Annotated in this window: 53 protein-coding genes (2 of these 53 only partly in view); 26 read left to right on the forward strand and 27 right to left on the reverse strand. The window is 72.7% G+C overall.

Going from position 1 to position 55,879, the window contains the following annotated elements; translation table 11 throughout:
* Positions 1-260 carry the beginning of a Cmx/CmrA family chloramphenicol efflux MFS transporter gene (locus tag FHS38_RS23345; RefSeq protein WP_184736653.1) on the reverse strand. It extends 985 nt beyond the left edge of the window, so only the first 260 of its 1,245 coding nucleotides appear in the window; it begins with the start codon at positions 258-260; the stop codon falls past the left edge of the window.
* A 431-nt stretch (positions 261-691) separates the two neighbouring features.
* Between FHS38_RS23345 and FHS38_RS23350 the strand changes: the two genes are divergently transcribed.
* Together FHS38_RS23350 and FHS38_RS23355 are read left to right on the forward strand one after the other, a co-directional pair.
* Positions 692-1,414 (forward strand): GAF domain-containing protein, encoded by a 723-nt coding sequence (locus FHS38_RS23350; protein WP_184736413.1) that lies wholly within the window; start codon positions 692-694, stop codon positions 1,412-1,414.
* 145 nt (positions 1,415-1,559) lie between these two features.
* Positions 1,560-1,739: a hypothetical protein gene (locus FHS38_RS23355; RefSeq protein WP_184736415.1), complete on the forward strand. Its 180-nt coding sequence runs from the start codon at positions 1,560-1,562 to the stop codon at positions 1,737-1,739.
* Here FHS38_RS23355 and FHS38_RS23360 read toward each other — a convergent pair.
* Positions 1,736-2,440, reverse strand: coding sequence for an HD domain-containing protein (locus tag FHS38_RS23360; protein ID WP_184736417.1), 705 nt, complete (start codon positions 2,438-2,440; stop codon positions 1,736-1,738). The two genes, FHS38_RS23355 and FHS38_RS23360, sit on opposite strands and share 4 nt — an antisense overlap.
* A gap of 58 nt (positions 2,441-2,498) precedes the next feature.
* Between FHS38_RS23360 and FHS38_RS23365 the strand changes: the two genes are divergently transcribed.
* The gene (locus FHS38_RS23365; RefSeq protein ID WP_184736419.1) at positions 2,499-3,197 is read left to right on the forward strand and encodes a copper homeostasis protein CutC; all 699 of its coding nucleotides are present in this window, start codon (positions 2,499-2,501) and stop codon (positions 3,195-3,197) included.
* A 100-nt stretch (positions 3,198-3,297) separates the two neighbouring features.
* On the opposite strand, the gene FHS38_RS23370 is transcribed toward FHS38_RS23365, so the two are convergent.
* Positions 3,298-4,518, reverse strand: a complete 1,221-nt coding sequence (locus FHS38_RS23370) for an MFS transporter (RefSeq protein WP_184736421.1) — start codon at positions 4,516-4,518, stop codon at positions 3,298-3,300.
* A gap of 103 nt (positions 4,519-4,621) precedes the next feature.
* On the opposite strand from FHS38_RS23370, the gene FHS38_RS23375 reads away from it, so the two are divergent.
* A complete protein-coding gene (locus FHS38_RS23375; protein ID WP_229822157.1) occupies positions 4,622-4,939 on the forward strand; it encodes an ArsR/SmtB family transcription factor in 318 nt (105 codons plus the stop codon).
* A gap of 196 nt (positions 4,940-5,135) precedes the next feature.
* Here FHS38_RS23375 and FHS38_RS23380 read toward each other — a convergent pair whose 3' ends face one another.
* Positions 5,136-7,196 (reverse strand): HelD family protein, encoded by a 2,061-nt coding sequence (locus FHS38_RS23380; protein WP_229822165.1) that lies wholly within the window; start codon positions 7,194-7,196, stop codon positions 5,136-5,138.
* A 264-nt stretch (positions 7,197-7,460) separates the two neighbouring features.
* Here FHS38_RS23380 and FHS38_RS23385 point away from each other — a divergent pair, with 264 nt between their 5' ends.
* Positions 7,461-7,637, forward strand: a complete 177-nt coding sequence (locus FHS38_RS23385) for a hypothetical protein (RefSeq protein WP_184736423.1) — start codon at positions 7,461-7,463, stop codon at positions 7,635-7,637.
* A 39-nt stretch (positions 7,638-7,676) separates the two neighbouring features.
* Here FHS38_RS23385 and FHS38_RS23390 read toward each other — a convergent pair whose 3' ends face one another.
* Entirely contained in the window at positions 7,677-9,326 is a 1,650-nt protein-coding gene (locus FHS38_RS23390) for a DNA repair helicase XPB (RefSeq protein ID WP_184736425.1), read from the reverse strand.
* A gap of 390 nt (positions 9,327-9,716) precedes the next feature.
* The gene (locus tag FHS38_RS23395) at positions 9,717-12,236 is read right to left on the reverse strand and encodes a helicase-associated domain-containing protein (RefSeq protein WP_184736427.1); all 2,520 of its coding nucleotides are present in this window, start codon (positions 12,234-12,236) and stop codon (positions 9,717-9,719) included.
* A 162-nt stretch (positions 12,237-12,398) separates the two neighbouring features.
* Between FHS38_RS23395 and FHS38_RS23400 the strand changes: the two genes are divergently transcribed.
* On the forward strand, positions 12,399-13,346 hold the full coding sequence (locus FHS38_RS23400) for a hypothetical protein (RefSeq protein ID WP_184736428.1): 948 nt from the start codon (positions 12,399-12,401) through the stop codon (positions 13,344-13,346).
* 176 nt (positions 13,347-13,522) lie between these two features.
* Here the strand turns inward: FHS38_RS23400 and FHS38_RS23405 are convergent, their stop codons facing one another.
* From FHS38_RS23405 to FHS38_RS23415, 3 genes are read right to left on the reverse strand one after another with little or no spacing between them, the layout of a single operon-like run.
* On the reverse strand, positions 13,523-14,350 hold the full coding sequence (locus FHS38_RS23405) for an ABC transporter ATP-binding protein (RefSeq protein WP_184736430.1): 828 nt from the start codon (positions 14,348-14,350) through the stop codon (positions 13,523-13,525).
* Positions 14,347-15,429, reverse strand: a complete 1,083-nt coding sequence (locus FHS38_RS23410; RefSeq protein WP_184736432.1) for a FecCD family ABC transporter permease — start codon at positions 15,427-15,429, stop codon at positions 14,347-14,349. Before FHS38_RS23410 ends, FHS38_RS23405 begins: the two co-directional genes overlap by 4 nt.
* Entirely contained in the window at positions 15,426-16,457 is a 1,032-nt protein-coding gene (locus tag FHS38_RS23415) for a FecCD family ABC transporter permease (RefSeq protein WP_184736434.1), read from the reverse strand. Before FHS38_RS23415 ends, FHS38_RS23410 begins: the two co-directional genes overlap by 4 nt.
* Before the next feature lie 160 nt (positions 16,458-16,617).
* On the opposite strand from FHS38_RS23415, the gene FHS38_RS23420 reads away from it, so the two are divergent.
* On the forward strand, positions 16,618-17,271 hold the full coding sequence (locus tag FHS38_RS23420) for an HAD family hydrolase (RefSeq protein WP_184736436.1): 654 nt from the start codon (positions 16,618-16,620) through the stop codon (positions 17,269-17,271).
* Here FHS38_RS23420 and FHS38_RS23425 read toward each other — a convergent pair.
* A complete protein-coding gene (locus FHS38_RS23425) occupies positions 17,232-17,486 on the reverse strand; it encodes a hypothetical protein (RefSeq protein ID WP_184736438.1) in 255 nt (84 codons plus the stop codon). The genes FHS38_RS23420 and FHS38_RS23425 overlap by 40 nt on opposite strands.
* 231 nt (positions 17,487-17,717) lie before the next feature.
* Between FHS38_RS23425 and FHS38_RS36155 the strand changes: the two genes are divergently transcribed.
* On the forward strand, positions 17,718-18,101 hold the full coding sequence (locus tag FHS38_RS36155; RefSeq protein ID WP_130879373.1) for a cold-shock protein: 384 nt from the start codon (positions 17,718-17,720) through the stop codon (positions 18,099-18,101).
* 31 nt (positions 18,102-18,132) lie between these two features.
* Here FHS38_RS36155 and FHS38_RS23435 read toward each other — a convergent pair whose 3' ends face one another.
* The 4 genes from FHS38_RS23435 to FHS38_RS23450 are packed head-to-tail and all read right to left on the reverse strand — an operon-like array spanning position 18,133 to position 21,658.
* A complete protein-coding gene (locus FHS38_RS23435) occupies positions 18,133-18,984 on the reverse strand; it encodes a 1,4-dihydroxy-6-naphtoate synthase (protein ID WP_184736659.1) in 852 nt (283 codons plus the stop codon).
* A 20-nt stretch (positions 18,985-19,004) separates the two neighbouring features.
* On the reverse strand, positions 19,005-19,721 hold the full coding sequence (locus FHS38_RS23440) for a futalosine hydrolase (protein ID WP_184736440.1): 717 nt from the start codon (positions 19,719-19,721) through the stop codon (positions 19,005-19,007).
* 18 nt (positions 19,722-19,739) lie between these two features.
* A complete protein-coding gene (locus FHS38_RS23445; protein ID WP_184736442.1) occupies positions 19,740-20,207 on the reverse strand; it encodes a DUF2771 family protein in 468 nt (155 codons plus the stop codon).
* 26 nt (positions 20,208-20,233) lie between these two features.
* Positions 20,234-21,658, reverse strand: a complete 1,425-nt coding sequence (locus FHS38_RS23450) for an MFS transporter (RefSeq protein ID WP_184736444.1) — start codon at positions 21,656-21,658, stop codon at positions 20,234-20,236.
* A gap of 352 nt (positions 21,659-22,010) precedes the next feature.
* Between FHS38_RS23450 and FHS38_RS23455 the strand changes: the two genes are divergently transcribed.
* The 3 genes from FHS38_RS23455 (at position 22,011) to FHS38_RS23465 (ending at position 27,048) form a co-directional block, all read left to right on the forward strand.
* Positions 22,011-22,904 carry a DUF3027 domain-containing protein gene (locus tag FHS38_RS23455; RefSeq protein WP_184736446.1) on the forward strand — a complete coding sequence of 298 codons (894 nt, stop codon included), beginning with the start codon at positions 22,011-22,013 and terminating at the stop codon, positions 22,902-22,904.
* Between the two features lie 398 nt (positions 22,905-23,302).
* Positions 23,303-26,623: a sacsin N-terminal ATP-binding-like domain-containing protein gene (locus FHS38_RS23460; RefSeq protein WP_184736661.1), complete on the forward strand. Its 3,321-nt coding sequence runs from the start codon at positions 23,303-23,305 to the stop codon at positions 26,621-26,623.
* Between the two features lie 233 nt (positions 26,624-26,856).
* Positions 26,857-27,048: a DUF1059 domain-containing protein gene (locus FHS38_RS23465; RefSeq protein ID WP_184736448.1), complete on the forward strand. Its 192-nt coding sequence runs from the start codon at positions 26,857-26,859 to the stop codon at positions 27,046-27,048.
* A gap of 8 nt (positions 27,049-27,056) precedes the next feature.
* Here FHS38_RS23465 and FHS38_RS23470 read toward each other — a convergent pair whose 3' ends face one another.
* Together FHS38_RS23470 and FHS38_RS23475 are read right to left on the reverse strand one after the other, a co-directional pair.
* Positions 27,057-29,444 carry a cation-translocating P-type ATPase gene (locus FHS38_RS23470; RefSeq protein ID WP_184736450.1) on the reverse strand — a complete coding sequence of 796 codons (2,388 nt, stop codon included), beginning with the start codon at positions 29,442-29,444 and terminating at the stop codon, positions 27,057-27,059.
* Between the two features lie 20 nt (positions 29,445-29,464).
* Positions 29,465-29,755 carry a DUF2530 domain-containing protein gene (locus FHS38_RS23475; RefSeq protein WP_184736452.1) on the reverse strand — a complete coding sequence of 97 codons (291 nt, stop codon included), beginning with the start codon at positions 29,753-29,755 and terminating at the stop codon, positions 29,465-29,467.
* A 304-nt stretch (positions 29,756-30,059) separates the two neighbouring features.
* Between FHS38_RS23475 and FHS38_RS23480 the strand changes: the two genes are divergently transcribed.
* A complete protein-coding gene (locus FHS38_RS23480; protein WP_184736454.1) occupies positions 30,060-31,529 on the forward strand; it encodes an NCS2 family permease in 1,470 nt (489 codons plus the stop codon).
* A 28-nt stretch (positions 31,530-31,557) separates the two neighbouring features.
* Here FHS38_RS23480 and FHS38_RS23485 read toward each other — a convergent pair whose 3' ends face one another.
* Positions 31,558-32,292: a VC0807 family protein gene (locus tag FHS38_RS23485; RefSeq protein ID WP_184736456.1), complete on the reverse strand. Its 735-nt coding sequence runs from the start codon at positions 32,290-32,292 to the stop codon at positions 31,558-31,560.
* 204 nt (positions 32,293-32,496) lie between these two features.
* Here FHS38_RS23485 and FHS38_RS23490 point away from each other — a divergent pair, with 204 nt between their 5' ends.
* A complete protein-coding gene (locus tag FHS38_RS23490) occupies positions 32,497-32,928 on the forward strand; it encodes a MarR family winged helix-turn-helix transcriptional regulator (protein WP_184736458.1) in 432 nt (143 codons plus the stop codon).
* A gap of 77 nt (positions 32,929-33,005) precedes the next feature.
* Complete coding sequence (locus FHS38_RS23495; protein WP_184736459.1) at positions 33,006-34,376, forward strand: MFS transporter; 1,371 nt, start codon at positions 33,006-33,008, stop codon at positions 34,374-34,376.
* A 418-nt stretch (positions 34,377-34,794) separates the two neighbouring features.
* Here the strand turns inward: FHS38_RS23495 and FHS38_RS23500 are convergent, their stop codons facing one another.
* Positions 34,795-35,319, reverse strand: coding sequence for a GNAT family N-acetyltransferase (locus tag FHS38_RS23500; RefSeq protein ID WP_184736461.1), 525 nt, complete (start codon positions 35,317-35,319; stop codon positions 34,795-34,797).
* Positions 35,320-35,337: 18 nt separating this feature from the next.
* Here FHS38_RS23500 and thpR point away from each other — a divergent pair, with 18 nt between their 5' ends.
* Positions 35,338-35,901 (forward strand): RNA 2',3'-cyclic phosphodiesterase, encoded by a 564-nt coding sequence (gene thpR, locus FHS38_RS23505; protein WP_184736463.1) that lies wholly within the window; start codon positions 35,338-35,340, stop codon positions 35,899-35,901.
* A 195-nt stretch (positions 35,902-36,096) separates the two neighbouring features.
* Here thpR and FHS38_RS23510 read toward each other — a convergent pair whose 3' ends face one another.
* The 5 genes from FHS38_RS23510 to FHS38_RS23530 all read right to left on the reverse strand — a co-directional run bounded on the left by FHS38_RS23510 (position 36,097) and on the right by FHS38_RS23530 (position 39,551).
* A complete protein-coding gene (locus FHS38_RS23510) occupies positions 36,097-37,077 on the reverse strand; it encodes an aldo/keto reductase (RefSeq protein ID WP_184736465.1) in 981 nt (326 codons plus the stop codon).
* Between the two features lie 72 nt (positions 37,078-37,149).
* Positions 37,150-37,527 (reverse strand): VOC family protein, encoded by a 378-nt coding sequence (locus tag FHS38_RS23515; RefSeq protein ID WP_184736467.1) that lies wholly within the window; start codon positions 37,525-37,527, stop codon positions 37,150-37,152.
* A gap of 122 nt (positions 37,528-37,649) precedes the next feature.
* A complete protein-coding gene (locus tag FHS38_RS23520) occupies positions 37,650-38,063 on the reverse strand; it encodes an arsenate reductase ArsC (RefSeq protein WP_184736469.1) in 414 nt (137 codons plus the stop codon).
* Positions 38,056-39,159, reverse strand: a complete 1,104-nt coding sequence (arsB, locus tag FHS38_RS23525; RefSeq protein WP_184736471.1) for an ACR3 family arsenite efflux transporter — start codon at positions 39,157-39,159, stop codon at positions 38,056-38,058. The genes FHS38_RS23520 and arsB overlap by 8 nt, the downstream gene beginning before the upstream one ends.
* A complete protein-coding gene (locus tag FHS38_RS23530) occupies positions 39,156-39,551 on the reverse strand; it encodes an ArsR/SmtB family transcription factor (RefSeq protein ID WP_184736473.1) in 396 nt (131 codons plus the stop codon). The genes arsB and FHS38_RS23530 overlap by 4 nt, the downstream gene beginning before the upstream one ends.
* A 79-nt stretch (positions 39,552-39,630) precedes the next feature.
* On the opposite strand from FHS38_RS23530, the gene FHS38_RS23535 reads away from it, so the two are divergent.
* Complete coding sequence (locus FHS38_RS23535; protein ID WP_184736475.1) at positions 39,631-40,116, forward strand: ArsI/CadI family heavy metal resistance metalloenzyme; 486 nt, start codon at positions 39,631-39,633, stop codon at positions 40,114-40,116.
* Positions 40,117-40,235: 119 nt separating this feature from the next.
* Here FHS38_RS23535 and FHS38_RS23540 read toward each other — a convergent pair whose 3' ends face one another.
* A complete protein-coding gene (locus FHS38_RS23540; RefSeq protein WP_221495275.1) occupies positions 40,236-40,442 on the reverse strand; it encodes a hypothetical protein in 207 nt (68 codons plus the stop codon).
* Between the two features lie 445 nt (positions 40,443-40,887).
* Here FHS38_RS23540 and FHS38_RS23545 point away from each other — a divergent pair, with 445 nt between their 5' ends.
* From FHS38_RS23545 to FHS38_RS23555, 3 genes are all read left to right on the forward strand, one after another.
* Positions 40,888-41,130 carry a GntR family transcriptional regulator gene (locus FHS38_RS23545; RefSeq protein ID WP_221495310.1) on the forward strand — a complete coding sequence of 81 codons (243 nt, stop codon included), beginning with the start codon at positions 40,888-40,890 and terminating at the stop codon, positions 41,128-41,130.
* A 312-nt stretch (positions 41,131-41,442) separates the two neighbouring features.
* Positions 41,443-41,985: a dihydrofolate reductase family protein gene (locus tag FHS38_RS23550; protein WP_184736479.1), complete on the forward strand. Its 543-nt coding sequence runs from the start codon at positions 41,443-41,445 to the stop codon at positions 41,983-41,985.
* A 16-nt stretch (positions 41,986-42,001) separates the two neighbouring features.
* Complete coding sequence (locus FHS38_RS23555) at positions 42,002-42,430, forward strand: hypothetical protein (protein WP_184736481.1); 429 nt, start codon at positions 42,002-42,004, stop codon at positions 42,428-42,430.
* Positions 42,431-42,498: 68 nt separating this feature from the next.
* Here FHS38_RS23555 and FHS38_RS36160 read toward each other — a convergent pair whose 3' ends face one another.
* Positions 42,499-43,653, reverse strand: coding sequence for an FAD-dependent oxidoreductase (locus tag FHS38_RS36160; protein ID WP_184736483.1), 1,155 nt, complete (start codon positions 43,651-43,653; stop codon positions 42,499-42,501).
* Positions 43,654-43,795: 142 nt separating this feature from the next.
* On the opposite strand from FHS38_RS36160, the gene FHS38_RS23565 reads away from it, so the two are divergent.
* The gene (locus tag FHS38_RS23565; RefSeq protein ID WP_229822171.1) at positions 43,796-44,428 is read left to right on the forward strand and encodes a TetR/AcrR family transcriptional regulator; all 633 of its coding nucleotides are present in this window, start codon (positions 43,796-43,798) and stop codon (positions 44,426-44,428) included.
* A gap of 67 nt (positions 44,429-44,495) precedes the next feature.
* Here FHS38_RS23565 and thrS read toward each other — a convergent pair whose 3' ends face one another.
* The gene (gene thrS, locus FHS38_RS23570; RefSeq protein ID WP_308433512.1) at positions 44,496-45,773 is read right to left on the reverse strand and encodes a threonine--tRNA ligase; all 1,278 of its coding nucleotides are present in this window, start codon (positions 45,771-45,773) and stop codon (positions 44,496-44,498) included.
* Positions 45,774-45,992: 219 nt separating this feature from the next.
* Between thrS and FHS38_RS23575 the strand changes: the two genes are divergently transcribed.
* Positions 45,993-47,009 carry a YjiK family protein gene (locus FHS38_RS23575; RefSeq protein ID WP_184736489.1) on the forward strand — a complete coding sequence of 339 codons (1,017 nt, stop codon included), beginning with the start codon at positions 45,993-45,995 and terminating at the stop codon, positions 47,007-47,009.
* A gap of 121 nt (positions 47,010-47,130) precedes the next feature.
* On the opposite strand, the gene serC is transcribed toward FHS38_RS23575, so the two are convergent.
* Positions 47,131-48,249, reverse strand: coding sequence for a phosphoserine transaminase (gene serC, locus FHS38_RS23580; protein ID WP_184736491.1), 1,119 nt, complete (start codon positions 48,247-48,249; stop codon positions 47,131-47,133).
* A gap of 137 nt (positions 48,250-48,386) precedes the next feature.
* Between serC and FHS38_RS23585 the strand changes: the two genes are divergently transcribed.
* The 5 genes from FHS38_RS23585 to FHS38_RS23605 all read left to right on the forward strand — a co-directional run.
* Positions 48,387-51,269: an FAD-binding and (Fe-S)-binding domain-containing protein gene (locus FHS38_RS23585; protein WP_184736493.1), complete on the forward strand. Its 2,883-nt coding sequence runs from the start codon at positions 48,387-48,389 to the stop codon at positions 51,267-51,269.
* A gap of 314 nt (positions 51,270-51,583) precedes the next feature.
* On the forward strand, positions 51,584-52,393 hold the full coding sequence (locus FHS38_RS23590; protein WP_184736495.1) for a TIGR03084 family metal-binding protein: 810 nt from the start codon (positions 51,584-51,586) through the stop codon (positions 52,391-52,393).
* The gene (locus tag FHS38_RS23595; RefSeq protein ID WP_184736497.1) at positions 52,390-54,087 is read left to right on the forward strand and encodes an acyclic terpene utilization AtuA family protein; all 1,698 of its coding nucleotides are present in this window, start codon (positions 52,390-52,392) and stop codon (positions 54,085-54,087) included. The genes FHS38_RS23590 and FHS38_RS23595 overlap by 4 nt, the downstream gene beginning before the upstream one ends.
* Positions 54,084-55,685: an acyl-CoA carboxylase subunit beta gene (locus tag FHS38_RS23600; RefSeq protein ID WP_184736499.1), complete on the forward strand. Its 1,602-nt coding sequence runs from the start codon at positions 54,084-54,086 to the stop codon at positions 55,683-55,685. The genes FHS38_RS23595 and FHS38_RS23600 overlap by 4 nt, the downstream gene beginning before the upstream one ends.
* Positions 55,686-55,697: 12 nt before the next feature.
* A protein-coding gene (locus FHS38_RS23605) for an ATP-binding protein (RefSeq protein WP_184736501.1) crosses the window boundary here: on the forward strand, positions 55,698-55,879 show its beginning. The gene runs 1,924 nt beyond the window's last position; the window shows 182 of its 2,106 coding nt (coding positions 1-182); the start codon lies at positions 55,698-55,700; the stop codon falls past the right edge of the window.

Here is a 55,879-nt window from a genome sequence, read left to right on the forward strand (position 1 = left end):
AGTGCCCCCGCCACCTGTCCGAGCCCGAAGACGGCGAGCAGGGCGACGAGGGTCGTACGGCGCGGCAGCTTCAGCGTCGCGGCGGCGAGCAGGGGCGCACCGACCACCATGCCGATCGCGAAGGCGGACACCAGCAGCCCGGCCTTGGGTATGGAGACGCCCATGTCGCGGGCGAGGGGCTGCAACAGCCCGGACAACATGAATTCGGACGTTCCGAGGGCGAATACTGACAAACCGAGGACGTAGACGGCGACTGGCATGCGGTTCGGGCTGGCGGTCGGCATGTCCGGTGCCAGCGCGTATTCCGGCCACCGTATTCCCAGGGGCGGGGTCCGTCTCACGGAGTGGAAGGGGGGCGGCGGCGTCCCCGGGTCCGCGATATACGGGTTTGCGGCGTTGTTCCGCCCATCCTTCGGCGGGGAGTCCGCCGATTACCGCCCGGGGTCGGGACAACGTCGGCTATATTGCCGATTCCCGGCCTTGCTGGCCGCCCGGATAAGAAGGCGGATACACCTGTCGAGGGGCGTATTGAATCGCGGGGCGGCGCCCCGGCCGTGAATGCTCCGGCGGGCCGCTCCGATGCGCTCGGGGTTTCTGGGGAACGTGGGGTCCGAGTGGGTCGACGCCGGGGTGAACGACGGGATAATCGCTGCTGTCACGGTGCGTTTCGGTTCCATCGAAAGCAGGTGCCATGTCCCTTAAAAAGAAATTGCAGGATTTCGCCTTTTATGTGATGCCGGTTATTTCTCCCGGATTGACGATCGGATTCACGGCGCTGGCCAATGAGTCTTCCGGTTCCGGAAAATTCGCCCTCTTTGTCGCGGCGGCGGTCGCTGCGATCATTGCCCCTTTCCTTTCGTCCCTGCTGCGGAAGCGCTACCGGCGCATCGAGGGAATTAAATTCGAGGCGGCCATGTCGGCGATCGTCGACCATATGGGTACCTTGGTGGGTGCTACGCCCACTCAGGTGCCCAAGATTTTGGGGCAGATTCACGACCGGCTCATCACTGTCGTGGCCAACGGTGCGAGTCCGAAGGCCCGGTCCGCCTTTTATGCCCTGAACGATGACGGACACTTCGATCTGGAGGTGGTCCACGGGCAGGCGGCGCCTCCGGCGCGATTCGACAGGAAGACCGAAAAAGCCCTGATCAACGTCCTGAATCAGGGGCAGATCGTCTACATCCATGACAACGGGAACACGAATGGGAATCTGAAGATCAATCTGGGGGACGATCGCTTGTCCGCCATCGTCGCCCCGGTGTGTGCCGGCAGCGAACCCCAGGGGGTGCTGATCATCGATGCGCCCAAGGTGGGGGATCTGCCCGAGGGGAAAGTACGCAAGCCTTATCTGATGGTCATCACCGGAATGCTCGGCACCGCGCACGCCCTGGGGCGTCGGGCGATGGAGCCCTGACGGGGCCTACCGGGGGATTACGGCATTCGTCCAGGTGAAACTACCTCAACGACGGGGTAGAAGCAGTGAAGTTGTGGCGAAACGGACGCCGCGGAGGGCGGCGTCCCTATCGTCGACGTACGGCTACGCATAGGTGGGGGTCAGCATGATCGTGCGAGAAGGCGAGATCATCGAGTCGGGGCGGCGCTGGATGGCCGGCGAAGCATCCAGTGACGAGTATTTCTCCAAGGTGCTGCAATCGGCGCCCATAGCCCCCGGCCGGGAGCTGGTGCGCAGCGTCCGTGCCTGGATGCTCGCGGTCCTGCGCTCCCGGCGCACGTCCTAGCGCCCCTCGGATGCGGTGCCCAGCAATCCGAGCTCGGTGGTGAGATTCCGTCGCGCGACCGGCTCCCAGTGGTCGCGCCCGTACGGGGTGCGGAACAGCTGCGGCAGCTCCAGCAGCTGTCGCAGCACCGCGGCGCGGCCCTCGCGGAAGGCGTCGTCGGGCACGAATCCGTACTCCTCGCGGACGGCCGCCGCGTAGGCCGCGTAGTCCTCCGGCGACCCCGCCAGGACGGCGAGGTCCGCGTCGCACAGCACCTCGCCGTTCCAGTCGCCGGGGGCCGGGTCGTGGCCGACGGTGAGTCGTACGAGCCGGGCGACCTCGGCCGTAAGGGCCTGGTCGATGCCCAGCTCGGGCAGCGCGCGCTCGGCGAGATGGGCGCTGCGCTCCTCGTTCTCGGAGCGGTCGGGGCGGTAGACGGCGTCGTGGAACCAGGCGGCGAAGCGGACGGCGTCGGCGTCGTCGGCGTGCTCGGCCAGCTCGTCGACGCGGTCGAGGACCGCCAGCAGGTGGTCGACCGTGTGATAGCGGCGCTGGGGCTCGGACCAGCGCCCCAGCAGATCGTCGGCGTACGGGTCGGGGTCGGGGTGCGCCAGGTGCGGGGCCGCGGCGTGCGGGCCCACCGCGGCGCGGGCGCTCGCCACGGTCTGTCGCCAGCGGATGCGCAGTGCGGGGCCGGACGGGTGTACGGGCGTAGCTGACATAGGCCAATTGTGGAGCACGGCTTTCGACGCGCGCGGCGTATATGGCAGGCTGTCCTACATGTCTAGACCAATTCTTGAGGTGATCGCGCTCGACGTCGAGGACGCGGTGGCGGCGCAGGCCGGAGGGGCGGACCGCCTCGAACTGGTCAGTGACATGGCCGCCGACGGCCTCACCCCCGCCCTCGAGACCTTCGCGGCGGTACGGGCCGCCGTCGACATCCCCGTACGCGTCATGCTGCGGGCCACCGACGGTTTCTCGGCGGGCGGCGCCGCGGCGCTCGACGCGCTGTGTGCCGACGCCAGGGCGTTGGCCGCCGAGGGCGCGGACGAGTTCGTGCTCGGCTTCCTGACCGACGACGGCCGGGCCGACCTGCCGGCGGTCGCCCGCCTCGCGGAGGCCGTCGGCCCCCGCGCCCGATGGACGTTCCACCGCGCCATCGACCGGGCCGCCGACCGTGACGCCGTGCGCAAGCAACTCGCCGACCAGCCCGGTCTGGACACCTACCTCACCGCGGGCTCCGCCTCGGGCGTCGACGACGGCCTCGCGACGCTCGTCGCGGAAGCGGCGCGCGGGGACGAGCCGGGGTACGAGCCGCGGATCCTCGTGGGCGGCGGGCTTCAGCTGAAGCATGTGCCGGTGCTGCTCGACGCGGGTGTTTCCGCGTTTCACATCGGCGGGGCGGCTCGCCCTGCGGGCTGGGCGGTGCCGGTTTCCGCTGCCGCGGTGGAGGTGTGGCGAGCTTCGCTCGGCCGCTGAGATCGCTGCGGGGGGTTTCTGTTGTTCGTCGGGTGTCCCGCCGTTTCCCGCTGCGCGGGGCGTCCTCAATCGCCGGACGGGCTTGAAGTGCGGGCTGTCCTCAATCGTCGGACGGGCTTGAAACGCGGGCCGTTTCGCGCTGCGCGGGGGCGTCCTCAGTCGCCGGACGGGCTTGAAGTGGCGCGGGGCGGCGGGCGGTCGTGGTTGCCGCCAGTGCCAGTACTGCCAGGGCCAGGGTCGTGGAAAGCAGGGGGAACCAGCGCTCGCCCAGCAGGGTCATCGCGAGGCTGCCCGCGCCGCCGCCCGCGGCCATGCCCAGGTAGAGGGCGCTGCTGTTGAGGGAGATCAGCAGAGGTGCGTGGGCCGGGCTGAGGGAGACCAGCCGGTGGGGCTGGGCGACGGAGAAGGTCCAGCCCGCGAGCGGGGAGACCGCGGCGTAGACCAGGGCGCCGGCCATGGTCAGGCCGAGCCAGGGCAGGGCGGCGAAGGCGAGCGCCGCTACCGAGCTGGCGGCGAGCAGGACGGCCCGTACGCCCCAGCGGTCCACCACGCGGCCGCCGAGCCAACTGCCCGCGACCGAGGCGATGCCCGTGACCAGCAGGATCAGGCTGAGCCTGCCGGCTTCGCCGTCGGTCGCCGGGCGCATCACGATGGCCAGGTAGATGTAGACGGCCTGGAAGGCGACGAAGAAGACGAAGGTCGTCGCCACGGCGGCCACGATCCGCCCCTCGCGCAGCGGCGCCAGCCGCTCGCGCAGGCCCACGGCCGGGGCCGGAGTGGGGAGTTCGCGCAGGAAGACGGCCAGGCCCAGCAGGGCCACGGCCCCGAGCGCGACGACCAGCCACATCGTGAGCCGCCAGTCGCCGCGGCCGACGTACGTGCCGAGCGGTACGCCCAGCGCCGTGGCGACGGTCATCCCGCCGAGGACGGTCGCGATCGCCCGGCCGCGCCGCTCCGGCGGTACGAGCGCGGTGGCGACGGCGTTGGCGGTGGGGGTGTAGAGCGCGGCACCGGCCGCGGCGAGGACCCGGGTGGCCAGCAGGGTCGGGTAGTCGGGGGCGAGCGCGCTCAGCGCGTTGGCCGCGGTGAAGACCGCGAGCGCGGTGAGCAGCAGCCGGCGGCGGCGCCAGCGGGCCGTCAGTGTCGCGAGCACGGGCGCGAGCAGGGCGTATGCGAGCGCGAAGACGGACACCATCTGGCCGGCGGCCGCCACGGATACGTCGAGGTCGTCGGCGACCTGGCCGAGGATGCCGGCCATGACCATCGTGTCGGTTCCGACGGCGAATGTGCCGAGGGCGAGCAGGAGCAAGCGGAGGCGCACGGGTTCCCTTCCCCATGATCACGGTTTGATGCTCGTCAAACAATAGGGAAAGGTGGATGATTGTCAAACAGTTCCGAGTGGGTGCGAGGAGAAGGAGAGCGTGGTGGACGGGTGGCTTCCGCAGCCGGCGACCGAAGAGATCGAGCTGGTCAAGGTCATGCACGCACTGGGCGACCCGGTGCGGATGCAGCTGTTGTCGGTTTTTCTCGACGGCAAGGAGCACGGCTGCGACCTGAGCGGCCTCGGGCTCGACCACTTGCACAAGTCGACCGTCTCGCACCACATGCGGGTGCTGCGCGAAGCGGGTGTGACCGCCACGCGCACGGTCGGCCGCAATCGCCTCGTACAACTCCGCAAGGCCGACCTCGACACGAGGTTCCCCGGCCTCACGGACGCGCTGCTGACAGCTATGGGGCGGTAGGTCACGGGTTTTCCCCCACCCACCCGCGGAGGCCCGACACCGCACCTGAACAGCCCCGCGCGGCGGCACCGGCTCCGCGCAGCGGGAGACGGCGGCATGCCCGCGAAACAGCCGGAGCCCCGCGCAACGGCAACGGCGGGGTGCCCGCGAACAACCGAACGCCCGTGGGGCGGAAGCGCGCCGCACGGCGACGCCGCTACCCCAACTGCCCCGGCAACGGGGCCGCGTGGACGACCGTCAGGCCCGACACCGCTCGTGTCAGGGCCACGTACAGCCGTCGCAGCCCCGTCCGCTCGTCCGGTTCGCCGGCCACGACGGCGCTCGGCTCGTCCAGGACCACGTAGTCGTACTCCAGGCCCTTGGCCAGCGTGGCCGGGACGAGGGTGAGGCGGGAGTCGGCCGAGGTCTCCTCGCCGGGGGACAGGAACGGCAGGCCCGCCGCCGTCAGCGCCTCCGCCAGCGTGGCGATCCGCGCGTCCGCCGCGATCAGCCCGATCGACCCCTCCTTGCCGAGGGCCGACACGCAGGCGGCCAGCACCGCCGCGTCGAGATCCGACGGTTCCACCGCCCGTACCGCGAAGTCGCCCGCCGCCTCGCGGACCGAGGTCGCCTCGGCCAGGCCGGGGGCGATGGTGGGCAGCAGCCGGGACGCGTACGCGATGACCTCGCGCGGCACGCGGAACCCCATCGTCAGCTCCTCCACCGCGGCCTCCGGCTTGCCGAGGTGGGTCAGGGCCTCCGGCCAACTGCTCGTCGCCCAGGGTGTCGTGCCCTGGGCCAGGTCGCCGAGGATCGTCGCCGAGCCGGTCGTGCAGCGCCGGCCCACCGCGCGGTACTGCATGGGGGACAGGTCCTGCGCCTCGTCCAGGACCACATGGCCGAGCGAGGGCGTGCGGGCGACGAGGTCCGCCGCCTCGTCGACGAGCACCGCGTCGGCCGCCGACCACTTGGCGGACTTCACACCGCGGGCCGGCTTGGCCCAGAGGATCTCCGCCTGCTCCTCGGCGTCGAGGACGCCCTCCGCGTGCTCCGCCAGGAACTCCGCCTCGGACAGCAGCCGCAGCACCAGCTTCGCCGGATCCACCTGCGGCCAGATCGTCTTGACCGCCGACTTCACGGCCGTGTTGCGCGCCACCGCGTCCTGCACCCGGTCGTCGGGGGCCTCGCCGGCCTCCTCCATCCGTACGAGCACGGCGTGCGCGATGCGCTGCGGGAGCGCCTCACGGGCCGCGCCGTAGCGGATGTCGCGGGACAGCAGCTCGCGGACCATCTCCTCGACCTCGTACGCCGGGACCCGCCAGCGCCGGGAGCCGCGCACGACGACCACCGGGTCCACCGGCATCGTCACCCCCGACCGCACCGCGCGCCGCAGCACCTCCGCCATGCGGGCGTCGCCCTTGATCCGGGCCGCGGCGGCGGTGTCCGTGCCGCGCACCTCGACGTGGGCGACGAGGTCGTCGACGGTGGCCTGGGCGACGTTCAACTCGCCGAGGGCGGGGAGGACTTGCTCGATGTACTGGAGGAAGGACCGGTTCGGTCCGATCACGAGCGTGCCGGTGCGGGCGAGCCGCTCGCGGTGGGCGTACAGCAGATAGGCGACACGGTGCAGGCCGACGGCCGTCTTGCCGGTGCCGGGGGCACCCTGGACGCACACCGAGCCGCCGATCCCGGCGCGGACGATCTCGTCCTGCTCCGGCTGGATCGTGGCCACGATGTCCCGCATGGGTCCGACGCGGGGCCGCTCGATCTCGCTTTGGAGCAGCCGGCTGGCCTGCTCGTCACCGGCGGCGTCGGTCAGGTCCTCGTCCTCGTACGCCGTCAACTCGCCGCCCGTGTAGCCGAAGCGGCGGCGCAGCCGCACGTCCATCGGCTCTTTCTTGGACGCCCGGTAGAACGGCTGGGAGACGGGTGCGCGCCAGTCGATGACCATCGGGTCGCCGTCCGCGTCGTGCACGTGCCGACGGCCGATGTAGAACTGCTCGCCCTCGGCGCCCTCCGCCTGATCGGCGCCCGGCGCGTGCAGATAGTCCAGGCGTCCGAAGAACAGCGGGGTGTGCGCCAGGTCGGCGAGGGCGGCGATCCGGTCGTCGATCTGCCGTTGCAGCACGGCGGCGTTGACCCAGTTCGCGGTCACGTCCTTGATGTCGAGGGACTCCACGTCGGCGCGCATGGCGCGCAGCGCGGAGCGGGAGGAGGAGAGGTGGGCGCGCTCGCGCTCGAGAGGGTCATGGGCGGCGTGCGGGACGGGCGCGGACACGGCGGTGCCTCCGGGGGTGCGGCAGGGGTGAGCGGGAGGCCGACCGGTTTCCGTCCGGCCGGCGGCGCTCCCAGGACTCGGGAGGCGGCAGGACGGGCGATTGTAGTCAGCACGGAATCTGGGCGCGAACGATTTTCCGTGCCTTCTCAGGGTCGCCGTCCTCCTCCCGTAGGGGACGGCATGGGCCTGGAGTCCTACGGGCGGGCAGGGGCGTTCGACCGGCAGGACGATGTCCGGGCCGGTTGCGAAAACCATCATGGACACATGACCTCCGCGACCTTCACCCCCACCGCCCAGGGCGCCCGACCGGGCGCCACCGCCCTCGACTCCGACCCCGGCCACCAGCGTCATCTGCTGGGCAGCACGATCCGCGCGATCAAGGTCTTCGCGGGGACGGCCGTCAGCGTCGTCCTCCTCGGGCAGCACAACGGCAGGCGATAGCCCGGGGCTTCGCCTGCCGCCGCGACCGAGGGAGCCTCCCTACGCGTCTTTGTTGCTGAGCAGCGAATCCGCGTCGACGATCCGGTACGCGTACCCCTGCTCCGCCAGGAACCGCTGGCGGTGCGCCGCGAAGTCCTGGTCGACCGTGTCGCGCGCGACGACGGAGTAGAAGCGCGCCTCGTGGCCGTCGGCCTTCGGGCGCAGGACACGGCCGAGGCGCTGGGCCTCCTCCTGGCGGGAGCCGAACGTGCCCGACACCTGGATGGCGACCGTGGCCTCGGGGAGGTCGATGGAGAAGTTCGCGACCTTCGAGACGACCAGCACCGAGATCTCGCCCTGGCGGAACGCGTCGAAGAGCTTCTCGCGCTGCGCGTTGGTCGTCTCGCCCTTGATGACGGGCGCGTCCAAGTGCTCGCCCAGCTCGTCGAGCTGGTCGATGTACTGGCCGATGACCAGGGTCTGCTCGCCCTGGTGCTTGGCGACCAGCGCCTCCGTGACCTTCCGCTTGGTGGCGGTCGTCGCGCAGTAGCGGTACTTCTCCTCCGTCTCGGCCGTCGCGTAGGCGAGCCGCTCGGAGTCGGTCAGATTGACGCGGACCTCGACACAGTCGGCGGGCGCGATGTAGCCCTGTGCCTCGATCTCCTTCCACGGCGCGTCGAACCGCTTCGGCCCGATGAGGGAGAAGACGTCGGACTCGCGGCCGTCCTCGCGGACGAGCGTCGCGGTCAGGCCGAGGCGGCGGCGGGCCTGGAGGTCGGCGGTGAACTTGAAGACGGGCGCGGGCAGCAGGTGCACCTCGTCGTAGACGACCAGACCCCAGTCCCGGGAGTCGAACAGCTCCAGGTGCGGGTAGATGCCCTTCCGCTTCGTCGTCAGGACCTGGTACGTGGCGATGGTGACCGGCCGGATCTCCTTGCGGGTGCCGGAGTACTCGCCGATCTCCTCCTCGGTCAGCGAGGTCCGCTTGACCAGCTCGTGCTTCCACTGGCGGGCCGAGACGGTGTTGGTCACCAGGATCAGCGTGGTGGCCTTGGCCTCGGCCATGGCGCCCGCGCCGACGAGGGTCTTGCCCGCGCCGCAGGGCAGGACGACGACGCCGGAGCCGCCGTGCCAGAAGCCCTCGACGGCCTGCCGCTGGTACGGGCGCAGCGACCAGCCGCTCTCGTCCAGCTCGATGGGGTGCGCCTCGCCGTCGACGTAGCCCGCGAGGTCCTCGGCGGGCCAGCCGAGCTTGAGCAGGGTCTGCTTGATCTGACCGCGCTCGGAGGGGTGCACGGCGACGGTGTCGGGGTCGATCCGGGCGCCGACCAGCGGCTGGACCTTCTTCGACCGCAGGATCTCCTCCAGCACCGGCCGGTCGGTGCTCTCCAGGACGAGGCCGTGGACGGGGTGCTTGACGAGCTTCAGGCGCCCGTAGCGGGCCATGGTCTCGGCGATGTCGACGAGCAGGGCGTGCGGCACGGGGTAGCGGGAGTAGGCGACGAGGGCGTCGACGACCTGCTCGGCGTCGTGGCCCGCGGCACGGGCGTTCCACAGGCCGAGGGGGGTGACGCGGTAGGTGTGGATGTGCTCGGGAGCGCGCTCCAGCTCCGCGAAGGGCGCGATGGCGCGGCGGCACGCGTCCGCCTGCTCGTGGTCCACCTCGAGCAGGAGTGTCTTGTCGCTCTGGACGATCAGAGGTCCGGTCACGCGCTGGGCCCTTTCCGCTAGCGGTCGGCCGGTACGGGTCCTGGGCGGACCGTACGGCCAAACCTCCAGTGTGCCGCATGCGCGGACATGTGGGCGGGGGCCGAGCGGGTCGGCGGCCGGGGGCGGGCCGGTGCGGCTGGAACCGGCCCGTCCCCGACCGCCCGAGGGCGGCTAGAGGGTGATGCCGGCGCCGAGGTCGATGCCGATGGCGGCGGCCGGGGCCGCCAGGGCGGTGGTGAGGAGGGCGACGGTTGCGAACAGGACGGTGGCGATGCGACGCATGAGCCCCTACTTTCTGTCATCATCCGGCGGTTTTGTGTGACGCAGCGTCCCGATGGCTGCCCCTGTCGCGGCGCGACAATGCGCTTTATCACCCGTAGAGGTGAGGAATCAGACGGAGTCGTCCACGAGTTCGGCCACGCCGGTGATGCGGTGCAGGGGGTACGTACGGACTTCGTCGGCGGTGTGGTCGTAGGCCGTGACGAAGCCGCCTTCCACCCGGATCGGGGCGATGACCCGCTGGCTCGCGGCGCCTTCGGCGTTGACGTAGCCGATCCAGACGGCGGCGCCGGTCATGACGGCGGCCTGGACGGTGGCGAGGGTGTCGGCGGAGGAGGTGCGCGGCAGACCGCCGTCGGCGGGGGCCGGGGCGGCGGCGGTGGGCTTGCGTTCGGCGGTGGCGGCCATGTCGCCCGCGCGGATCGCCCGTACCGCGGCGTCCAGCAGGGTGGGGCCCGGGGCGGGCGGGCCGTCGTGGACGGGGGCCGGTGCGGTGCGGGGCGGGGTGCGGCGGGCGTCGGCGCGGGTGACCACGACGTCGCCCTCGGCGGACTCCGCGGCGGGCGCGTAGCCCATGCCGCGCAGGCCGTCGAGGAGGGCGTCCGGGGCGACCTGCGCGGCCAGGACCGTCGGGGCGAGGCGGCGCAGCCGCAAGGGGGCGGAGCGGCGGTCGGCGAGGATCTCCGCGAGGACCGCCTCGTCGTCGCAGCGCAGGTAGGAGGAGGCCGCGCCGACCCGCAGATGGCCGTGGCGGCGGGCCACGTCGTCGATCAGATACGCCAACGGCTGGGGCACGGGCGTGCGCGAGTGGGTGGTCAGGAACGCCTTGAGGTCCGTGGCGCTCTGCCCGGCGTCCAGCGCCCGGCGCACCGAACCGGGCGTGAAGCGGTAGACGGTCGCCCCGCCCTTGGACTCGATGTCCGCGAGCACCCCCAGCGTCTGTGCCAGGGGCCGCTCCAGCGGGCCGGGCGCGACGGCCGTCAGGTCGGCCTGGAGCAGCACGTGGTCGAGCGGCTCGGGCAGCAGCGGCGCGAGGAGCGCGGCCGCGGCCGTCTCCACGGGCGTGGCGGCGTCCGGCACCGCGCCGACCAGGGCGCGGCCGTGGGCGGCGAGGGCGCCGCGGCTGGTGATGCCCAGCAGGTCCGCCTCGGCCAGGGCCCAGCGGGCGAGCCGGGTGCGGAGGTCCTCGGTGCCCGGGTCGGCGGAGGTGCGCGGCGGGCGTTCCCAGTGCAGCCGGTCCAGGAGCGTGGCGGGGGGCACGGAGGCGCCCGGCGGCAGGGTCGCGAGGAGGGACAGCACCCGATGGCGGACCTCGGGGGCCGGGCTGCGGTCCAGGTCGGGGCCGAGGGCCGCGAGGGTACGGGCCTTGGCGTCGCGCTCCCCGACGAGGCCCGGGGTGCGGGTGGCCGCGAGCCAGGCCGTGGCCAGCCGCGTCCACCGCTCCTCGGCGGGCAGCCGGAGCCAGTCGTCGTACGCGGGGGTCGGGGCGTACCGCTCGTCCACCTCGCCGTCCGAGGCCAGCAGCCCCGCCGCGTAGGCCAGCTCGACCCAGAACGCGGTGGCGGACTCGGTGGTGTCCAAGGCGGCCGCCGTGCGCTTGAGCTCGCGGACGCTCAGCCCGCCCGCCCGCAGGACCAGCGGGCTGCCGCTCTCCCACTCCTTGAGGAGGTCCTCGACGACCGTCAGCGCCGTGTACGCCTGTCCGGCGGCCGTCGCGTCCACCACCCGCTGGTCGTGCTCGGTGACGGGCGCCAGCTCCGGGGCGACGGGCTCCGGCGCGCGGTGGGCGCGCCCGGCGCGCAGGTGCAGGGCCACCTCGCGGGGCAGCACCACACCACCGGGGCCGGTGGACAGCAGCAGCCCCCGGTCGAGCAGCCAGCGCAGATGGGAGGCGGGGTCGGCGGTCACGGTGCCGTGCGGCGGGCCCCAGAGCAGCTTGCCGAGCACGGCGGTGGCCTCGGCGGGCGCCTGGGAGAGCAGCGCCGCCATCCGCTTGCGGTCACCGAACAGCGCGCTCAGCGCCGTGACGGCCGTCACCGGGTCGTGGGTGGCGGGCAGCCCGGCGGCGGCGACGATCTGCTGGACGCGGCCCGGCGACATCCCGGCGGTGGCCTCGGCGACGGTCGGCCCGAGGCCGGTGGGGGAGGGGTGCGAGGCGCTGGGCGCCAGCACCTCGCGGACCGTGCGCACCAGCCGCAGCCGGTCCTCGCCGCCCCAGACGAGGGCCTGCTCGCGCAGCGTCGCCACCGCGCGCGGCAGCTCGCGCGCGATGCGGGGGTCGTCGTCCGCGTCGCCGGTCATGAGGGCGCGGAGGGTCTCGTACGGGCACGGGTCGGGGGCCACGGCGAGCGCCTCGGCGACCTGGAGGGCGAAGCGGTCCAGCCGCTCCAGCGTGCGCACCACCGAGGCACGGGTGCCGGCCCGGGTGGCGAGCTGGGTGAGGTCGCCGGGCACGGGGTTGAGCAGGTCGGGGCGGGCGCGCAGCAGCGCGGCGAGGTCGTCGTCGGGGCGGGCGCGCAGCTCGTCGGCGAGCGTGCGGGGGGCTCCGCGGCCGGCTTCGCCCTTGCGGGGCGAGCCGCCTCCGCGGGGCGCTTTGCCCGTCTTCCCTGTCTCCCGCCGCGCAGTGGTCATTCTGTTTACGGTACCGGGTCGCGGGGGGTGGGCCCCGGGCTCCGCCGACGGTCGTGGCGCGCTCGGGTGCCTCGCCGCGTTCCCTCCGTCGGCCCGACGCGGAACCGGTACCTTCGGGGGGTAACGGCTGGTGGGTCTTGGCTGGTGGTTTTAGGGGATTCGGTGGGGATCGAGAGTGATCAGCTTGTTTACGACTACTTGAGCCAGGTCGGGGACCTCGCTCAGCGCAGACCGCTCACCTCCGGCGAGCGCATGCGGCTGGTCTCCCGGCTGCGCACGGAGATCGAGCGCCGCAGATCCGCCGAGGGGGCCGACTCCCCGGCCGCCGTGCGCCGGATCCTCGACGATCTGGGCACGCCGGACGAGGCCGTCGCCGACGCGGAGGCCCCGGGCGGAGGGGCCGTTGACAAGGGCCGGGTGCCGATGCCGCGCCGCGAGGGCGAGCCCGTGCGGTTCCCCGCCGCGGCGCCCCCGCACCTGGCGACGGAGGAGGAGCTGGGCCGCGGTGCCGGTGGTGACCGGGTGGACGGGTGGCAGCAGGCGGGCCCCGGACCGTTCACGGCCGGGGACCGGGTGCACGGTTTCGTCGGCGGCATCGAGATCCCCGAAATGCTGAAGCCGCCGCCGACCGCGGCCGAACTGGCGCGCCGCGACGCCGCCGCGCGCCCTGCGGGCGAGCGGAGCGAGCAGGACACGGAAGGGGTCGGGCGGGGCGAGGACGGCGGAGAAGGGGCCGGGGCGGGCCGCTCCGGGCTGTGGCGCGCCGGTGACGGCACCCCCATGAGCCCGTTCCTGCTGCTCGTCGCCGCGCTGCTGCTCGTCGGCGCCGTGCTCGGCAACTGGCTGGTGCTCGCCGCGGGCTGGGCGCTCGCCTACGTCACCCGCCGGCTCTCGCACACCGAGTCGCAGATGGCCGTCATGGTCGTCCCCGGCCTCACCGTCGCCGGCGGCATCGCCTGGCTGTGGGGCCGGGCCAACGGCCGCTGGGGCGACCCGATACCGCACGGCGAGCTGGGCACGGCCCTCTCCGCCACGTGGCCCGTGGTCGTCCGGGTCGCCGCCGTCGCGTCGGCGCTCTTCGTGGTGTGGCGGGCCAGGCGGTCCGCCTGACGGCGGCGTCCGGCCGGGTTGCGCACCCCCGCTGCGCGGTGGTGTCCTCAAGCGCCGGACGGGCTTGTTTTGGCTGAGGTCGGCCCCACCCAGCCTGTCCGGCGATTGAGGACGCGCCCGCAGGGCGCTCTGCCGCCGCAGGCGGCAAAGACGGCCCGCAGTCGAAGATCTGCCGGTCAGTCGAGAGACGCGATGCCGCCGCAGGCGGCGGAAGGAGCCCACGGAGTGCCCGGTATCACCAGCGGGCTGCCCGTCACCGGGTCGGGTACGACCACCGAGTCCAGGCCGAAGACCTCGCGCACCAGCTCCGCCGTGACGATCTCCGACGGGCGGCCCCGCGCGATCACGCGGCCCGCCTTCATCGCCACCAGGTGGTCGGCGTAGCGCGCCGCCTGGTTCAGGTCGTGCAGCACCGCGACGACCGTGCGGCCGCGTTCGTGGTTGAGCTGGCGGACCAGGTCCAGCACCTCCACCTGGTGGGCGATGTCGAGGTACGTCGTCGGCTCGTCCAGCAGTAGCAGGTCCGTCTCCTGCGCCAGCGCCATCGCGATCCACACGCGCTGCCGCTGGCCGCCCGACAGCTCGTCGACGGCCCGCTCGGCGAGGGCCGACACGTCCGTGCGGGCCATGGCGTCCGTGACCGCGCGCTCGTCCTCCTCCGACCACTGCTGCCACCAGCGCTGGTGCGGCTGCCGGCCGCGGGCGACGAGGTCCGCGACGGTGATGGCCTCGGGGGCCACGGGCGTCTGCGGCAGCAGCCCGAGCGACCGGGCGATCCGCCGGGTGGGTATCTGGGCCAGCTCCTCGCCGTCCAGCAGCACCGCCCCGCCCTTCGGCTTCAGCAGCCGGCCGAGCGCCCGCAGGAGCGTCGACTTCCCGCACGCGTTCGGGCCGACGACGACCGTCACCTGCCCGTCGGGGACGTCGAGGTCGAGGGCGTCCACGACCGTGCGGTCCTCGTAGGCCAGGGTCAGGGCGCGGGCGGTGAGCCTGCTCTCGGTCACGCTTTGCCTCCGGTGCGGCTGCGAATGATCAGCCAGATCAGATACGGGGCGCCGACGGCGGCGGTCAGCACGCCCACGGGCAGTTCGGTGGGCTCGAAGAGCTTGCGGGCCAGCAGGTCCGCGAGGACCACGATCACCGCGCCCAGCAGCGCCGAGCACAGCAGCGGGATCTGCGCGGTACGGGTCGTCCGGCGGGCGATCTGCGGGGCGAGCAGCGCCACGAAGTCGACGGGACCGGCCGCGCCCGTCGCGATCGAGGCGAGCACCACGCCCAGCAGGACCAGCCCGAACCGCACCCGGCCCAGCCGCACGCCCAGGGCGGTGGCCGTGTCGTCGTCCATGGCCACCGTGCGCTGCGCCCGCGCCGCCCAGAGAACGAACGGGACGAGCGCGAGCAGCGCCCAGAACACCGGCGTCGCCTCGTCCCAGCCGCGCCCGTTGAGCGAACCGGTCATCCACACCTGGGCCTGCTGGGCGACCAGATAGTCGCCCTTGGTCATGAACAGATGGGTGACCGAGCGCAGCGCGACCGCGAAGCCGATGCCGATGAGCACGAAGCGCGCGGCGTGCAGCCCGCGCCGCCACGCGAAGGCGTAGACGAGGGCCGCGGCGAGCAGCCCGCCGATGACGGACAGGTACGGCAGGAAGGCGTACGAGGTGACGCCGAAGGTCATCGCGCCGACCGTCAGGGCGCTCGCGCCCTGGGTGACGCCGATGATGTCGGGGCTGGCCAGGGGGTTGCGGGAGACGGTCTGGATCAGCGCCCCGGCGACGCCGAAGGCCGCGCCGATCAGCAGCCCGACGGTCATCCGGGGCAGCCGCAGCGTGCCCACGACCAGCTCGTCGGACGACGGCTGGCCGAGGACGACCTTCACGGCCTCGGTGGGTGCGACGAAGGTCTTGCCGACGCACAGGTACGCGACGCACACGGCGGCGAGCAGCACCGCGAGGCCGAGCGCGACGGCCGCGGCCCGCCGGTGGACGAGGAACGAGCCGCGACCGGCCCGTACGAGCAGGTACCCGGCGGGCCGCGGTCGCGCCTTCGCCGGAGCCTCGCCCGGGGACACGGTGTACGTCATGCCGCCACCGCCTTGCGGCGGACCAGGGTGATGAGGAAGGGCACGCCGATCAGGGCCGTCATGACCCCCGAGGGGACTTCGCTCGGCGGGAAGAGGACACGGCCGACGACGTCGGCGACGAGCAGCATGACGGGGCCGACGAGCGCGGCCATGGGCAGCACCCAGCGGTGGTCGGAGCCGACGATCGCCCGCGCGATGTGCGGCACGGCGAGGCCGATGAAGGCGATCGGCCCGGCGGCGGCGACGCCCACGCCGGTGAGGACGGTGGCGCCGAGGCCGCCGACGATCCGCACGGTCGCGACGTTCTGCCCGAGGCCCTTGGCGACGTCCTCGCCGAGCGCGAGGGCGTCGAGCCCGCGCGCCACGGACACCACCATGACCATGCCCACCAGCAGGAACGGCCAGATCTGCTCGACGATCTCGGGTTTGCGGCCGGCGAGCGAGCCGACCTGCCAGAAGCGGAAGTCGTCCAGCACGCGCGCGTGGGTGGTGAGGATCGCGTGGATGACCGAGACCAGCAGCGCGTTGATCGCGGCGCCCGCGAGCGCGAGCTTGACCGGCGAGGCGCCGCCGCGGCCGCGGGAGGCGATGGCGTACACGGCGACGCCCGCGATCCCCGCGCCCGCGAAGGCCCACCACACGAAGTCCGTCAGGGAGTGCACCCCGGCGACGGTGAGCGCCAGGACGACGCCCACCGAGGCGCCCTGGCTGATGCCGAGGATGCCGGGGTCGGCGATCGGGTTGCGGGTGAGGCCCTGCATCGCGGTGCCCGCCACGGCCAGCGCGGCGCCGACCATCAGGCCGATGAGGGTGCGGGGCAGCCGCATCTCCCGGACGACGGTGGCCGTGGTGCCCGAGCCGCCGTGCAGCAGCACGTCGAGGAGCTCGGACGGCGGGGTCGGGCGGGCGCCCACGGCGAGACTGAGCGCCACCGCGATCAGCAGGGCGACGACCGCGGCCGCCGTCCAGCCGACGCGGCGGCGGATCACAGGGGACCCGGGGCTGCTGATCGGGACGGCGGCTGACATCGCTTCCACTTCGCGCTCGAGAACTTCGCGGTCGTACATGAACGCGGTGGTGCATGAACTTCGCGGTCGTACATGCCGGGACCGCTGAGGTCCGGCGGACCGAGGCCCCAACTTAGGCAAGGCTTAGTGTACGGGTGGGGCCGGCGGCAGAATGTGGGGCATGACCTCGCTCCCGCGCACCCACCGCTTCACGGTCGGCTTCGACCTCGACCTGACACTGGTCGACTCCAAGCCCGGCATCAGAGCCGCGTACGAATGCCTGGTCGCCGCCACCGGGACGCCCATCGACATCGACCTCGTCTGCGGTCGGCTCGGCCCGCCGCTCGAGCACGAGCTGCGCAACTGGTTCCCCGCGGAGAAGGTCGACTGGGCCGCCGACCTCTACCGGGCCGCCTACCCGGAGCACGGGATCGCCCCGTCACCCGCCATGCCCGGCGCCCGCGAGGCCATCGCCGCGGTCCAGGAGCTGGGCGGGCGGGCGATCGTCGTCACCGCCAAGTACCCGGTCAACGCCCGGCTCCACCTCGACCACCTGGGCCTCGCCCCCGACGTCCTCATAGGCGACCTGTGGGCCGAGGCCAAGGCGCTGGCGCTGCGCGAGCACGGCGCGAGCGTCTACGTAGGCGACCACGTCGGCGATGTGCGCGGCGCGCGTACGGCCGGTGCGCTGTCCGTGGCGGTCGCGACCGGGCCGTGCGACGTGGACGAACTGCGTGCGGCGGGTGCCGATGTGCTGCTCGCCGACCTCACGGCCTTCCCGGCCTGGCTGCGCGACTACAGGGCCGGGACGGACCCGGCGGCCTCCCGCGCCTGACGGCGCTGCTCCGCGATCGACCGCAGCACCCCGGCCCCGGCGACGAGGAAGCCGACGCCCATCAGCATGCACACGAAGTACGCGGCCGGGGGCAGCGGATCGGCGCCCAGGAAGAGCGGCGCGACCGTCGCCAGCGTGGCGACCGCCCCCACGAGGAAGACGATGGCGCCGACGCGTACCAGCAGATCCCCGGCTTGGGGCGTTTCGTTGCTCACCCGACCAGGGTAGATCCCTAGCGGTCGGCGTGGACGCCCATCGCCGTACGGACCGGACAGACGCCAGATGCGCAGAGGTACCACCCGGGGACGTCTTGTCACCGGGCCCGGGACCATTAGCCTTGGGGGTAGCGGGTCTTGCGACCCGCTGTCGTGCTATCCAGAGCTGTTTTGCCGTTGTTTTTTGCAGTTTCCGGCGTTTCCCGACGAGATACGAGGACGAGGACAGACGTGCCTACCGGCAAGGTCAAGTGGTTCAACAGTGAGAAGGGCTTCGGCTTTCTCTCCCGTGACGACGGCGAGGACGTCTTCGTGCACTCCTCGGTGCTCCCGGCCGGGGTCGACACCCTCAAGCCCGGCCAGCGGGTGGAGTTCGGTGTCGTGGCCGGCCAGCGCGGCGACCAGGCACTCACCGTGACGCTCCTCGACCCCGCCCCCTCGGTAGCGGCCGCACAGCGCCGCAAGCCCGACGAACTGGCCTCGATCGTCCAGGACCTCACCACCCTGCTGGAGAACGTCACCCAGCAGCTGGAGCGCGGCCGTTACCCGGACAAGGCGCACGGCGCCAAGATCGCGGGCATGCTGCGCGCGGTCGCCGACCAGATGGACGTCTGAGCCGGGTTCCGGTGGTGTGATTCCGGCGGTTCTACGGAAAAGCGAGCGCGTCACGGCCGAGGGGAGGTACGAGCCCCTCGGCCGCGGCACGCGTGAGCAGTCCGCGCACCGCCGCGTAGCCGGCCTCGCCGAGGCCGGCCGTGAATTCGTTGACGTACAGCCCGATGTGCTGGTCCGCGACCGCCGGGTCCATCTCCTGTGCGTGCTCCAGCACATACGGCCGCGAGACCAGCGGGTCGTCCCAGGCCATGCGCACCGACGTCCGCGCCGCCTCGGCCAGTTCGCGCAGCCGCTCGGCTCCCAGCGAGCGCTTGGCGATGATCGCGCCGAGCGGGATGGGCAGCCCGGTGGTCGACTCCCAGTGCTCGCCCATGTCGGCGAGGCAGGTCAGCCCGTAGTCCTGATACGTGAACCGGGCCTCGTGGATCACAAGACCCGCGTCCACCTTGCCGTCCCGGACGGCCGGCATGATCTCGTGGAACGGCAGCACGACGACCTCGCCGACACCGCCCGGCACCTCGGTGGCGGCCCACAGCCGGAAGAGCAGATACGCGGTCGAGCGCTCGCTCGGCACGGCGACCGTCTTCCCCGCCAGATCGGCGCCGCTCCCGCCGTCCAGGGTCAGCACCAGCGGCCCGCAGCCCCGGCCGAGCGCACCGCCGCACGGCAGCAGCGCGTACTCCTCCAGCACCCACGGCAGCACCGCGTACGACACCTTCAGCACGTCGAACTCGCCGCGCTCGGCCATGCCGTTGGTGATGTCGATGTCCGCGAACGTGACGTCCAGGGCGGGCGCGCCCGGCACCCGGCCGTGCGCCCAGGCGTCGAAGACGAAAGTGTCGTTCGGGCAGGGCGAGTACGCGATCTTCAGGGGCTCGCTCATGGGCTCGCTCAGGGCCTCGTTCATGGGGTGACCTCGGCTTTCTCGGCGGGTGGCACGACGAGTGCGGACGGGATCCGCCGGAACGCGTCCGTGAGCGCGGCCAGCGCGTCCCCGATCCGCCAGGCGGCCCGGTCACGCGGGCCGACCGCGTTGGAGACGGCACGCAGCTCCAGCGCCGGCACGCCGTGCGCGGCGGCGGCCTCGGCGACCCCGAACCCCTCCATGGCCTCGGCCAGCGCCTCCGGGTGGCGCGCCGTCAGCTCCGCGGCCCGCTCGGCGGTCCCGGTCACCGTGGAGACCGTCAGCACCTCACCGCGTGCCGCCCCGGTCGACTCGGCCACGGCCCGGACGAGCGCCTCGGGGGACCGGTGACCCGTCACCCCGAAACCCAGCTCGGTGGCCGACCGGAAGCCGTCGGCCGTCTGCGCGCCCAGATCGGCGGCGACGATGGCGTCGGACACGACGAGGGAGGCCAGGGGCGCGCCGGGCTGGAAACCGCCCGCGATGCCCGCGGAGACCACCAGGTCGTAGCGGTCCCCGGCCAGCTCGGCCGCGGTCAGCGCGGTCGCGGCCCCCGCCGCCGCGGCGGCGGGACCGACGCCGGCGGCCAGCACGTCGAAGCGCGCCGTGCGGTGCAGGGTCGCACCGCCCGGCAGCGGGACCTCCGCGTGGCGCGGCGAAGCGGCCGTCACCGCGTCACGCTCGGCGGGTACGGCCGTCACCACGAGTACGCGCATCAGCGGGCCCCGGCGGGTTCAGTCGTTGTCGAGTTCGAGCTTGACGTTCCACACGCCGTCGCTCGTGACCACGGAGAGGACGGTGGTCTTCTCCATGCGCTGGGCCTGCTGGTTGACGAAGAGCGACTGACCGTCCAGGGACGTGTAGGTCTGCTTCGTCTGGGCGGTCTTCTGCACGCCGCCCGTGGCCACGATCCAGCCCTCGTCGGCGATCTTCGGCTCGACGCCGACGCGCACCTTGTCGCCCGGCTTCACCTTGATGGTCTTGGGTGCCTTGCTCGACAGGCACTTGGTCAGCGCGGCCTCGTCGAGCTTGGTGCCCTCGTCGAGGCAGACGGCCTCGGTGGTCACCGTGTTCGTACCCACGGTCACGGTCGCCAGCGGCGTCGGCTTGTCGCAGGCGGAGAGGGCGACGAGCCCGAAGGTCACGGCACCGACGGCGGCAGCGGCACGGCGGCGCTTGCCTCGGATAAACGCAGCGGTCATGCGGGCAGGCTATCGGGCCCGTCCGCTCACGCCACGCGCGGGTGCGGCGAGCCGCGCCGGGCAGCCGTCAGCAGGCCCCGCACGGCGGTCGCCACGCCGAGCGCGAGGAACCCCGCCGCGACCGACATGCCCAGTACGCCGTTGAGCGGCAGCAGGATGCCGATCGCCCCGCCGACCACCCAGGACATCTGCAGCAGCGTCTCGGAACGGGCGAACGCCGACGTCCGCACCTCCTCCGGCACGTCCCGCTGGATGAGCGAGTCCAGCGACTGCTTGCCGAGCGCCTGCGAGATGCCCGCGACGGCCGCCACGGCACCGATCGCGACCGGGCTGTAGAGGACGGCCGCGGTGACCACCATCGCCAGGGACATGGACAGCACCAGCGCGATCATCGCCTCCGGCCCGCGCGAGCGCAGCAGCGCGCCGATGGCCGTGCCCAGCGCGTTCCCCCCGCCCGCCGCGACCGCGACGACACCCAGCGACATGGCCGGGCTCAGCCCCCCGAGCGGGTGAACCCGGAGCATGAAGGCCAGGAAGAAGGTGAGGAAGCCCGACAACATGCGCATCGCGCTGTTCGCCTGGAGGCCGTGCAGCACCGAGCTGCCCACCGTGCGCAGCCCGGGCTTCTTGTTCTTCTTCCCCTGAGTCCCCTGTTTCCCGTTTTTCCCGTTCCTCTCCGGCTTCCCGGCCCGCGGGTGGCGGATCGGCCGGTGCTCGCCCGACACCAGGCGCGCCCGGGCCTCGCCCTTCGCCGAGTCGACCTTGTGCGGCAGCGTGAAGGACAGGAAGGTGCCGAACGCGAACACCGCGCACGCCCCGTACAGCGGATACTCCGGCCCCAGCTGATGCAGCCCCGCACCCAGCGGGGCCGCCAGTCCCGTGGCCAGCAGGCCCCCGAGCGTCACCCGGGAATTCGCCTTGACCAGCGAGATGCGTGGCGGCAGCAGCCGGGGCACCACGGCGGACCGCACCACCCCGTACGCCTTCGAGGCCACCAGTACGCCGAGCGCCGCCGGATACAGCTCCAGGCCGCCCGTCGCCACCGCGCCCGACATGGTCAGCGCGAGCAGCGCCCGGGTCAGCATCGCGCCCGCCATCGCCGCCCGGCGGCCGTGCGGGACGCGGTCCAGCAGCGGCCCGATCACCGGGGCGAGCAGCGCGAAGGGTGCCATGGTGACCGCCAGGTACAGCGCCACCCGCCCGCGCGCCTGGTCGGTGGGTACGGAGAAGAAGACCGTGGACGCCAGCGCGATCGTGATCATCATGTCGCCGGCGGAATTCACCGCGTGCAGCTCGATCAGTTTGCCGAGCCCGGACTCGCCCGCGCCGTGCGCGTGCGTGGCTTTACGGACCCCGCGGGCCGCCCCTGTGAAAGGGCTGCGCAAAACCCGGCCGACGCCCCGGCCCGCACGGCGGAGCGGACCGCCTTCGGCTGACCGGATGGCTCCCACCACGCCATACTGCCCCAACTCACACCGCCGATGGCACTTTCGGCGCATCTACGGCTCGGCTCCGGGCCCGCGACCGCCCGGCCTCCGGGCAGACCGGGACGAGGCTCGCCGCAGCCCGGCTATCCCCCGCACGGCCGCGCGGGGTAGCGTGCGTAGCGCGCCACCGGCGGTCGTTCTTGGCCGCGCTCCGAGTCTCGATCCCGCAGAATGGGAGTGACTAGGTGCGCCCGAGGCCGTTCGGGCGCGGACGTCGACGCGGTCCTGCGGTCCGCTCCGTCCGCCGACCCGGCCGTTCGGCTGGCGCACTCGTGAGACGGCGTGGAAGAGAGACAAGATTCTTGTGAGTGCTGCGATGCGAAGCCGTACCCCGGACCGCCTGTGCGCCGAGGCGGTCGAACTCGCCCGTACGGCGGCCGAGGAGGCCGCGCTGCCCGGGATGGTCGGCGACCACGTCGAGGTCGCCGCCGACGGGGACCGCGTCGTCACCCACTACTTCGCCTGCGAGGACCCCGGGTACCGCGGCTGGCGCTGGGCCGTCACCGTCGCACGGGCCTCCCGCGCCAAGGTCGTCACCCTCGACGAGACGGTGCTGCTGCCGGGACCCGACGCCCTCCTGGCACCCGAATGGGTGCCCTGGAGCGAGCGGCTGCGCCCCGGCGACATGGGCCCCGGCGATCTGCTGCCCACCGAGGCCGACGATCTGCGCCTGGAGCCGGGCTGGACCGGTGAGGACGTCCCGCCGCCGAACTCCGCCGTCTCCGAGGAAATGGCCGAGCTCGCCGAGGCGGAGGACGCCGACGTCGCGGCCGGCCCGCCCTCCGCGCAGCCCACCACGCCCCTGCGCGGCACGATCGCGGCGGTCGCCGAGGAGCTCGGCATGCGCCGCGCCCGTGTCCTCTCCCGCTACGGCCTGCACACCGCGGCCGACCGCTGGGACGAGACCCACGGCACCAAGACGCCCATGGCCCAGGCGGCCCCCGCGTCCTGCGAGAGCTGCGGCTTCCTGGTCCGCATCGGCGGCTCCCTGGGCCAGGCGTTCGGCATCTGCGCCAACGAGTTCGGCCCGGCGGACGGCCACGTCGTCTCCCTCGCCTACGGCTGCGGAGGCCACTCCGAGGCCGCGGTCATGCCGAAGCCGCCCCGGCCGTCCGAGCCGGTGATCGACGAGACGCTGGTGGACCCCTTGCCTCTGCGGCAGGCGGCGGGCTCGGAGGACGAGTCCTCGGAGGACCTCGGGCACGCCTGACCCTTCGGGGGCGTGTCGTGGTCACCACCGCTGCGCGGCGGTGACCTCAAGCGCCGGACGGGCTTGTTCTGGCTGAGGCCGACCCAATCCAGCCCGTCCGGCGATTGAGGACGCGCCCGCAGGGCGCTTGCCGCCGCAGGCGGCGCAGACGGCCCGCAGCCGACGATTCGCCGACCAGGCGAGAGGCGCTCGCCGCCGCAGCCGGCACGGACAGCCCGCAGCTGAAGCCGCGGTAGCGGCAGGCGGCACGACAGCCCCCCGGCGGAAGCCGGTGCGTACCCCCTGGCGCGGAGCGCCCCCGCAGGGGGGTACGTTCGGCCGCACAGGCAAAGGCAGCGGTTCGGCCAAGCCACAGCGGCCAGCGAATGCGCAGGGAGACACACGTGAGCGGCACGGCAATGGTGCGGGGCACGGCCGACGGGGCGGATCCGTTCGGGACCGCACGGTTGCGGCGTGGCGTGCTGGACGCCTGGGCGGCGTCGCCCGCCCGGTTCCGGGAGGACGCCAACGCCGAGGAGGACCTCGCGCTCGGCGGCTACCGCGACCGTCTCGTCGTCGAGCTGGCACAGAACGCCGCCGACGCCGCCGCGCGCGCCGGGGTCCCCGGCCGACTGCGGCTGACCCTGCACCCCGCCCGGGCCGGTGAGCCCGCCGTACTGGCCGCCGCCAACACCGGCGCGCCCCTCGACGCCGCGGGCGTCGAGTCCCTGGCCACCCTGCGGGCCTCCGCCAAGCGCGACGACGAACCGCAGCCGGGCACGGACGGCACGGACGGCGGGGGCAGTGCGGACGGCGCCGTCGGCCGGTTCGGCGTCGGCTTCTCGGCCGTGCTGGCCGTGAGCGACGAACCCGCCGTCATCGCCCGTACCGGCGGCGTCCGGTGGTCGCTCGCCGAGGCGCGGGCGCTCGCGGAGGGGGCGGCGGCAGACGCCCCCGCCCTCGGCGAGGAGATCCGCCGCCGCGAGGGCCACGTGCCGCTGCTGCGGCTCCCGCTGCCCGCCGAGGGCAGCGCACCCGACGGCTACGACACCGTCGTCGTGCTGCCGCTGCGCGACGGCGCGGCCGAGGACCTGACCGCCCGTCTGCTGGCCGGGATCGACGACGCGTTGCTGCTGACCCTGCCGGGGCTGACGGAGGTCGTCGTCGAGACGGCGGACGGCACCGTACGGACCATGACGCGCCGCCAGGAAGGCCCGTACGTCCTCGTCGACGACTCCGCGCGCCGGACGGCCACCCGCTGGCGCGTCGAGCGCGCGGGCGGCCGGCTGGACGCCGCGCTGCTCGCCGACCGGCCCGTGGAGGAGCGGCTGCGCCCGGCGTGGGCGGTGACGTGGGCGGTGCCGGTGGGCACCGACGGCGCGCCCGAGCGGCCCCGGACCGCGCCGGTCGTGCACGCCCCGACCCCCACCGACGAGCCCCTGGGCCTGCCGGCCCTGCTCATCGCCACCTTCCCGCTCGAACCCACCCGCCGGCACGCGGCACCCGGCCCCCTCACGGACTTCCTCGTCGGGCGCGCGGCCGAGGCGTACACCGCGCTGCTGCGCGACTGGCACCCCGTCGGCACCGGCACCCTCGACCTGGTCCCGGCCCCGCTGGCGCAGGGCGCCCTGGACGCGGAGCTCCGCCGTCTGGTCCTCGACCGGCTGCCCCGGATCCCCTTCCTCCCCGGCGCGGCCTTCGCGGGGGCCGACGGCCAGGAGCCCACGCCGCCCGGCGGCGGTGTGGAGGGCATCCCCTGGACCGAGGGCCCGGACGCCTCGACCCAGACACCGCGCCCCGCCCCGGCCACCGAGCGCACCCCCGCCGACACCTGGGACGACGCCTTCGCGGCCGCGCCCGGCGGCGAGGCGTACGCGCTGCGGCCCGTCGAGGCCGAGATCGTGGAGGGCGCGGGCGCGGAGACCGTCGCCGTGCTGGGGGAGCTGTTCCCGAGCCTGCTGCCCGCCGGGCTGGAGCGCCGCCAGGAGCTGCGCGCGCTCGGCGTCGCCCGAGTGTCGCTGGGCGAGACCATCGACCGCCTGGCGGGCGTCGAGCGGGACGCCGCGTGGTGGCACCGCCTCTACGACAGCCTCGCCGGCGTCGACCCGGACCGGCTGAGCGGGCTGCCCGTGCCGCTCGCGGACGGGCGCACGGCCATCGGCCCCCGGCAGGTGCTGCTGCCGCCGCCGGACGGCACGGACCCCGAGCAGACCGAGCGGCTCTCCCGCCTCGGGCTGAAGGTCGCCCACCCCGACGCCGCCCACCCCCTGCTGGAGAAGCTCGGGGCCACCCCCGCCTCGCCCCGCGCCATCCTGACGACCCCCCAGGTGCGGGCCGCCGTCGCGAACTCCCTCGACGCCGACGACGTCTGGGACGAGGACGCCCTCGACGCCGACGCCCTGGCCGAGACCGTCCTCACGCTCGTCCGGGACGCCGGTCTGGTGCCCGGTGACGAGCCCTGGCTCGGTGCGCTCGCGCTGCCCGACGAGGACGGCGAGCTCGCCCCCGCCGGTGAACTCGTCCTGCCCGGCAGCCCCTTCGAGCGCGTCATCCGCCCCGGCGAACTCGCCGCCTGCGACGCCGCGCTCGCCGACCACTGGGGCGAGCAGCCCCTGACCGCGTGCGGTGTGCTCGCCGACTTCGCCCTCGTCCGCGCCACGGACGTCGTCCTCGACCCCGAGGAGCTCGAGCCGCGCGAGGGCGACTACGCCGAGCCGGACGACGTCGGCCTGCTCGACGCCGTCGACGTGTGGTGCGAGGACGTGCTGGACCAGCTGCCCGACACCCCCGTGCCGCCGGTCGCGACCGAGATCGTGGCCGTGCGGGACCTGGACCTGGTCGACGACGACGCCTGGCCGCAGGCGCTCGCCCTGCTGTCCCGGCCGCCGCTGCGCGACGCGCTGACCGCGCCCGTACGGATCCTGCTGCCGGACGGCACGACGGAATCGGTGCGCCCGTACGCCGCCTGGTGGCTGCGCGGCCACCCCGTGCTGGGCGGCCGCCGCCCCGCCGGGCTGCGCGCCGCGGGCGGGGACCCGCTGCTGGCGGGCCTGTACGAGGCGGCCGACGCGGCCGGGCTCGCGGACGAGCAGGTGCTGCGGGCGCTGGGCGTACGGACGTCCGTGGCCGCCCTGCTGGACGAGCCGGGCGGCGCGGCGGAGCTGCTCGCGCGGCTGGCCGACGACCGCCTGCCGGTGGGCGAGGCGCAACTGCACGCCCTGTACGGGGCCCTGGCCGACCTCGACCCCGAACAGGTCACCCTCCCGGACGAGCTGCGTGCCGTCGTCGACGGCGAGGTGACGGTCGTGGACGCGGCGGAGGCGCTCGTCGCCGACGCACCGGACCTGATGCCGCTGGCCGAAGGCCACCCGGTGCTGCCCGTACGGCCGGAGCGGGCGGCGGAGCTGGCGGAGTTGTTGCAGGTCCGCCGGGTCAGCGAGGTCTTCCCGGTGGTCGTGCCCGCCGGCGACGGCGAGGTGCGGCAGGTCCCGGACGGTGTGCGGGTGCTGCTGCCGGGAGCACCGTCCTCGTACGTCGAACACGGCGAGCTCGTCGTCGGCGGCATCGAGCTGGACTGGCGCTACGGGCCGGACGGCGTGCTGCACGCGACGACGCTGGAGGGCGTGGCGGCGGGCCTCGCCTGGGCGGCGGGCCACTGGTCCCGCCGCTTCGAGGCGGCGGCGCTCCTGGAGGACCCCTCCCGCACGGGTGAGCTGGCGCGAGCCCGCTGGTTCGACTAGCCCCTCGCCGGGCGGGCCGCTGACGCGTCCGGTCCGCGCCCGCGGCGCGGCTTTGCGCCCACCCACCCGCCCGATTGCCCGGCATCCACGACGTTGCCCGCCCGAGCGGACGTCATCGCCGTTCCGGGTGATCGGGTGGGCGGGTGATCGGGTGGGCGGGTGGGGAAAAGCCGCGCCGCAGGCGCGGCCGGCGAGGGACCCGGTCGATTTATCCTGGAACCGAGGAGGCCGTCATGACCAGGAAAGTCGCCGACTGCCGCAGGTTCCCCAGCGAAACGGACTGCTCCCTCACCATCACCGGTGAAGAGGACGAAGTCATCCGCGCCGCCGCCGAGCATGCCGTCTCCGTCCACCAACACCAGGACAGCCCGGCCCTGCGCGAGCAGATCCGCGAGACGCTCGAGGACGAGAAGGCCAACGCCTGACCCAGCCGTCACGCGGGAAAGCGGCGGCCCACCCAGCGCCACACCAGCTCCAGCGACACCGAGGCCACCACCGCGATGCCGACGGCGGCCCACGGCATCGTCGTGCCGACCAGTTTCAGGGCGAAGAAGTGCTGGAGCCAGGGGGTGACCAGCACGATCACGAAGCCCAGTGCCATGGCCAGCACGAGGGCGATCCGCCACCACGTGTAGGGGCGGGCGATGATCGCGAGCACCCACATGGAGATCAGGAACAGGGTCAGCGTCGCCGCGCTCGTCTCCGCGTCCAGGGCGCCCGTCCCGCTGTAGTGCTGCCGGGCCAGCAGATACGCGGCGAACGTGGCGAGGCCCGCGATGATCCCGGCGGGGACGGCGTACCGCATGACGCGGCGCACGAAGTGCGGCCGGGCGCGCTCCTTGTTGGGGGCCAGGGCGAGGAAGAAGGCCGGGACGCCGATGGTCAGGGTCGACAGCAGCGTCAGATGGCGGGGCAGGAACGGGTACGGCACCCGTGAGCAGACGACGAGGACGGCGAGCAGGACGGAGTAGACGGTCTTCGTCAGGAACAGCGTGGCGACGCGCGTGATGTTGCCGATGACGCGGCGGCCCTCCGCGACCACCGACGGCAGCGTCGCGAAGCTGTTGTCGAGGAGCACGATCTGGGCGACGGCCCGGGTGGCCTCGGAGCCGGAGCCCATGGAGACGCCGATGTCGGCGTCCTTCAGGGCCAGGACGTCGTTGACGCCGTCGCCCGTCATCGCGACGGTGTGGCCGCGGGACTGGAGCGCGCCGACCATGTCCCGCTTCTGCTGCGGGGTGACCCGCCCGAAGACCGCGCCGCGGTCGAGGGCCTCGGCCATCGCGTCCCGCTCGGCGGGCAGCCGGCGGGAGTCGACGGGGGCGTCGGCGCCGGGCAGGCCGAGTTTCCCGGCGACCGCGCCGACGGAGACGGCGTTGTCACCGGAGATGACCTTCGCGGAGACGTTCTGTTCGGCGAAGTAGCGCAGGGTGTCGCCGGCGTCGGGCCGCAGCCGCTGTTCCAGGACGACGAGGGCCGTGGGGCGGACGCCGTCCGTGACGCGCGGGTCGTCCAGCTCGCGGTCGGCGCGGGCGAGGAGCAGCACGCGCAGGCCTTGGGCGTTGAGGTCCTCGACTTCGGCGAGTGCCGCGTCGCCCTCGGTCAGCAGCACGTCGGGGGCGCCCAGCAGCCAGCGACTGCTCTCCGCGTCGGGACCGTTGAGGGCGGCGCCGCTGTATTTGCGGGCCGACGAGAAGGGCAGCGATTCCGTGCAGCGCCAGTCGGCGCTGTCGGGGTAGGCGTCGATGATGGCCTGGAGGCTGGCGTTGGGCCGGGGGTCGGACTCGCCGAGGGCGCCGAGCACCTGGCGTACGTAAGGCTCGTCGGAACCGTCCAGGAGGCGTAGTGCCGTGACGTCCATGCCGCCCTCGGTGAGGGTGCCGGTCTTGTCGAGGCAGACCACGTCGACCCGGGCCAGGCCCTCGATCGCGGGCAGTTCCTGCACGAGGCACTGCTTGCGGCCGAGCCGGATGACGCCGATGGCGAAGGCCACGGAGGTGAGCAGCACCAGCCCTTCGGGCACCATCGGGACGATGCCGGCGACCATCCGCCGGACCGCTTCCTTCCAGTCGTCCTTCTCGACGACGAGCTGGCTGATGATCAGGCCGATGGCGGTCGGGACCATCATCCAGGTCACGTACTTGAGGATCTGGCTGATGCCGCTGCGCAGCTCGGAGTGGACGAGGGTGAAGCGGGACGCCTCCTCGGCGAGCTGGGCGGCGTAGGCCTCGCGGCCCACCTTGGTCGCGCGGAAGGCGCCGCCGCCGGCGACGACGAAGGAGCCGGACATGACGGGGTCGCCGGGCTGTTTGAGGACGGGGTCGGCCTCGCCGGTGAGCAGCGACTCGTCGATCTCCAGCCCGTCGACCTCCAGGACCTCGCCGTCGACGACGCACTTGTCGCCGGGGCCGAGTTCGATGACGTCGTCGAGGACGATCCCGCCGGTGGCGATGGCGGTGGGGACGCCGTCGCGGCGCACGGTCGGCTTGGCCTCGCCGATGACGGCGAGGGAGTCGAGGGTCTTCTTGGCGCGCAGTTCCTGGATGATGCCGATCGCCGTGTTGGCGACGATGACGAAGCCGAAGAGGCCGTCCTGGATGGGGCCGACGACCAGGATGATGAGGAAGAGCACGCCGATGATGGCGTTGAAGCGGGTGAAGACGTTGGCCCGGACGATTTCCGCCGTGGAGCGTGAGGACCGTACGGGTACGTCGTTGACGTCGCCGCGGTCCACGCGCTCGGCGACCTCGCGGGCGGTGAGGCCGGAGTGCGCGGCCGGCGGTACGGGCTCCTCGACTGCGGTCTGCGCCGGATCGCTCATGCCTCCGACGGTACGGGCGGTCAGCCCGGTTCACCTTCCGAAGTGGCGCTTTCGCGCTCGCTCGCGTTCGCCGCGTGACGTCGGATGGCCGCTTCGCGTCCACGGACGTACCAGATACCGATCAGACCGAGCCCGGCCCCGGCCAGGGGGGTCCACACCCACCACAGGTGGCCGTGGTCCTCGAACCAGCCGTAGAAGGGGAGCTGCACGAGGAAGAGGACGAACCAGAGGATCGTGCCGCCGGTGATGGTGGCGACGACGGGGCCTTCCAGGGGCTCCGGTGCCTCGTGTCTGGGTGTCCACTTCGTCATGGCCGTAAGCCTAGTCCGTGCGCCTCCAGGGCCGGCCTTCCCGGTCGGGGCCCTTGTCCCATAAGGGTCTACGCGCGGAGATAGCAATTCACCTCTTGTTTATTCATACTGAAACCGACCGGATCTGACTGCGATGTTTCGTCTGATCATCCAAATATGATCCGCCGTTCATGATCCGTTCGTCTGCGTCCCGGGCCTGTCGATCACCGTCGATCACCCGCACGGCCCTCGCGGACAGCCATCCCTTGCATCGCCCCCGCATCCCCCGCTCGCCTCCCACAGGCCCGTACGACTGAGGTCCCGCATGCCCTCCTCGGCCACCTCCCCGGTCGACGCCCAGCAGCCGTCCCCCACGCCGCCCCCCGGCAACGCCCTCGACCGGTTCTTCCGGATCTCCGAGCGGGGCTCGTCCGTCTCCCGCGAGATGCGCGGCGGTCTGGCCACCTTCTTTGCGATGGCCTACATCATCGTGCTGAACCCGATCATCCTCGGCGCGGGCCAGGACAAGTTCGGTCACCAGCTGGACAACGCCCAGCTGGTCACGGCCACCGCCCTGATGGCGGGACTCAGCACCGTCCTCATGGGCGTCATCGGCAATGTGCCGATCGCCTGTGCGGCGGGCCTCGGCATCAACGCCGTCGTCTCGCTCCAGCTCGCCCCCAAGATGAGCTGGCCGGACGCCATGGGCATGGTCGTGCTCGCCGGTCTGGTGCTGATGCTGCTGGTCGCCTCCGGTCTGCGGCAGCGCGTGATGGACGCGATCCCCAGCGGGCTGCGCCGCGCGATCGCGATCGGCATCGGCATGTTCATCTCGCTGATCGGCCTGGTCGACTCCGGCTTCGTCACCCGCAACCCCGACGCCGCGCACACCACGGTCCCGCTCGGCCTCGGTCAGGGCGGTCAGCTCCAGGGCTGGCCGGTGCTGGTCTTCGTGATCGGCCTCGCGCTCACCTTCATCCTGCTCGTACGCAAGACGCGCGGCGCGATCCTCATCGGCATCGTCGCGATGACCTTCGTCGCGATCATCATCAACTCGCTCGCCGACATCCCGGACGCGAACTGGGGCCTCAGCGTCCCGCAGGTGCCGGACAGCGTCGTCGGCTCGCCCGACTTCGGCCTCGTCGGCGACATCAGCCTCTTCGGCGGCTTCCACGAGGTCGGCCTGCTGACCGGCTGCCTCTTCGTCTTCACCGTGCTGCTCTCCGGCTTCTTCGACGCGATGGGCACGATCATCGGCGTCGGCGAGGAGGCCGGGCTGACGGACGACAAGGGCCAGCTGCCCAACATGGGCCGGATCCTGATGGTCGACGGCGTGGCCGTCGCGGCGGGCGGCGTCGGCTCGGCCTCCGCGAACACCTGCTTCGTGGAGTCCACGGCCGGTGTCGGCGAGGGCGCCCGTACGGGCCTCGCGAACCTGATGACCGGCGGGCTCTTCCTGCTGGCCCTCGTCTTCACCCCGCTCGCGAAGATCGTCCCCTCTCAGGCGGCCACCCCCGCGCTGCTCGTCGTCGGCTTCCTGATCATGGCGGCCAACGTCAAGGAGATCGACTGGAGCGACTTCACGATCGCGATCCCGGCGTTCCTGACGATCATCTCGATGCCGTTCACGTACAGCATCACCAACGGCATCGGCATCGGCGTGCTCGCCTTCATCCTGCTGCGCGTCGCCGACAAGCGGGGCCGGGAGATCCCCTGGCTGCTCAACGTGGTCGGGCTGTGCTTCCTCGTCTACTTCCTGCTCGACCCGATCGAGCAGGCGCTGGGTGTGAAGTAGCACCGCCCGGGCTTCTCCGACGAGCCGCTCACGCCTTCCCGGCGTGGGCGGCTCCGTCGTTCCGGGCGTCGTGGTCCTTGACGTCCGCGTCGACCATCTTCTCCATCGGGTCGGCGGCCAGGCCGCCCGCCACCAGCATCGCGAAGACGATCGCGAACCCCAGGATCACGTTGCCCAGCCACACCATCGTGTCGACCGGCAGGACGTACGCCCCGACGACCCGGGCTACGCACTCGGCCAGCAGCGCCCCGCCCCAGACGGCGGAGAACGTGAGCTCCGCGCGGCGGAACGGCTCGGAAGAGGCGGACAGCCGCTCCCAGGCGGCGACCCGCGCCGGGTGCCCCTTGGTCACCCACGGCTTGAGGCCCGTCGACATCAGCGGCCGCCCGGCGTAGGCGGAGACCAGCACCACGATGCCGATCACGCTGCTCACCCCGCTGTCCTTGGCCAGCATCAGCCGGGCGTCCCCCGACACCGTGCTGAAGGCCAGCCCCGCGAGATTGACCACGAGGATCAGCGCGGCGAGGGCGTTGAGCCGGCGGTCCTTGACCAGGCTCCAGACGGTACGGAGGGCGGGCACCACGCTGCTCCAGGCCAGCGCGGCCACGGTGCCCATGCCGAAGCCCTTGAGCACGTAGTACAGGGCCATCGGGACGAGGGCGTCCACGATCAGCGGCGACAGGCTCCGCAGCAGCGCCCGCCCGCGCCCGTCGGTGCCGGCGGTCTTCGCCGCCGGTGTGTCGGTGATGGTGGTGCTGCTCATGATCGGGCCCCTCCCGTGTCGCTTCCGCGCCCCGTATCCCTGCTCGGTAGGTACAGCCTCGCGGTCGGGGCGGGGCGGGCGTCAGGGCCGAGGATCAGCGGCTGAGCATGACTTTTGTCAGGCAACGGGCATAGCGGCAGCGGTGGCGCAGGCGTCCCACCCGTCCACTTTATTTAGCGCGGGTAATAAGATAAGCTAACTAACATGCTGGAAACCCCGGACAACACAGCCGCCGTGAACTCCCTGCGGTCCGGCGTGATGCGTCTGTCACGGCGGCTCAAGCACCAGCGGGTCGACGAGTCGCTCAGCCCCACCGAGATGTCGGTGCTCGGCACCCTCGCCCGCTGCGGCTCCGCCACCCCCGGTGAGCTGGCCCGCAAGGAGCACGTGCAGCCGCCGTCGATGACTCGCATCGTCGCGTTGCTGGAGGCCAAGGGCCTCGTCCGGCTGGACCCGCACCCCGAGGACCGCCGCCAGAAGGTGGTCACTCAGACCGAGCGGGCCGAGGCCATGCTCGAGGAGAGCCGGCGCAAGCGCAATGTCTGGCTCGCCGAGCTGGTCGGACAGCTCGACGAGGACGAGTGGGCGACGCTCCGCGCCGCCGCGCCCGTACTGGAGAAACTCGCGCACCTGTAGGCGTACGCGCACGACGCAGTCGCCCGTGGGTGCCATAAGGACGGCCTGAGGCCCGCCCAGAAGGAGGCGAACGCACTTTGAGTTCGGGACCCGGAGCAGACTCCGCACCCGCACCGAACACCCACGACGACGCACGCACCACCTCCCTGAAGCCCAAGGGAGGGACCTTCAGCTCACTGAAGGTCCGTAACTACCGGCTCTTCGCCACCGGACAGGTGGTGTCCAACACCGGCACCTGGATGCAGCGCATCGCCCAGGACTGGCTGGTCCTCAGCCTGACCGGCTCCTCCGCCGCCGTCGGCATCACGACGGCGCTGCAGTTCCTGCCCATGCTGCTCTTCGGGCTGTACGGGGGTGTCATCGCCGACCGCTACCCCAAGCGACGGCTGCTCCTGATCACCCAGCTCGCCATGGGCCTCACCGGTCTGGCCCTCGCCGTCCTCACCCTGTCCGGACACGTCCAGGTCTGGCACGTCTACCTCACCGCCTTCGCGCTCGGCCTCGTCACGGTCGTGGACAACCCCGTCCGCCAGGCATTCGTCGTCGAGATGGTCGGCCCGGCCGATCTGCGCAACGCCGTCAGCCTCAACTCCGCCAACTTCCAGTCGGCCCGGCTCGTCGGCCCCGCCATCGCGGGTGTGCTGATCACGGCCGTGGGCAGCGGCTGGGCGTTCCTGCTCAACGGCCTCTCCTACGCGGCTCCCCTCGCCGGGCTGCTGATGATGCGCACGAGTGAGCTCCACGAGGTCGAGCAAGCGCCGCGCGGCAAGGGCCAGTTGCGTGAGGGCCTGCGCTACGTGGCCGGGCGGCCCGATCTGATCTGGCCGATCGTGCTGGTCGGCTTCATCGGCACGTTCGGCTTCAACTTCCCCATCTGGCTGACGGCGTTCGTCAACGACGTCTTCCACGCGGGCGCCGGTACGTACGGCCTGCTCAACACCCTGATGGCGGCCGGCTCCCTGATCGGTGCCCTGCTCGCCGCCCGCCGGGGCACGTCCCGGCTGCGGCTGCTGGTCGGCGCGGCCGCGCTGTTCGGCCTGCTGGAGATCACGGCGGCGCTGGCACCGACGTTCTGGGTGTTCGCGGCGCTGCTGGTGCCGATCGGCATGTTCGGCCTGACGATCAATGTGACCGCCAACTCGAGTGTGCAGCTGGCGACGGACCAGGCGATGCGGGGCCGGGTCATGAGCCTGTTCATGATGGTCTTCATGGGCGGCACGCCGCTGGGCGCGCCGCTGGTCGGCTGGGTCACCGACGTCTACGGCGCGAGAGTCGGCTTCCTCGCCGGTGGTGTGGTGTCGGTGCTCGCGGCGTCCGCGATCGGCTTCACGCTGGCCCGGGCGGGTGGGCTGCGCCTTCGGATAGATCTGCGGCGGGGGCGTCGGCATGTGGCGTTCGTGCCGCGTGAGCCGGTGCCGAGGAAGGAAGAGCTGGCGGCGACGGTGTGACGGCGGCCGGTGCGGTCCTCGGTGCGGGCCGGTGGGTCCGGGCCGGGCGCCGGGGCCTCCGGGAACGTCCCGGAATCGGATATTTACGGGCGGGGAGCCCCGAGCGCATCGGTGCCCGGCACTTCCGCCCACAAATATCCGGCAGCATTCCGGGACGCCCCCTGCGACCCCGTCACCCTCCGCTGTCGTCCGCCGGGGTGGCGCGCCGCGCCCGGGCCGTGTCCGGCATCAGCCGATCAAGCCCGTCCGGCGTTCGAGGACGCGCCCGAAGGGCGCTACCGCCGTAGGCGGCGGCCGGGCGGCAGCCGGGCAAGATCCGCCGGACACGGCCGAGCAGGCGGGTCGTACCGCCCGGGTGCCATGACCCGAGGGCGCCGGCCCCCCGGCTTCGTGCCCACCCGGTCCCTACCGGCGGGTGTCACACCCGCTGGGCCAGTACCTGGCCGGGCCAGTCGCCCTCCGGGCCTGCCAGGAACGTTTCCGTGGGCGTGAAGCCGTTACGGCGGTAGTAGTCCACCAGCCGCCCCTCGCTGCCCGCGTAGCAGTCGACCCGCAGCAGGGTGATGCCCTGCCGCCGGGTCTCCTCGACCGCGTGGGCCAGCAGGGCAGCGCCCACGCCCCGGCCCGCGAAGCGGCGGTCGGTGACCAGCAGATGGACGTACACCTCGGGTTCGTCGGCCCGCGCGACGTACGGCGCGGGGTCCGGCGTCAGCGTGACCGCGCCCGCCACGACGCCGTCGATCACCGCGAGCCACGGGGTGCCCGAGCGGACGATCTCCCCGACCCGCTCGACGGCCTTGGGCCGGGCCGACCACGGCTCGGTGCCCCACTGTCCCGTGCGCCCGTGCGCGACGAGCCACTCGACGGCGCCGTCGAGCATGGCGAGTATCGCGGGGACGTCGTCCTCCCCGCCCTTCCTGATCTCCAACCCGCTGGTCTCCATCCGGGTGAGACTAGCCATATGCGACTGTTCGCCGCGATCATTCCGCCGGAATCCGCCCTCGCCGAACTCACCGCCGTGGTCGACACCCTGCGCCCCCTGCCGGGCGCGGACCGGCTCCGCTGGACCGAGCTCGCGGGGTGGCACTTCACGCTCGCCTTCCTCGGCGAGGTCGACGAGGGCCTGCTCCCCGAGCTGTCCGAACGGCTGGAGCGCGCCGCGCGCCGCCACCCGCCGCACGAACTGCGGCTCGCGGGCGGCGGCCGCTTCGGCGACCGCATCCTGTGGGTGGGCGCCGACGGCGACCGTACGACGCTGCGCGACCTCGCCCGTTCGACGGCGGCCGGGGCCCGCAGGGCCGGGGTGGACGTGGACGGTACGCATTCCTTCCACGCCCACCTCACCCTCGCCAGGGCGGCGGGCCGGGTGGACCTCAAGCCGTACGCGGCGGCCCTCGCGGACTTCACGGGCACGGCGTGGACGGTGGACCGGCTGGCGCTCGTGCGCAGCCACCCGCCGGTCTCCGGCGTCCCCGGGGAGCGTCCGCGGTACGAGGTGCTCCGGTCCTGGGGGCTGGGGCACTGAACCGGTTGCGTGGGCACTTCCCGGGGCCGGTTACGCTCGAAGGGTGGACCCCAAGACCAGAAACCGGATCATGTCCGGTGTGCTCGCCGTCATGCTCGTCGTCATCGCTGTCGTCGCGGCGGTGAAGTGACGCGCTGAACGCCGCGGGGCCCGGGCCGGGCCCCGCGGGGTGGGGTTCCCGATTCCGTGCCGCGCCTACCAGGCGAACGCCTCCGGCGACGGCCCCGGCCCGGGGAAGATGCCTTCGAGCCCGGCCAGCACCTCGTCGGACAGCTTCAGCTCGACGGCGCGGAGCGCGGACCCGAGCTGGTCGGCGGTCCGGGGGCCGACGATCGGCCCCGTCACGCCGGGCCGGGTCAGCAGCCAGGCCAGCGCGACCTCGCCGGGCGCGAGACCGTGCTTGTCGAGCAGGTCCTCGTACGCCTGGACCTGCTCGCGGACCTTCGTGTTCGCGAGCGACTCCACCGACCGCCCGGCCCCACCTGCCCGCTCCTTGCGGATCGCCCCGCTGAGCAGCCCGCCCTGCAACGGCGACCAGGGGATGACCCCGAGCCCGTACGCTTCGGCCGCCGGGATGACCTCCATCTCGGCGCGCCGCTCGGCGAGGTTGTACAGGCACTGCTCGCTGACGAGCCCGTACGAGCCGCGGCGGCGCGCCGCCTCGTTCGCCTGCGCGATGTGCCAGCCGGCGTGGTTGGACGAGCCCGCGTAGAGGATCTTGCCCTGCTGGACGAGGACGTCGACGGCCTGCCAGATCTCGTCCCACGGCGTCGTCCGGTCGACGTGGTGGAACTGGTAGAGGTCGATGTGATCGGTCTGGAGCCGCCGGAGGCTGGCGTCGACGGCGCGGCGGATGTTGAGGGCGGACAGCCGGTCCTGGTTGGGCCAGTCGGCGCCGTCGCTGCCCATGTTGCCGAAGACCTTGGTGGCGAGGACGACCTTGTCGCGCCGGTCGCCGCCCTTGGCGAACCAGGTGCCGATGATCTCCTCGGTACGGCCCTTGTTGTCGCCCCAGCCGTAGACGTTGGCGGTGTCGAAGAAGTTGACGCCCGCGTCGAGGGCGACGTCCATGATGGTGTGACTGTCGGCCTCGTCCGTCTGAGGCCCGAAGTTCATCGTCCCGAGAACGATCCGGCTGACCTTGAGTCCCGTGCGTCCGAGCTGCGTGTACTCCATGGCCGTAGCAAAGGCCCTGGAGCGCGCTCGAAGCAAGGGTCCCGACGTCGGACGGCGCGTCGGGGGGTGGGGTCATCGCTCCTGGAGCACGGACAGGGTGTTCCCCGCCGGGTCGGTGAACCACGCGATGTACGGGCCCTCCTGGCGCATGATGCCCTTCTCGTCCTGGGTGAATTCGGGATACCGCTCGAAGGTGATCCCACGCTGGACGAGCTCGTCCACGGCCTTGTCGATGTCCTTCACCGGGAAATTGAGCACGGTGAAGGACGCCGGTACGTGGTCGGCCTTGGGGTAGACGAGCACCTCCGCCCCGCCCTCGATGTGCAGCGTCAGCAGCCCGTACTCCGCGTGCTCGGTGAGCCGCAGCCCGAGCGTCTGCCCGTAGAAGCCCTTGGCCTTCTGCATGTCGTCCACCGCGAAGCTGCTGAACGCCCTGGTGTTCGTGAACATGTTCGGTTTCCTTCGCTCGTGCCGCTGTCGGTCGGTCGCGGTACGAGTTTTCTTCCCCGAGGAGGGAAAACCGGGCTGCGAACCGGTCGGGTCGCCCGAACGATGGTGTCGGGGGCCGGCCCTCAGCCCTGCGCGGGAAGCAGCTCGGCGATCAGACGCCGGACCCGCCCCTCGATCTCGTCGCGGATCGGGCGTACCGCCTCGACGCCCTGGCCGGCGGGGTCGTCGAGCTTCCAGTCGAGGTACCGCTTGCCGGGGAAGACGGGGCAGGCGTCGCCGCAGCCCATGGTGATGACGACGTCGGATGCCTGGACGGCTTCGGTGGTCAGCAGCTTGGGCGTCCGGGCGGAGAGGTCGATGCCGACCTCGTCCATGGCCTGGACCACGGCGGGGTTGACGGTGTCGGCGGGGGCGGAGCCGGCCGAGCGGACCTCGACGCGCCGGCCGCCGAGGTGGGAGAGGAAGGCGGCGGCCATCTGGGAGCGTCCGGCGTTGTGGACGCAGACGAACAGGACCGAAGGCTTGGTCTCAGACACGGGCGGAACCTTCCGGTGCGGCGGCCGACCGGCCGACGGTGGGGTGGGGGAAGCGGCGGCGGGCGGCCAGGGCGACGTGGACCAGGCCGATGAGGACGGGGACCTCGATGAGGGGGCCGACGACCCCCGCGAGGGCTTGGCCGGAGGAGGCGCCGAAGGTGGCGATGGCGACCGCGATGGCGAGCTCGAAGTTGTTGCCCGCCGCGGTGAACGCCAGTGTCGTCGCCCGCGCGTAGCCGAGGCCGACCGCGCGGCCGAGGGCCATGGACCCGGTCCACATGACGGCGAAGTAGACCAGCAGCGGCAGCGCGATCCGTACGACGTCCAGTGGCTTGGAGGTGATGGCGTCGCCTTGGAGCGCGAAGAGCACGACGATGGTGAAGAGCAGCCCGTAGAGGGCGAACGGGCCGATGCGGGGGATCAGCTTCGACTCGTACCAGGTGCGGCCCTTGGCCTTCTCGCCCAGGCTGCGGGTGAGGAACCCGGCCGCGAGCGGGATGCCGAGGAAGATCAGGACGGAGCGGGCGATCTCCCACACGGACACGTCCAGGCCGGTGGTCTCCAGGCCGAGCAGGCCGGGCAGCACGTCGAGGTAGAACCAGCCGAGCGCGGAGAACGCGATGACCTGGAAGACCGAGTTCAGGGCCACCAGGACGGCGGCGGCTTCGCGGTCGCCGCAGGCCAGGTCGTTCCAGATGATGACCATGGCGATGCAGCGGGCCAGCCCGACGATGATCAGGCCCGTGCGGTATTCCGGCAGGTCCGGCAGGAAGGCCCAGGCGAGGGCGAACATGACCGCCGGTCCGAGGACCCAGTTCAGCACCAGGGACGGCACGAGGAGACGGCGGTCGCGGGTGACGGTGTCGAGCCGGTCGTAGCGGACCTTGGCCAGCACCGGATACATCATCACCAGCAGACCGAGGGCGATCGGCAGCGAGACGCCGGTGACGGTCACCTTCGCCAGTGCGTCCCCCAGCCCGGGAACGAGACGGCCCAGGCCCAGGCCGGCGCCCATCGCCAGCAGGATCCACACGGCGAGGTACCGGTCGAGGAAGGACAGCCCGGCCGCCACCGGGGCGGTGGCCCGGCGGGTCACGAGGGAGACTCCGCGGGTTCGGGAAGGGGCTGCCCGGCGGGACGGGTGAGGATCCCGGCGAGCTTGTCCGTCATCTCCGGCAGCAGCCGGTAGTACACCCACGTCCCCCGCCGCTCGGACGCGATCAGACCGGCCTCGCGCAGCAGCTTGAGGTGGTGGGAGATCGTCGGCTGCGACAGATCGAAGGCCGGGGTGAGGTCGCAGACGCACACCTCGCCGCCCGCCCGGGAGGCGATCATCGACAGCAGCCGGAGCCGGACCGGATCGCCCAGGGCCTTGAAGACCCTCGCCAGCTCCACCGCCTGGTCCTCGGCCAGCGGCGCGGTCAGCAGCCCGGGACAGCAGCCGTCGGGGCCGTCCTGCCCGAGCACCACGAATTCTTGATTCGACATACCTCTATGTTGACGTTCTTCGATCCAAGGCGCAACCTTGCATTGAAAGAGTTCGATACAAGTCGATCGGGGAACCGTCATGTCCCGCGTTCAGCTCGCACTCAACGTCGCCGACCTCGAAGGATCGGTGGCCTTCTACTCCAAGCTCTTCGGCGTCGAACCGGCCAAGCGCAGGCCCGGATACGCGAACTTCGCCATCGCCGAGCCCCCGCTCAAGCTCGTCCTCATCGAAGGCGAGCCCGGCCAGAACACCCGCCTGGACCACCTCGGCGTCGAGGTCGCCGACGCCGAGCAGGTCGTCGCCGCCGCGGAGCGCCTCAAGGAGGCGGGCCTGGCCACCTTCGAGGAGAACGACACTTCCTGCTGCTACGCCCTCCAGGACAAGGTCTGGGTCCACGGCCCCGGCCGCGAGCCCTGGGAGGTCTACGTCGTCAAGGCCGACGCCGACACCCTCGGCAAGAGCCCTGTCCAGGGCGGCGACACCTGCTGCACCAGCAGCGAGACTGCCGTCGATCACGCGCCGGCCGGGGCGAAGGCCGCTTCCGGGTGCGCCTGCGGTGGCTGATCCATCGCGCTGACTGCGCGCGTTCAGGGCAGCGGCACTCTCACCAAGGGGCGCGCGGGCACGGTCAGGGGCTGCGCCCGTGGGTGGGCGTCGTCGCCGGCCCCCACCCACGGCTGCGTTCAGGGGGTGGGGGAGTCCGCCTGCCGGTGGGGCCGACTGGCCTGGGCCGCATCCGCGGCGAGGAGGTTCAGTCGTTCGACGGAGCTGGCGGCCCGGACGGCGCAGGTCTTCCAGGTGTGGCCGTTGGGATGCTCGACGCTGATCATTCCGTTGGCGGCGACGGTTCGGACTCTGCCCATGCCGCCGGTGACGGTGTCGACCACCATGGTCCCGGGTGCGATGTCGAATGCTTCGACCTCGCCAACCTTCCTGGTCTGGCCTGCCACTTGGGGGCGGGCGGCATGTCGGGGCCTGATGTCGATGCCGTGTGGAGTGACCCAAAGGGCGGCGGTGTCGCCACCGGTGAGTGAGCCGTCGAGGGGGTGCGGGTTTCTTGGTGCCGGCGGCGTCGGGGCGGGGGCTGTGGGCGTTTGTGGTGTGGGGCGGCCGGATGAGAACAGTGCCCTCATCCATGTGAAGAGGCGGGAGATAGAGTCCCTCACGTCATCAGCTCCTGAGTGCTGGTGGACATGCCCCCGGATCGGTCGCACGGTCGCGGGGGTCTTTGTATGGGCGCCCACTCTAGGCAACCGGGCTATGCCTGTCTATACCCAGAAATTGCCAGTGGCTTCTATGTTCGATTGGGTGCCTATACATACAGTCCCGTACGTGATGGAATTCGACCCGACGCGTCCTAAGTGGACGCAGATCGCCGACGTGATCCGGCGGCGCATCGCCACCGGTGAGTACCCGCCCCGCCACATGATTTCTGAGGGGCGACTGGAGCAGGAGTTCGGCGTCGCACGCATCACGGTGCGGAAGGTCACCGCGGCGCTTCGCGAGGAGGGCCTGATCGTCACCACTCCTGGTATGGGGTCGTTCGTCGCCGCGCAGTCGGCTTCCCCTGAGGACTGACCCGCCTGCGGGAGCGGGTCGCGAGCCGTTCGGGGCTGATGCCCGTGAACGACTCGCATACCTCCGTCGCGAACTGGTGCGCCTGGCGTACGGGCGTTCGCCGCCCTCACCTGACGCGTCGGGACTCAAGCGTCACCGTCAGCGGAAGCGTCGATCGGGGACTGCTCAGCAGGTCCTCGGCCGTCCGTCCCGGCCCGTTGTCAGTGGTGTGCCCTAGGTTCATCAGCAGTAGGGCGCCTTCACGGCACGGCTCCTGCCATGTCGCCGTGCCCGCACGCGAGTTGCCTTGATACGGACACCACGGGGGTTGCAATGAGCAAGATCGTCGCGCTGGTCTATCTATCGCTGGACGGCGTCATGGAGAGCCCGGCCTGGACCGCCCCCTACTTCGACGAGGAGCACGGCCGGTACGCGCATCAGGCGCTGTTCGCCGCCGACGCGCTGCTGCTGGGCCGCGAGACCTACGAGGGTATGTCCCAGGCGTGGCCGGGCATGACGGACGAGGACGGTTTCGCGGACCGGATCAACTCCATGCCCAAGCATGTCGCCAGTGCCACCTTGGAGTCGGCCGAGTGGAACGCCGAGGTCATCAAGGGCGATCTGGGCGAGGGGGTCACCGCGCTCAAGGAGAAGTACGAGCGGGACGTCCTCATATACGGCAGCGGCGCCCTGATCCGCTCGCTCATCACCGAGGGCCTCGTGGACGAGCTGAAGCTGTGGGTGCACCCGGTCGTCGTCGGCAAGGGCAAGCGGCTCTTCCCGGAGGGTGTCCCGACGTCGACGTGGAAGCTGGGCGGCACCACGACGTTCGGCTCCGGTGCGCTCGTCCTCGACTACCGGCCCGCTGGGAAGTGACGAAGTGAACCCCGTGATGAATGACGACGACCTGCGGCGCTTCGGTGTCGGCACGTACGACCGGTGGACCGCGATGTGGAACGGCGATGTGGGGCTCGCCGAGGAGATCATGGCTCCGGAGTTCACCCTCCGCTATGCCCAGGCCGGTACGGAAGCGTTCGACGACGTCCGTACTCCCCGGCAGCTGGCGGACATCATCACCTCCTGGCACCGGAGCCGTCCCGGCCTCCGCTTCGCGGCCGAGGCCACGGCCGTCGTGGACCTCGGGTTCGTCGACGGGGCGCCGGCCGGCCTGGTCGCCCGCCCCTACGTGGCGAGCTTCGCGGACCAGGACGGCCGGACCGTGGCGCGGAGCGGGACGGACACCCTCAGGGTCACCGGCGGTCTGATAACCGAGGTCTGGTCGGTCTCCTCCGGGGCCGGCGGCCGGACCTTCTACCGCTAGGAGCCGCCCGTCGCCTCATAGCCGTCGGCTGTGTCCTTGCCGTGCATGCCCGCGATGACCGAACGTGCTCAGGTCAGCGGCTGACCAGGACGCCGTGACCCCGGGACGGGCGCGGGCGCTCCCTCCGGCGGCAGCATGTTGTTGAGACCCTGCGCGGTGCCTGCGGCCAGGTCCGCCGCGCGCGGCAGCATGACCTCCTCGTAGGCCCGTACCGCGGCGTCGGCCTCCGGGTGCGCGACGAGGGCCAGGGCGAGTTCGGCGCCGTCGAGCAGGGCGAGGTTGGCGCCGACTCCGAGCGGCGGCATCAGGTGGGCGGCGTCGCCCACCAGCGTCAGGCCGGGCACGTGGTCCCAGGCAGGGGGTACGGGCAGGGCGTACAGGGGCCGGTTGACGAATCCGCTGTCGCCGGACCGCAGGAGGTACAGCAGGCTGTCGTGCCAGCCGTCGTACATGTCCAGCAGGTGGGCGCGTACGGCGGCGGTGTCGGCGAAGTCGAGCCCGGCGGTGACGTACCAGTCCTCCGGGGCGCGGAAAATGGCGACGGCGTCGAGGTGACCGCCGCTGTTGCGCTGGGCCGTCAGCCCCTTGCTGCCGGACATGGCGGACATGGTGCCGTCGCCGACCAGGCGGGCGAACGCCGGATGGCGGGTGTCGGAGTCGTGGAATCCGGTCCCGACGAAGGTGACGCCCGTATAGCGCGGCACGGCGTCGGACAGCGCCGGACGGACGCGCGACCATGCGCCGTCGGCGCCGACGACCAGGTCGAAGTCCTCCCCGGTGCCGTCCTCGAACAACAGCCGGTGCGTGCCGTCGCCGTGGGGGACGACGCGGCTGACCGGGCGCCCCCAGCGGACGGTTCCGGTCGCGAGGGAGTCGAGCAGCAGCCCGCGCAACTGCCCGCGGTCGATCTCCGGCCGGCCCGCCTGGCCGTCGGCGGGCCGGTCGACCTCCAGGACCTCGGCGGTCAAGGGGTCGACCCGCCGCCACACCTCCCCCTCCGGCCGGGCCAGCGCGTGGAAGCGGTCGAGCAATCCGGCCTCGCGCAGCGCCTGTTGGCCGGTGCTGGTGTGGATGTCGAGCGTGCCGCCCTGCGTGCGCGCGGAAGGGGACGCCTCGCGCTCGAAGACGGTGACGGACCAGCCGTGCAGTTGCAGGATGCGGGCGCATATCAGTCCGCCGGGGCCGGCCCCGACGACGGCGATGCGAGCGGAAGTGGCGTTCACGAAAGACCCTTTCGACGGTGGGAGGGCACGGGATGCGTGCCGGACGCGGCACTCTCACGAAAGCACACCCACTACGAAGGTGCAATCACTTAACTTTTTGCTTGACTCAACCTTGGGGCTGTCCGCGGGGTATGGTGGGCCGGTGAACGCACCGACCGGACGCCGCGAGCGCAAGAAGGCCCAGACCCGCAAGGCCTTGGCCGACGCCGCCCTGGAGCTCTTCCTCGACCGCGGCTACGACCAGGTCGGCGTGAAGGACGTGGCGGACGCCGCCGACGTGTCGGTGACCACGTTGTTCAAGCACTTCCCGTGCAAGGAGGCCCTGGTCTTCGACCTGGACCAGGACATCGAGGCGGCCCTCGTCGCCGCCGTGCGCGAGCGCGCACCCGGCGTCTCCGTCCCGCAGGCCCTGCGGGAGCACCTGCGGGCAGCGGCGGGCCCGCACATTCCGACGGCGGGCCCGCACACCCCGATCCCCCACCCGCCGGGCGGGCAGCCCGCAGGGCCTCAGATGGCCGAGTTCAGCCGCATGGTGGAGGAGACTCCGGCACTGCGCGAGTACGCCCACCGGATGTGGATGCGTCACGAAACGGCCCTGGCCCGGGCCATCGCCGAGGATGCAGGCGCCCCTGAGGACGACGCCGCCTGCGCCGCCCTGGCCCGCTTCGCCCTGAACGCCCCCCTCCTCGCCCGCCGCCACCCCGACCCGCAGCGTGCCGCGGACGAGATCTTCGCCCTGCTGGAGCGGGGCTGGGGCGGGCCGAGCGGCCGCTGACGGCCTCGGACAGGGTCCGCCGGACGGGGACTTGGGCCCCGCCCGGCCCCGCCGCACCCGAGACGCGCTACGCGCCGACCTCCGCGGCCCACAGCTCGCCGCTGCGGGCCGCGACCACCGCGCCGATCCGGGCCAGGGCCTCCGCCGCTGACATCGCGTCGAGTCGGCGGCCGTCCCGCAAGCGCAGGGCGACCCGGTCGTCCGCCGCCTCCCGTGCGCCGATCACCGCCTGGTAGGGCACGAGCCGGGCGGCGCGGACGCGGGCGCCCAGGGTGCCGTGTTCCGGGCCCGCGAGCTCCGCGCGCAGCCCCTGCTCGACGCAGCGGCGTACGAGCGCGGCGGCCTGCGGGACCTCCGCCTCGGAGATCGGCAGGACCATCAGCTGGGTCGGGGCCAGCCAGGCGGGGAAGGCGCCGCCGTGCAGCTCGATGAGGTGGGCGACGGCCCGCTCCACGCTGCCGATGACGCTGCGGTGGACCATCACCGGCCGGTGCTTGGCGCCGTCCGGGCCGATGTAGTGCAGGTCGAACTGTTCGGGCTGGTGGAAGTCGATCTGGACGGTGGAGAGGGTGAACTCACGGCCCGCGCCGTCGGTGACCTGGACGTCGATCTTGGGGCCGTAGAACGCGGCTTCCCCCTCGGCGGCCTCGTAGGGCACGCCGGACGCGTCGAGGACCTCGATCAGCAGGTCGGCGGCCCGGCGCCACATCGCGGGGTCGGCCACGTACTTCCCGCCCGCGCCCGGGAGGGAGAGCCGGTATCGGGTGGGGCGGATGCCGAGGGCGTCGTAGGCCTCGCGGATCAGTTCCAGGGCGGCCCGTGCCTCGTCGGCGGCTTGGTCGGGGGTGCAGAAGACGTGCGCGTCGTTCAGCTGGATGGACCGGACGCGGGTGAGTCCGCCGAGCACGCCGGAGAGTTCGGAGCGGTACATGCCGCCCAGCTCCGCCATGCGCAGGGGCAGTTCGCGGTAGCTGTGGGCGCGGGAGCGGTAGATCAGGGCGTGGTGGGGACACAGGCTCGGGCGGAGGACGACCTGTTCGCCGCCGAGGTCCATCGGGGGGAACATGTCGTCGCTGTAGTGCGACCAGTGGCCGGAGATCTCGTACAGCTCCCGCTTGCCCAGGACGGGCGAGTACACGTGCCGGTAGCCGGCGCGCCGTTCGGCTCCGCGGACGTACTCCTCCAGGGCGTGCCGGACGGCCGCGCCGTCGGGCAGCCAGTACGGCAGGCCCGCGCCCATCAGCGGATCGGTGTCGAACAGGTCCAGCTCGCGGCCGAGCTTGCGGTGGTCGTGCATCCGGTCGTGCATCGTGGTCTCCTCACGGGCGGTGAGGCGAGTGACCACATGGCGAAGCCCCGGGGCACTCGCCCCGGGGCTTCGGACAAAAACAGCTGTCAGCGCGCCGGGACACTCTCCGGCGTCGTCGTCATGCTCATAGCAGCGCGCTTCATGCCGGCGATCTTAGCGACCTGCCGCCCGGCGCGCGACGGTTTTTCGCGGGCGCGACGCGCGTGCCGCGGGCGCCCTGCCCACCTTCGCGGCCCGTGATGGCAGGCTTGGGCCATGCGTCCGCTCCTGTGTGCCCCCGGAATCGCCGCGCTGACCGCGCTCGCCGCACTCACCGTGCTGCCCGCCGCCACGCCCGCCCTGGCCGACGGCGGGACGCCCTCCGCGTTCACCCTCGAGGATCCGCGGATCAAGGAGTCCAGCGGCCTCGCGGCGAGCCGTACGCACCCCGGCGTGTACTGGACGCACAACGACAGCGACGACGGCCCGTACGTCTACGCCGTGGACAGCCGCACGGGACGTACGGTCGCGACCGTCACGCTCAGTGGGATCGACCCCCGTGACGTGGAGGCCATCTCGATCGGGCCCGACGGGAACGTCTACGTGGGCGACATCGGCGACAACCTCGGGGGCAGTTGGCCCAAGGTGTGGATCTACAGGTTTGCCGAGCCGAAGGAGCTGAAGGACGTCACCGTCACCCCGGTCCGGTACGCGGTCCAGTACGAGGGCGGTCCGCGCGACGCCGAGTCGCTGATGGTGCACCCCAAGACCGGGCGGGTCTACATCGCCAGCAAGCACCGGTCCGGCGGTGGGCTCTTCGCCGGGCCCGAGAAGCTGTCCGCGTCCGGGACCAACGTCTTCCGGCGCGTCGCCGACCTCAAGCTGTGGGCGACCGACGGGGCGTTCTCGCCGGACGGCACGCGGCTCGTGGTGCGCAGCTACTTCGACGTCCGCGAGTACCGGTGGGAGGACGGCCGCCCCAAGGAGATCGGGCGGCCGAACGTGCCCCTGCAACGGCAGGGCGAGTCCGTCACGTTCACCCCGGACGGGCGGACGCTGATGTACGGCACGGAGGGTGTCCGCAGCCAGGTCTCACCCGTCCCGCTGGACGGCGATCTGCTGCCCGACCATGCGGAGAAGGCGCGAGCCGACGACAGGAACGGTCAGAGCCAGAGCGGTTTGGGTGACGGCGGAGGTGACGGCCTCAACCGCAACCTCGCCATCGGCGCCGGTACGTTCGCGGTCGCGACGCTGCTGGTCGTGTCCCTGCGGCGGCTGCTCCGGCGGCGGTAGGCCGCGAAAGAGACACCTCGAAAGAGACACGTCGGAAGAGATCGTCCGAAGTGACCGTCGGTAGAGATCCGAACGCCCGGGCCGCCGGGCCCGGGCGTACGTTCTCGTCACGTCACCGGTACTACAGGCGCTCGATCACATAGTCGACGCAGGCCGTCAGTGCCTCGACGTCCGCCGGGTCGATCGCCGGGAACATCGCCACGCGCAGCTGGTTGCGGCCGAGCTTGCGGTACGGCTCGGTGTCGACGATGCCGTTGGCGCGCAGCACCTTGGCGATCGCCGCCGCGTCGACGTCGTCGGAGAAGTCGATCGTGCCGATGACGGCCGAGCGCTTCGCCGGGTCGGTGACGAACGGGTTCGCGTGCTTGGACGCCTCGGCCCAGCCGTAGAGGGTGCGCGCCGATGTCGCCGTGCGGCGCACCGCGAAGTCCAGGCCGCCCTGGCCGTTGAGCCACTCGAGCTGCTCGTTGAGCAGGAAGAGGGTCGAGAGGGCCGGGGTGTTGTACGTCTGGTTCTTGAGGGAGTTGTCGATCGCGGTCGGCAGCGAGAAGAACTCCGGGATGTGCCGGCCGGACGCGTGGACACGGGCCGCGCGCTCCAGGGCCGCCGGGGAGAAGGCCGCCAGCCACAGGCCGCCGTCGGAGGCGAAGGACTTCTGGGGAGCGAAGTAGTAGACGTCGCTCTCGGTGATGTCCACGGGCAGACCGCCCGCGCCGGACGTCGCGTCCACCAGGACGAGTGCGCCCTCGTCGGCGCCCGCGACGCGCTTGATCGGCGCGGCGACACCGGTGGAGGTCTCGTTGTGGGTGAAGGCGTAGACGTCGACGCCCGCCTCGGCCACCGGCTCCGGGTGCGTACCCGGCTCGGAGGAGATCACGGTCGGCTCGGCCAGCCACGGGGCGAGCTTCGCGGCCTTGGCGAACTTGGACGAGAACTCGCCGAAGGTGAGGTGCTGCGACTTGGACTCGATGAGTCCGTGCGTCGCGATGTCCCAGAAGGCGGTGGAGCCGCCGTTGCCCAGGATCACCTCGTAGCCCTCGGGGAGGGAGAAGAGGTCCCGGACGCCGTCGCGCACCTTGCCGACCAGGTTCTTGACCGGGGCCTGGCGGTGGGACGTGCCGAGGAGAGAGGTTCCGGTGGCAGCCAGGGCGCTGAGCGCCTCCGTACGCACCTTGGACGGGCCCGCGCCGAAGCGACCGTCGGCGGGCTTGATGTCAGCGGGGATCTGGATATCAGCCACGGGGGCAGCCTAATCCGTCGCGGCGCGCCTCACGGGAGGCTGTCCGCCGGATGAGACGCATGTAACGGCGGAGGTGAAAGAGACGGACGGGGTGTCCGGTCCCGTGTCCCGGCGTTCCTCTCGGGCAGGCTGAGCCCATGGCTGATCACGATGGACTGCCGGCGGCGCTGCGTGCCTCTGTCCGTGGCGATGTCGACTTCGGTGCCGCCGCACGTGCATTGACGACCATGGACGCCTCGAACTACCGACGCGTCCCGCTCGGCGTCGTCGCCCCGAAGGACGCCGCCGACGTCGCCGCCGCGCTCGCCGTGTGCCGGGAGCGCGGGGTGCCGGTGGTGGCGCGCGGTGCCGGGACGTCGATCGCCGGGCAGGCCACGGGCGTGGGGGTGGTGCTGGACTTCACCCGGCACATGAACGCGATCGTCCGGATCGATCCGGACGCCCGTACGGCCGTCGTGCAGCCCGGCGTGGTCCTCGACGAGCTGCGGACGGCGGCGGGCGCGCACGGGCTGACGTTCGGGCCCGACCCGTCCACGCACGCCCGCTGCACGCTCGGCGGGATGATCGGCAACAACGCGTGCGGTGCCCATTCCGTGGCGTGGGGGACCACCGCCGACAACGTGCGCGCGCTGGACGTGCTCACGTACGCCGGGGAACGGGCCCGGCTCGGGCAGGGGTGGGACGGCCTGCCGCCACGGCTGGCGGACGGGCTGCGGGCCCTGGTGGACGGTGAGTTGGCACGGCTGCGGACCGGTTTCCCCGAGCTGCCCCGGCGGATCTCCGGGTACGCGCTGGACGCGCTGCTGCCCGAGCGGCGCACCGACGTGGCGCGGGCGTTCACCGGGAGCGAGGGCACGCTCGGGGTGCTGACGGAGGCGACGCTCCGGCTCGTGGAGACGCCCGGCGCCCGGGCGCTGGCGGTGCTGGGGTACGCCGACGAGAGCGGCGCGGCGGACGCGGCGCACCTGCTGCTGCCGTACGGGCCGCTGACCGTCGAGGGCATGGCGGCCGACCTGGTGGGCGACGTGCCCGGGCTGCCGAAGGGCGGCGCGTGGCTGTTCGTCGAGGTCGGCGGGGCGACGCCCGCCGAGGCGGCGGCCCGCGCCGCCGAGCTGTGCCGGGCGGCGGTCGCGGACGGCGCGGCCGGGCACACCGTCGTCACGGATCCGCGCGGGCAGCGCGCCCTGTGGCGGGTGCGGGAGGACGCGGCCGGCACCGCCACCCGGATGCCCGACGGCAGCGAGGCCTGGCCCGGCTGGGAGGACTGCGCCGTGCCACCCGCCCGGCTCGGTGGGTATCTGCGGGAATTCCGGGCCCTGTTGGCCCACCACGGGCTGCGCGGCGCGCCGTACGGGCACTTCGGCGACGGCTGCGTGCACGTGCGCATCGACTTCGATCTGCTCGGCGAGGCGGGTGTGCGCCGCTTCCGGGAGTTCTCCGTCGACCTGGCCGACCTGGTCGTCGCGCACGGCGGCTCGCTCTCGGGCGAGCACGGCGACGGCCAGGCACGGGCGGAGCTGCTGCCCCGGATGTACGGGCCGGAGCTGGTGGCCCTCTTCGAGCGCGTCAAGGACCTGTGGGACCCGGCGGGCGGTCTGAACCCCGGCATCCTCGCCCGCCCGCACCGCCTGGACGCGAACCTGCGCTTCGCGGTGCTGCCCAGGCGGCCGGTGCCGGTGGAGTTCGGCTATCCGCACGACGGCGGGGACTTCACGGCGGCGGTACGTCGGTGCGTGGGGGTGGCCAAGTGCCGTGACACGTCGGCCGGTACGGGCGTGATGTGCCCGTCGTACCGCGTGACGCGGGAGGAGCGGCACTCCACGCGCGGGCGCGCGCGTCTGCTGCACGAAATGCTCGCGGGCGAACGGGGCGGAGTGGTCACGGACGGCTGGCGCTCGGAGGAGGTGCGGGAGGCCCTCGACCTGTGCCTGTCGTGCAAGGGGTGCCGCAGCGACTGCCCGGTGGGGGTGGACATGGCCACGCACAAGGCGGAGTTCCTCCACCACCACTACGCGGGCCGGCTACGACCCGCCGGACACTACGCCATGGGATGGCTGCCGGTGTGGCTCCGGACGGTGACGGCCGCCCGGATCGCCCCGGTGGTCAACGCGGTGGCCCGCGTCGGTCCGTTGGCTGCCCTCGCCAAGCGCGCCGGGGGCATCGCTGCGGAACGGGCGCTCCCGGAGCTCGCTCCGGAAACGTTCACCCGGTGGTGGCGGGCGCGGGGGCCGCTGGCGGCGGCCCATGGCCCGGAGCCCGTGCGTGAGCGCACCGTCGTGCTGTGGCCCGACACCTTCACCGAGCACTTCTCCCCGGCCGTCGGCAGGTCGGCCGTCGCCGTGCTGGAGGCCGCCGGGCTGCGCGTCGTCGTCCCGCCGAAGGCGGTGTGCTGCGGGCTGACGTGGGTCTCGACCGGGCAATTGGGCCGCGCCCGGGCCGTCATGCGCCGGACGCTCGACGTGATGGCACCCGCCCTCGCCGCCGGACTGCCCGTCGTCGGCCTGGAGCCGAGCTGTACGGCCGCACTCCGCACCGACCTGCCGGAGCTGCTGCCCGACGATCCGCGTGCGGCACGCCTGGCCTCGGCCGTGAAGACCTTCGCCCAGGTCATCGAGGAGCGCGCCCCCGACTGGGAGCCCCCGCGCCTCGACCGGCCCGTGGTCGGCCAGACGCACTGCCACCAGCACGCGGTGCTGGGCGACGCGGCCGAGCGGCGCCTGCGGGAACGCGTCGGCCTGACCGGCGGGTTGAGCGGTGGCTGCTGCGGTCTGGCCGGGAACTTCGGGTTCGAGCGGGGGCACTACGACGTGTCGGTCGCCTGCGCGGAGGAACAACTGCTGCCCTCGGTACGGGAGGCGCCCGAAGGGGCGGAGGTGCTGGCGGACGGGTTCTCCTGCCGCACGCAGCTCGAACAGCTCGCCGGGCGGCGCGGCCGCCATCTGGCGGAGGCCCTCGCGGAGGCGCTCGGCGCGCGGGCGCAAGGCGACGGTCCCCGCCGCGAGGGTGGACCTGGCCGCTGAGGCGGTCCCGGTCACGAGGGTGGCCCCTCGCCACGGCAGCGACCCCGGCCACGACGACAGTCCCGGTCGTGGCCGACGGCCCGGTCGCGTCGGTGGCCTGGTCGCGATGGTGGCCCTCGCCGCTGCGGCGACCCCCGCCACGGCGGCGGCGCCAGCCCAACGGCGGTCCTGGCCGAAAATAATGCAAGCACGCTTGCTTGTTTCTTTGACCGCTGCCACGCTCTGACCGGGCGCACCGGATCGTTCGATGATTCGTCAACTCGCCCGGTCTGCACGGACAAACGCACGGACATACCCTTCGATGGGAGCGCGGCGTGGTCGACCCGGCGGAAGTGCTCGCGAACGTACTCGCGGACCTGCGGGCGGAAGGCGAGGAGCTGGACGCGCTGGTGGGCGGGCTGACCGCCGAGGACTGGCAGCGGGCGACACCAGCCCCCGGATGGACCGTCGCACACCAGATCGCACACCTGGCCTGGACCGACGAGCGGGCCGCACAGTCCGCCACCGACCCCGAGGGCTTCGCCCGGGAGGCCGAGAAGGCCCTCGCCTCGCCGGAGACCTTCGTCGACGAGGGCGCGCGGGCCGGGGCCGAGGAGCCGCCCGACGCGCTGCTGGCACGGTGGCGCACCGGGCGCGCGGCGCTGGCCCGGGGGCTGGCGGCGATGCCGACGGCGGCCAAGCTGCCCTGGTACGGGACGGCCATGAGCACCACCTCCATGGCGACCGGCCGGCTGATGGAGACCTGGGCGCACGGCCAGGACGTCGCCGACGCGCTGGGCGCCCGGCGCGTACCGACGGACCGGCTGTGGCACGTGGCACGGATGGGGGTGCGGGCCCGGGACTACGCGTACGCGGTGCGCGGACTCCCGGTGCCGACGGAGGAATTCCGCGTCGAGCTCCTCGCCCCCGACGGGCGGACCCTGTGGACGTACGGGCCGGACGACGCGGCCCAGCGCGTCACCGGCCCCGCCCTGGACTTCTGTCTGCTGGCCACCCAGCGCGCCCACCGCGCCGACCTCGCCCTCCGGGCGACCGGCCCCGACGCGGACCGCTGGCTGGACGTCGCCCAGGCCTTCGCGGGCCCGCCGGGCGCGGGCCGCGAGCCCGAGGGGGGTGACCGATGACCGCTCCGCGCCCCCTCGTCGTCGGCAACGCCTCCGGCTTCTACGGCGACCGCTTCGACGCCCTGCGCGAGATGCTGACCGATGGCCCCCTCGACGTGCTGACCGGTGACTACCTCGCCGAACTCACCATGCTCATCCTCGGCCGCGACCGGCTGAAGGACCCCGGCCTCGGCTACGCGAAGACCTTCCTCGCACAGCTGGAGGAGGGGCTCGGGCTGGCCGCCGACCGAGGCGTCAAGATCGTCACCAATGCGGGCGGGCTCAACCCCGCCGGCCTCGCCCGGCGGATCGGCGAGCTGGCGGAACGCGTCGGCGTGCCCGTCCGGGTCGCGCACGTCGCCGGGGACGATCTGCTGGGGGAGCGCGACTGGGGTGCGGGCGTGCTCACCGCCAACGCCTATCTGGGCGGTGCCGGGATCGCCGCGTGTCTGCGGGCCGGCGCCGACGTCGTCGTGACCGGCCGCGTCACCGACGCCGCGCTGGTCACCGGGCCGGCCACCGCCCACTTCGGCTGGACCGCCGCCGACCTCGACCCCCTCGCGGGCGCGGTCGTCGCCGGGCACGTACTCGAATGCGGCGCGCAGGCCACCGGCGGCAACTACTCCTTCTTCCACGAGCACGACGTCCGTCACCCCGGCTTTCCCCTCGCCGAGATCCACGCCGACGGCTCGGCCGTCATCACCAAGCACCCCGGCACCGGCGGTGCCGTCACCGTCGGCACGGTCACCGCGCAGCTGCTGTACGAGACATCGGGCCCGCGCTACCCCGGGCCCGACGTGACGGCCCGGCTGGACACCGTCCGGCTGACCCCCGACGGCCCGGACCGGGTACGGATCTCCGGGGTGCGCGGCGAGGCCCCGCCGCCGACGCTCAAGGTCGGGCTGACCCGGATGGGCGGCTTCCGCAACGAGGTCGTGTTCGTGCTGACCGGCCTCGACGTCGAGGCCAAGGCGCGGCTGGTGCGCGAGCAGTTCGAGGCCGTCTTCGCGAAGGCCCGGCCGGCCGAGGTCCGGTGGACCCTTGCCCGTACGGACCGGGCCGACGCGCCCGTACAGGAGGAGGCGAGCGCGCTGCTGCGGCTCGTCGTGCGCGACCCGGCCCCGGAGGCCGTGGGCCGTGCCGTCAGCGCCGCCGCCGTCGAGTTGGCCCTCTCCGGATACCCCGGCTTCCACGTCACCGCCCCGCCCGGCAAGGGCGCGCCCTACGGCGTCTTCCAGGCGGCGTACGTGGACGCGGGCGACGTACCGCACACCGCCGTCCTCCCGGACGGCACGTGCGTCCCCGTCCTGCCGCCGTCACCGGCCGGAGCCCCTGCGCCCGTGCCCACCGAAGGGCCGCTCCCCCCTCCTCTCCCCGCCGGCCCCACCCGGCGTGCCCCCCTCGGGCTCGTCGCCGGGGCCCGCAGCGGCGACAAGGGCGGCAGCGCGAACGTCGGCGTGTGGGTGCGCACCGACGACGCCTGGCGGTGGCTCGCCCATGAGCTGACCGTGGCGCGGTTCGTCGAACTCCTCCCGGAGACCGCCGGGTTCGCCGTCGAGCGGCACCTTCTGCCGAACCTCCGCGCCCTCAACTTCACCGTCGACGGGCTGCTCGGTGACGGCGTCGCCTCCCAGGCGCGCTTCGACCCGCAGGCCAAAGCGGTGGGCGAATGGCTGCGCTCCCGCCATCTGGAGATACCGGAGGTGCTGCTGTGACCCTGCTGGCGTCCGGGCTCGACCCGTCGAGCCCCGAGTACACGGCCAACCGCGAGGCGATGCTGGCCAAGCTGGCCGAGCTCGACGCCGCGCACGCCCGGGCCGTCGCCGGGGGCGGTGAGAAGTACGCCGCCCGGCACCGCGCGCGCGGCAAGCTCCTCGCGCGCGAACGCATCGAACTGCTCCTGGACCCCGACACGCCCTTCCTGGAGCTGTCCCCCCTCGCCGCCTGGGGCAGCGACCACGCCGTCGGCGCGTCCCTCGTCACCGGCATCGGCGTCATCGAAGGCGTCGAGTGCCTCGTCACGGCCAACGACCCGACCGTACGCGGCGGCGCCAGCAACCCCTGGACGCTCAAGAAGGCCCTGCGCGCCAACGAGATCGCCTACGCCAACCGGCTCCCGTGCGTCAGCCTCGTCGAGTCCGGCGGTGCGGACCTGCCCAGCCAGAAGGAGATCTTCATCCCCGGCGGCGCGCTGTTCCGGGACCTGACGCGGCTGTCCGCCGCCGGGATCCCGACGGTCGCGGTGGTGTTCGGGAACTCGACGGCGGGCGGTGCGTACGTGCCCGGGATGTCCGACCACGTGATCATGGTCAAGGACCGGGCGAAGGTCTTCCTGGGCGGGCCGCCGCTGGTGAAGATGGCGACCGGCGAGGAGTCCGACGACGAATCGCTCGGCGGCGCGGACATGCACGCCCGCGTCTCGGGCCTCGCCGACTACTTCGCCGTCGACGAGCCCGACGCGCTGCGGCAGGCGCGGCGGGTGGTGGCTCGGCTGAACTGGCGCAAGGCGCATCCCGATCCGGGGCCTTTGATCGAGCCCCCTCGGTTCGACGAGGGCGAGCTCCTCGGGGTCGTTCCCGGTGATCTCAAGGTGCCGTTCGATCCCCGCGAGGTCGTCGCCCGGATCGTGGACGGCTCGGACTTCGACGAGTTCAAACCCCTCTACGGGACCAGCCTGGCGACCGGATGGGCGCGCCTGCACGGCTACCCGGTGGGCGTGCTGGCCAACGCCCAGGGCGTCCTCTTCAGCGCGGAGTCGCAGAAAGCCGCGCAGTTCATCCAGCTCGCCAACCAGCGGGACATTCCCCTGGTCTTCCTCCACAACACCACCGGCTACATGGTCGGCCGCGACTACGAGCAGGGCGGCATCATCAAGCACGGCGCGATGATGATCAACGCGGTGTCGAACTCGCGCGTGCCGCACCTGTCCGTCCTCATGGGCGCCTCCTACGGGGCCGGGCACTACGGGATGTGCGGGCGGGCCTACGACCCGCGCTTCCTCTTCGCGTGGCCCAGCGCCAAGTCCGCCGTCATGGGGCCGCAGCAGCTCGCCGGGGTCCTGTCGATCGTCGCGCGCGCCTCCGCCGCCGCGAAGGGGCAGCCGTACGACGAGGAGGCCGACGCCGGGCTGCGGGCCGTGGTCGAGGCGCAGATCGAATCGGAGTCCCTGCCGATGTTCCTGTCCGGGCGGCTGTACGACGACGGGGTCATCGACCCGCGTGACACGCGGACCGTGCTGGGGCTGTGCCTGTCCGCGATCCACACGGCACCCGTCGAGGGTGCGCGCGGTGGCTTCGGCGTCTTCCGGATGTGAGGTTTCGTGCCCGTGATCCGCTCTGTGCTCGTCGCCAACCGTGGCGAGATCGCCCGTCGTGTCTTCCGTACCTGCCGGTCGCTCGGCATCGGCACGGTGGCCGTGTACTCCGACGCCGACGCGTCCGCCGCGCACGTCCGTGAGGCGGACATCGCCGTCCGGCTGCCGGGGTCGGCGCCGGCCGATACGTATCT

Source organism: Streptomyces netropsis, assembly GCF_014203545.1.
Taxonomy (GTDB): domain Bacteria; phylum Actinomycetota; class Actinomycetes; order Streptomycetales; family Streptomycetaceae; genus Streptomyces; species Streptomyces netropsis.

Excerpts from the sequence above, each read along its gene's own strand:
- FHS38_RS23350 (WP_184736413.1), top strand. The coding sequence starts at position 692 with ATGTCCCTTAAAAAGAAATTGCAGGATTTCGCCTTTTATGTGATGCCG.
- FHS38_RS23355 (WP_184736415.1), top strand. The coding sequence starts at position 1,560 with ATGATCGTGCGAGAAGGCGAGATCATCGAGTCGGGGCGGCGCTGGATG.
- FHS38_RS23360 (WP_184736417.1), bottom strand. The coding sequence starts at position 2,440 with ATGTCAGCTACGCCCGTACACCCGTCCGGCCCCGCACTGCGCATCCGC.
- FHS38_RS23365 (WP_184736419.1), top strand. The coding sequence starts at position 2,499 with ATGTCTAGACCAATTCTTGAGGTGATCGCGCTCGACGTCGAGGACGCG.
- FHS38_RS23385 (WP_184736423.1), top strand. The coding sequence starts at position 7,461 with ATGACCTCCGCGACCTTCACCCCCACCGCCCAGGGCGCCCGACCGGGC.
- FHS38_RS23395 (WP_184736427.1), bottom strand. The coding sequence starts at position 12,236 with ATGACCACTGCGCGGCGGGAGACAGGGAAGACGGGCAAAGCGCCCCGC.
- FHS38_RS23410 (WP_184736432.1), bottom strand. The coding sequence starts at position 15,429 with ATGACGTACACCGTGTCCCCGGGCGAGGCTCCGGCGAAGGCGCGACCG.
- FHS38_RS23415 (WP_184736434.1), bottom strand. The coding sequence starts at position 16,457 with ATGTCAGCCGCCGTCCCGATCAGCAGCCCCGGGTCCCCTGTGATCCGC.
- FHS38_RS23420 (WP_184736436.1), top strand. The coding sequence starts at position 16,618 with ATGACCTCGCTCCCGCGCACCCACCGCTTCACGGTCGGCTTCGACCTC.
- FHS38_RS23435 (WP_184736659.1), bottom strand. The coding sequence starts at position 18,984 with ATGAGCGAGCCCCTGAAGATCGCGTACTCGCCCTGCCCGAACGACACT.
- FHS38_RS23440 (WP_184736440.1), bottom strand. The coding sequence starts at position 19,721 with ATGCGCGTACTCGTGGTGACGGCCGTACCCGCCGAGCGTGACGCGGTG.
- FHS38_RS23445 (WP_184736442.1), bottom strand. The coding sequence starts at position 20,207 with ATGACCGCTGCGTTTATCCGAGGCAAGCGCCGCCGTGCCGCTGCCGCC.
- FHS38_RS23455 (WP_184736446.1), top strand. The coding sequence starts at position 22,011 with ATGCGAAGCCGTACCCCGGACCGCCTGTGCGCCGAGGCGGTCGAACTC.
- FHS38_RS23460 (WP_184736661.1), top strand. The coding sequence starts at position 23,303 with ATGGTGCGGGGCACGGCCGACGGGGCGGATCCGTTCGGGACCGCACGG.
- FHS38_RS23465 (WP_184736448.1), top strand. The coding sequence starts at position 26,857 with ATGACCAGGAAAGTCGCCGACTGCCGCAGGTTCCCCAGCGAAACGGAC.
- FHS38_RS23470 (WP_184736450.1), bottom strand. The coding sequence starts at position 29,444 with ATGAGCGATCCGGCGCAGACCGCAGTCGAGGAGCCCGTACCGCCGGCC.
- FHS38_RS23475 (WP_184736452.1), bottom strand. The coding sequence starts at position 29,755 with ATGACGAAGTGGACACCCAGACACGAGGCACCGGAGCCCCTGGAAGGC.
- FHS38_RS23480 (WP_184736454.1), top strand. The coding sequence starts at position 30,060 with ATGCCCTCCTCGGCCACCTCCCCGGTCGACGCCCAGCAGCCGTCCCCC.
- FHS38_RS23485 (WP_184736456.1), bottom strand. The coding sequence starts at position 32,292 with ATGAGCAGCACCACCATCACCGACACACCGGCGGCGAAGACCGCCGGC.
- FHS38_RS23490 (WP_184736458.1), top strand. The coding sequence starts at position 32,497 with ATGCTGGAAACCCCGGACAACACAGCCGCCGTGAACTCCCTGCGGTCC.
- FHS38_RS23500 (WP_184736461.1), bottom strand. The coding sequence starts at position 35,319 with ATGGAGACCAGCGGGTTGGAGATCAGGAAGGGCGGGGAGGACGACGTC.
- thpR (WP_184736463.1), top strand. The coding sequence starts at position 35,338 with ATGCGACTGTTCGCCGCGATCATTCCGCCGGAATCCGCCCTCGCCGAA.
- FHS38_RS23510 (WP_184736465.1), bottom strand. The coding sequence starts at position 37,077 with ATGGAGTACACGCAGCTCGGACGCACGGGACTCAAGGTCAGCCGGATC.
- FHS38_RS23515 (WP_184736467.1), bottom strand. The coding sequence starts at position 37,527 with ATGTTCACGAACACCAGGGCGTTCAGCAGCTTCGCGGTGGACGACATG.
- FHS38_RS23530 (WP_184736473.1), bottom strand. The coding sequence starts at position 39,551 with ATGTCGAATCAAGAATTCGTGGTGCTCGGGCAGGACGGCCCCGACGGC.
- FHS38_RS23535 (WP_184736475.1), top strand. The coding sequence starts at position 39,631 with ATGTCCCGCGTTCAGCTCGCACTCAACGTCGCCGACCTCGAAGGATCG.
- FHS38_RS23540 (WP_221495275.1), bottom strand. The coding sequence starts at position 40,442 with ATGGTGGTCGACACCGTCACCGGCGGCATGGGCAGAGTCCGAACCGTC.
- FHS38_RS23545 (WP_221495310.1), top strand. The coding sequence starts at position 40,888 with ATGGAATTCGACCCGACGCGTCCTAAGTGGACGCAGATCGCCGACGTG.
- FHS38_RS23550 (WP_184736479.1), top strand. The coding sequence starts at position 41,443 with ATGAGCAAGATCGTCGCGCTGGTCTATCTATCGCTGGACGGCGTCATG.
- FHS38_RS23555 (WP_184736481.1), top strand. The coding sequence starts at position 42,002 with ATGAATGACGACGACCTGCGGCGCTTCGGTGTCGGCACGTACGACCGG.
- FHS38_RS23575 (WP_184736489.1), top strand. The coding sequence starts at position 45,993 with ATGCGTCCGCTCCTGTGTGCCCCCGGAATCGCCGCGCTGACCGCGCTC.
- FHS38_RS23585 (WP_184736493.1), top strand. The coding sequence starts at position 48,387 with ATGGCTGATCACGATGGACTGCCGGCGGCGCTGCGTGCCTCTGTCCGT.
- FHS38_RS23595 (WP_184736497.1), top strand. The coding sequence starts at position 52,390 with ATGACCGCTCCGCGCCCCCTCGTCGTCGGCAACGCCTCCGGCTTCTAC.